Source organism: Pseudomonas sp. W2Oct36 (genome assembly GCF_041060465.1).
GTDB classification, from domain to species: Bacteria; Pseudomonadota; Gammaproteobacteria; order Pseudomonadales; family Pseudomonadaceae; genus Aquipseudomonas; species Aquipseudomonas graminis_B.
In genome coordinates, this window is sequence record NZ_JAUERW010000013.1 from 57672 (window position 1) to 115342 (window position 57671).

The following is a 57671-nucleotide window of genomic DNA, read 5'->3' on the forward strand; positions in this document are numbered from 1 at the left end:
CACGTCCTGGGCTGCGCTGCGCACCGCGATTGTCGAGCCGGGCGAACTTCAGAGCGACGTACTGACGTGGATGGACGATCACGCACGGCAGATCTACGCCAATAGCGGCTTTGATCAGCCCCATGTCGTGCGCTTCGGCCAGGGGTCGGAGTTCGCGCCCCTGGAGACGCCGGCGCCTGCACAGCTGGCGGTCGACGAAGTCCTCGGTGATCAGCTGGTTGCGCTGTTCAAGGCCAACGCGTCCGCACTGATCCAGCTGGCGGACAGGCAGTCCACCTCCAACGCCGAAAGCCGCTGGGCGCTGCTCAAACGTGGCGGCTGGCTGGCGCTGGAATCGCTCATGCCTTTCATGTCGGGGCCGGTCGGCCACGCGCTGTGGCTGGTTCAACTGATGAGCGAAACCCAGGGAGCCCTGGCTGAAGACGGCAATGCCACTGCCAGCGAACACAGGGAATCCATGGGCAACGTGCTGCTGACGGTGGCGATGCTGCTGTTGCACAGCTCGCTGGGCGAGGCCGTCACGTCCGGTCGCCAGCGCGCTGCCCGGGTTGTGCGACCGACGCTGGCGGATCTGCTCACAGCGGCGTCGACGCCTTCAAGCGCTTCAAGCGCTTCAAGCGCTTCAAGCGCTTCAAACCCGTCGACCCCGATCATTCCGGCCCCCGCGCCTGATTCAGTTGCCATGCCGGCCAACCTTGAAAACCGGCTCGACTTCACCTGGTCTCGACCCGATCAGAGCCTGACTACGGTGCAGAAGCTGGCGCTGCGGTCGTTCGAAATTCTGCCGACGCCCGAGCTGCCGCAGCCGTCGGACGCTCCTGGCACCCACGGTCTGTATGAGCAGGACGGCGCCTGGTATGCCCACGTCGACAACGCCGTCTTCAGGGTTCAGATCGATGATGGTGACGTGCAGATTGTTCATCCCCACAACCCTGAACGCTCCGGGCCATGGCTGATGCGCGAGGGTGATGTGTGGCGTCTGGACCTCGGGCTGCGACTGCGTGGCGGAGGGCCCAAGCGCAGCGCCCGGCAGTTGGCCCTGGAAAATGCCGCCCGGCTCAAGCGCGTCAACGCCGAGAAGTCCGAGCTGCTGAAGCGTCAGAACGATCTGTACATTCGCATTGTGGCGAACGACAACCGCATTGATGCCACGCCCCTCGAACAGCACCACGAGGTCATTGCGCTGATCGAGACAGACGTCCGTGCCGTGATGGAGATCATTGATCGCAAAAACGAGCTCGATCAGTCGCTGCGTCCTGCCGACCGCACCCCGGACAAAACCTATGCCACGGACCTGCAAGGCATCGCCCGGCGGATCTGTTTGCTGGAGGGCGTGCTGCTCAGCGACATGCTCGTCGTGGCCCAAGAAGACCTGGCCCGGATGCGCGCGGTGTCCAGAACCGTTTCGCCGGAGAATGTGGGGCTTTATCTGGGGTTGTTCGAAAAGTCCCTGGTGCTGCAAGAGAGCGGCGTGCACTGGGCGATGGTCAGAGAGGGACTGTGGCAAAGGCTGCGCGAGGTGCCAAAGGTGGGCGAGGCCTACTGGCGCACGGAGGCGCTGGAGTTCTACAACAACCGCATGTTCTCCCTGATTGATTGGCGCGCCAGTCGCATGTGGTCGTCCCTGGAGCTGTGTTTCAGTGCCGAGAGCGTCCTCGATACCCAAAGAGCTGTCAGGTTCAAGCGTCTGCTCGACGACGACTCGCTGCACGCCGCACTCACCTCCCAGGCGGAGCTGGAAAGGCCTCACGATTACACGATCGCTGAACAGATCAGCGTGCTGGAGAGCTCGCTCAGGGAATATGACCGGGCCTCGATCGTCGCCCTGGCCACCTTTGAGAGTGAGCCCGAGGTGGTCAATCCCACGCACTTTCACCGGTTTTTCGAAGACCTGTCGGCGATTTCCGATCGGGCCGAGCACCGGCTGTCGGCCCTGATACGCGAGAGCGAGGAACCCGCCGATACGCCTGCTGAATATGTCCCGAGGGTCAGGCAGACTCGCAAGCGAGTCATCAAGACCCGAGGGCAGCGCACATTGATCGGCCGACTGCGTGAAGGCGAAGAGCCCTCACTGGGTGAAGTCGTTGAGGTCAAGGCGGCCACCGGTGATCGCGTGGTCGGCGCGTACCACCAGCACGCGGAGGGGGAATGGGTCGAGATTGAGGAGCAGCCACGCAAGCCGGTCAATCGCGACAGTATCGTTCCACTGGCAGAGCTCATGCGTCGAAGCCGCGCCCTGCTGGAACGGGTGGAGCCCGAGATTGCCAGCGCGGTGCGTCAGTCCCGCCGTGCCAACGAGCCCGAGGACATGGAAGACATCCTGGTGCAGAAGGCCGACAAGCTTGGCGAGCTGGTGGAAAAACTGCAGGTCCATCTGGACGACCCCGATGCGGGAGAGGACGGCGCTCGGTCGCTGCAGGCGGTGCTCGACGATTTGCAGGCGGGCCAGTCGCGGTTTCGCGAGCAGGGGCGCCAGCTGCGTATCGAGATGATCAAGCGCCAGCCGCCGACGGCCAGTCGCATCAGTTATCTGGATCGCCAGCACGAGGTGCACATCGCCCGGGTGGAGGGGAGGAAAAACATGTCGGGAGCCCGTCGCAACGATTTTGTCCAGGAGTATGCGATCCGCGACAAGGACGACCACCTCCTGTGGTGGGCGCATTTTCACTACGCCACTGAGCACGCGGCGGCGGATGCCTTCACTGCCGCGCACCTTAAACTCCCGGAACAGCGGCTGATGGGTTACAGCGCGATGCTCAAGGCCGCCAAGGACAACAAGGAAGTGGTGAGCATTTATCGCAGCACCATCGGCAAGGAACTGGCGCAGCGGTTGTTTCTGCATCTGGCCGAGTAATTCCTCAGGCCAGGGCAAAGGCAGATGCCTGGGCGTGCGATTTTTTTAGGATTCGTCACGCAAGGGATTTATCATCCGCAGCAATTCGGCGGTCGAGTGAGGTTTCCAGCACTCGACCCGCGACTGCGCAGAGAAGTCTGCCGGGGGACGCGACCAAGGGTTAATGGTCGTTTGTCCTCGTTGAGACTAGACTGCGCCGCGAGTTTCGATCCTTCATGCCGCCCGCGGCGGCATGATTCAGCCAGAGGCACCAGAGTGGTGTCTCGGCCAGTTCTGAGGAGTACGCATGGCTGTCTACAACTACGACGTGGTAGTGCTGGGTTCGGGCCCGGCGGGTGAAGGCGCGGCGATGAACGCTGCCAAGGCCGGGCGCAAGGTCGCAATGGTCGACAGCCGCCGGCAGGTCGGCGGCAACTGCACCCACCTGGGCACGATCCCGTCGAAGGCCCTGCGTCACTCGGTCAAACAGATCATCCAGTTCAACACCAACCCGATGTTCCGCGCCATCGGTGAGCCACGCTGGTTTTCCTTCCCGGACGTTCTCAAGAACGCCGAGAGGGTCATCAGCAAGCAAGTGGCGTCGCGCACCGGTTACTACGCCCGCAACCGTGTCGACGTGTTCTTCGGCACCGGCAGCTTTGCCGACGAGCGCAGCATCGACGTGGTCTGCAACACCGGAATCGTGGAAAAGCTGGTCGCCAATCAGATCATCATCGCCACAGGCTCGCGGCCTTATCGCCCGGCAGATATCGATTTTTCCCACAAGCGCATCTACGACAGCGACACCATCCTCAGCCTCGGTCACACACCACGCAAACTGATCATCTACGGCGCAGGCGTCATCGGCTGCGAATACGCGTCGATTTTCAGCGGTCTCGGCGTCGAGATCGAACTGATCGACAACCGTGACCAGTTGCTGAGCTTCCTCGACTCGGAAATCTCGCGGGGCCTGAGCTATCACTTCAGCAACAACAACGTAATGGTTCGCCACAACGAAGAATACGAGCGCGTTGAAGGGCTGGACAACGGCGTGATTCTGCACCTCAAGTCCGGCAAGAAGGTCAAGGCCGACGCTTTGCTGTGGTGTAACGGCCGTACCGGCAACACCGACAAGCTGGGTCTGGAGAACGTCGGCATCAAGGCCAACGGTCGTGGCCAGATCGATGTCGACGAAGCCTACCGCACCAGCCAGCCGAATATTTATGGCGCCGGCGACGTGATTGGCTGGCCGAGTCTGGCCAGCGCAGCTTATGACCAGGGTCGTTCGGCGTCGGGCAGCGCGGTCGACAACGGCGCGTGGCGCTTCGTCAACGATGTGCCGACCGGGATCTACACCATTCCCGAGATCAGCTCCATCGGTCAGAACGAACACGACCTCACCATCGCAAAAGTGCCGTACGAAGTGGGCAAGGCGTTTTTCAAGAGCATGGCCCGCGCGCAGATTTCCCACGAGCCGGTCGGCATGTTGAAAATCCTGTTCCACCGGGAAACCCTGCAGATCCTGGGCGTGCACTGCTTTGGCGACCAGGCATCGGAGATTGTGCACATCGGTCAGGCGATCATGAATCAGCCGGGCGAGGCGAACACCCTCAAGTACTTCGTCAACACCACGTTCAACTACCCGACCATGGCAGAGGCTTATCGGGTAGCGGCGTACGACGGCCTTAACCGGCTTTTTTGAGCGGCTCCGGCCGGTGGCCTGAGCCGGCCGGGGAGACCGATTTCAGTACTTCCCAAGGGTGGCGCTGGCCAAACCGGGAAAGTCTGTAATCAGGCTGTCAACGCCGAAGTCAGCGAGCCTGCGCATGAGCGCGGGCTCATTGACTGTCCAGACAGACACGTGCAGGCCCTGATTCTGTGCTTTCTTCAGGCGCTCTGGCGTGCACAGCGTCCAGTTCAGCGCGAGAATTTCGCAGCCATACCCCTGAGCCACTTTCAGTGGGTCGAGCCAGGCGTACTCCGCCACCAGCCCGCGTGAGATGTCCGGCGTCAGCTCCAGGGCCGCGCGCAGCACTTCCCGAGAACTCGACGTGATGGTTACTTTGTCCAGCAACCCGTGGCGCTGAGCCATTTCGCGGATGGCCAGCACGGTCGTCGCCGCGCGGGTGCGTGACGCGCTTTTGACTTCAAGCTGCCAGTGGTCGAAGGGACACTGTTCGAACAGTTCTTCCAGACGAGGAATGGGGCAGGGCTGCACCCAGCCCGGTCCGCCCTTGCGCGCGTCGTAGGTGACCAGATCGGCGGCATCGTGTTCGACGACCTTGCCGCGCCGGTCGGTGGTGCGCTTGAGCGTCGGGTCATGGATCACCATCAGCTCGCCGTCGCGGGACAGATGCAGGTCCAGTTCGCAGCGTTTGACGCCGTGTTTGAGGCATTCCTGAAAGCTGGTGAGGGTGTTTTCCGGTGCTTCGCCCTTGGCGCCGCGGTGGCCGTAAATAATGGTCACAATCACTCCTTGGTACGCATAGCGCTGGAATAAGTCGAGCTGGAATCAGTTGGGCTTGACGTCTGGGTCACTTTGCTCACGGGCCAGGCGTCGCTGCGCGGCTTGTCGTTGCAGGATGTGTCGGGCAAGCAATTGGCGCTGGGCATCGGTGAGGTCGATCCACTCGCTGCCGACGTCAAAATCGCCGATGGCCAACGCATCGCAATGTGTCACCCGGGCGCGCAGCATCATCCCCGAAGCCTGGGGCATCAGCACCATTTTCACCGACAGCAAGGTGCCGGGCGGGAAGGGTTGAGGGGTCACGAATTGCAGACCGCCCTCGGACATGATCACGCGCTGGGGGGCGCCCAGCTTGCCCAATGCGGTGTGCGCAACCACTTGACCGAGCAGGTCGATGCGTTTGCTCATGGCCCGAAGGAAGCTGTTGGTGGTGCGGTCGCGATCATCCAGCTGACGCAGCAGGTGCTGGGATTCGAACTCGGCGACGTGCAATTCGCTCAGCAGATCGAACAGCGTGGAAGTGTCGTGATGGCCAGGTTCATCTCCCGTCTCTGGGCCGGTGATGCGGTTAATTTCCAGTGCGACGCTGTCCTCGATACGGTAGTATTCGCGGCGTTCTTCTTCATCTAGTGTCGGCATGGCGAACCCATGGTAGCGGCGATTGTCAGAGTGATTGCTCAAAATCATGGCTCGGCTTTTCGAGCATGATTCGGCGGTGATTCGAGTGTAAAGCCGCTGGCCCAGGCCCGCCACAAGGACGTTCCCATTCCTTCGAACAAGCCCCTAAATGTTCAGACCTCTTTTTGTATTTATCGGTACGCGCTACACCCGTGCCAAACGTCGTAATCATTTTGTCTCTTTCATTTCCCTGACGTCGATGATCGGCCTCGCCCTGGGCGTGGTGGTGATGATCGTCGTGCTCTCGGTCATGAACGGCTTCGACCACGAGATGCGCACCCGCGTGCTAGGCATGGTGCCCCACGCGACCATCGAGTCCGGCGAGCCGATCAATGACTGGCAGGCCCTGGCCGCCCGCGTCAAACAGAATAAACAGGTCGAAGCCGTTGCGCCGTTTACCCAGATGCAAGGCCTGCTGACCAACAACGGCAACGTGCAGAAGATCCTGCTCAACGCCATCGACCCGGCGCAGGAGCGCAAGGTGTCGATCATCGACGGCTTCATGAAGCAGGGCAGCCTCGACGATCTGGTCGCGGGCGGCTTCGGCGTGGTGATCGGCGACAAGGCCGCGACCAAGCTCGGGGTCGGCATGGGCGACAAAGTCACCTTCGTGTCACCCGAAGTCACCGTGACCCCGGCGGGCATGTTCCCGCGCATGAAGCGCTTCACCGTGGTCGGCATCTTTCATGTCGGCGCCGGCGAGCTGGACGGCTACCTGGGCGTTACCAACCTGCAGGATCTGGCGCGGCTGCACCGCTGGAAGCCGGATCAGGTGCAGGGCTTGCGCCTGAAGTTCACCGATCTGTTCAAGGCGCCGCGCACGGCGTACGACATCGCCCAGAATCTCGGCGAGCATCAGTATTACTCCCGTGACTGGACCCGCACCCACGGCAACCTGTATCAGGCGATCGGCATGGAGAAATCCATCATCGGCCTGCTGCTGTTGCTGATCGTGGCGGTGGCGGCGTTCAACATCATTTCCACGCTGGTCATGGTGGTCAACGACAAGCGCGGCGACATCGCCATTTTGCGCACCCTGGGCGCGACCCCGGGCCAGATCATGGCGATCTTCATGGTCCAGGGCACGGTTATCGGCGTGGTCGGAACATTGATCGGCGCCGGTGTCGGCATTCTTGCGGCGCTCAACGTCAGTTCGGCGATCTCGGCGCTGGAAGGCCTGATCGGTCACAAGTTTCTCAATGCGGATGTCTACTTCATCGACTATCTGCCTTCGCAATTGATGGCCCAGGACGTGCTGCTGGTATGCGGCGCGGCGCTGGTCCTGAGTTTCCTCGCCACCCTGTATCCAGCCTGGCGTGCTGCGCGCACCCAGCCGGCGGAGGCGCTACGTTATGAGTGAGTCGGGCATGAGTGATAAAGCTGTACTGAGCTGCCGCAACCTGGGCAAGTCCTACGAGGAAGGTCCGGAATCCGTGGTCGTCCTGTCGGGACTGCAACTGGAGTTGCACCCGGGCGAACGCGTGGCGATCGTCGGCAGTTCGGGGTCGGGCAAAAGTACCTTGCTCAACTTGCTCGGCGGCCTCGACACGCCGACCGAAGGCAGTGTCTGGCTGGCGGGCGAAGAGCTGTCGGCGCTGAACGAGAAAGCCCGCGGCCTGCTGCGCAATCGCGCCCTTGGCTTCGTCTATCAGTTCCACCACTTGCTGGCCGAGTTCACTGCGCTGGAAAACGTCTGCATGCCGCTGCTGATCGGCAAGACGCCGATTCCGGAAGCGCGTCAGCGCGCAACCGCCCTGCTGGAGCGGGTAGGGCTCAAACATCGACTGGCGCACAAGCCATCGGAGTTGTCGGGTGGCGAACGCCAACGGGTGGCGATTGCCCGCGCGCTGGTCAACCAGCCGGGTCTGGTCATGCTCGACGAGCCCACCGGCAACCTCGATTCGCATACCGCCCAAGGGATTCAGGACCTGATGCTGGAACTCAGCACGTCGTCGCGCACCGCGTTTCTGGTGGTGACCCACGACATGGCGCTGGCCCGGCAGATGGACCGCGTGTGGCGTCTTGAAGAAGGCCGTCTGGTCGAAGCCTGACCCGCACAACCGGTGCCTTTCGGGCATCGGCTTTTTACTTTCAGCTGCTTAGTTACGGTGCTCCACGAATGTTCAGACCGTTATCCATCTTTATCGGTACGCGCTACACGCGGGCCAAGCGTCGCAACCACTTCATCTCGTTCATTTCCATGACCTCGATGATCGGGCTGGCGCTGGGCGTGCTGGCGATGATCGTGGTGCTGTCCGTGATGAACGGTTTCCAGCAGGAAATGAGCTCGCGGATCCTCGGCATGGTTCCCCACGCGGTGATCTCCGGGGTGAAGCCGCTGGACGATTGGCAGCCGGCTGCCAAGGCATCGCTCAAGGATCCGCAAGTCACCGCCGCCGTGCCGTTCACTGAAATGGACGGCATGCTGTCGTACAAGGGGTCGATGCAGCCGATTCAAATCAACGGCGTCGATCCGGCGCTGGAATCCAAGGTCTCCATCGTGACCCAGCACATCGTGCAGGGCCGGTTGCAGGACTTGAAGGCGGGCGAGTTTGGTGTGGTGATCGGCGAAATCACCGCCCGGCGCTTTCGCCTGAACGTCGGCGACAAACTGACGCTGATCGTTCCGGAAATCAGCAGCGCCCCAGGTGGCATCACCCCGCGTTTGCAGCGTTTGACGGTGGTGGGCGTGTTCAAGGTCGGCGCTGAACTGGACGGTTCCATGGCCCTGGTGAACGTCGCGGATGCTGCGGTGATCCAGCGCTGGCAGCCCAATCAGGTGCAGGGCGTGCGCCTGGCGCTGACGGATCTGTACGCCGCGCCCCAGGTGTCCACGGCCATTGCCGCCGGACTCGGAGCGGACTACAAAGCGGATGACTGGACCCACAGTCAGGGCAGCCTGTTCAGCGCCATGAAGATGGAAAAGACCATGATCGGCCTGTTGCTGCTGATGATCGTTGCCGTGGCGGCCTTCAACATCATCGCCACGCTGATCATGGTCGTGAACGACAAGGGCGCCGACATCGCGATTCTGCGCACCATTGGCGCCACCCCCGGGCAGATCATGGCCATCTTCATGGTGCAGGGCACCGTCATCGGCATCGTCGGCACCGTCATCGGCGGTGTGCTGGGCGTGATCGCGGCGATCAACGTCAGTCAGATCGTCGGCTGGGTCGAGCGGGTGACAGGCCAGCACATCTTCACCTCGGACGTGTACTTCATCAGCAACCTTCCGTCGAAGCTCGAAGGCAGCGATGTGGCGCTGATCTGCAGTGCCGGCTTCATCCTCAGCTTTCTGGCGACGATCTACCCGGCCTATCGCGCCGCGCAGATTCAGCCGGCCCACGCCCTGCGCTACGAGTAGGAGAGGGATCAGGGGCTGACCCGCGGCGGGGAGCAATGACGCCACGGGTCTGGCGTCCGCGTGCAATATTCCCGGGCATGGCCAGGGGGCACGGTCGGTAAGTTGGCGATCAGTCAGTAAACGCTGAAAACCCGGGCCGAACCCGATAAACTTCGCGGCCTTGGTTTTTACAGCCGCTTTATTCAGGTTCAGGTCCCGCCATGCATCCCGCAGCCGAACACTCGCCGCTGGGCAAGTCCAGCGAATACATCGCCACGTACACCCCGTCTCTGCTGTTCCCGATCCCGCGCGCTGCCAAGTGGGCAGAGCTGGGCCTGACCGCCGAGACGCTGCCTTATCAGGGTGTCGATTTCTGGAATTGTTATGAGCTGTCCTGGCTGCTTCCGTCGGGCAAGCCGGTGGTGGCCATCGGTGAGTTCAGCATTCCGGCGGACTCGGCCAATATCATCGAATCCAAGTCGTTCAAGCTGTACCTGAACTCGCTCAACCAGACTGCGTTCGCGTCTGAAGCCGAGCTGATCGCCACGTTGCAGAAAGACCTCTCGGCGGCCGCAGGCAAGCCGGTTGGCGTCCGCGTTCGCAGTCTGAAGGACATCGAGGCCGAGGGTATCGTCGCGGTGCCGGGTGTGTGTGTCGATGACCTGGACGTGAGCATTTCAAGCTACGACCGCCCTCAACCCGAGCTGCTGCGCTGCGATGAGTCGCAAGTGGTGGACGACGCGCTGCACAGTCATCTGCTCAAATCCAACTGCCCGGTGACGAGCCAGCCAGACTGGGGCAGCGTCGCGGTGGAGTACCGTGGCGCGGCGCTGGATCACGCAAGTTTTCTGGCGTACATCGTCAGCTTCCGCCAGCATTCGGATTTCCACGAGCAGTGTGTGGAACGCATCTTCATGGACCTGAAGCGCTTGCTGAAGCCAGAGAAGCTGACGGTGTATGCGCGTTACGTGCGCCGCGGCGGGCTGGACATCAATCCGTACCGCAGCACGGAAACACTGACGCTGGAGAACGGGCGTCTCGCGCGGCAGTAACCTCTCGACCACTTTCTGCACGTTAACGCACTGTGGGAGTGACCGGGGTGGAACGCCATCCCCTTCACTCCCACTGAAGGGGACGGGATGATTCAGATCCCCATGCTGCCCAGGGTTACCAACACATTGCGCAGCGTGCCAGCGATGGTCGGGTGATCGACTTCAAACCGCTCGACCGCCAGGTTGACGCCATCGGCAATGCTCGGGTCCTGGGAGACGGTTTCGAGTTCGATCTGCGCCTGGATCTGCTCCATGACCTCAGTCAGGTTCCCGCGCTCTTCCAGCGTCAGCTGCGGATTTTGCTCAAGCTGCTCGCGCAACGTGTTGAGTTGTAGTTGCAAGTCACTGACGGACATGGGGTCTTCCTTAATGTGATGGGTCTCACGATGGACCGCAATGCGCAGGCAAAGGTCCTTACCGCTCTAGACTAATCCACTCCCGGCCGCCGTGCATGACCGCTGTCAGCTCAAGGCTTTTCCGACTTCTGCCGGCGCAGCGTGATATCCGCCAGGCAGGACTCCAATTCCCCCAAGTGATCGATGACCGAATGCGCGCCGGCGGCATACAGCTCAAGGGTGGCGCGGCCGCGACGGCGCTCGCGATCCAGGTCGCTCAGCGCTTCCCATTGCTCGGGTGACAAACCGCACAGCGGCCCGCAGGACGCGAGCCCGACCGTCCACAGCCCTGCGTTGATTCCGGCCATGAGCAGACGCGGATCACCGCTGACCATCACGCAGCCGTCCAGTTGCATGACGCCAAGGATCATCAGCGCATGCCAGCACGCATCAGGTGCTGGCCAGCGGTGGGTTGGCGGGGGCGTGGGCAAAATCAGGTTGCTCAGTGGCGCAGCCAGTTGATCGGTAACCGGGGAGGGGTACTCATCGATCCAGGCGCAGGGAATGCCGTGCTGCTTGAGGTACTTCAGTGCGTTGATCGCCCCGGGCGCCGGTGCTGCAAAGGATTGGACGTCATGGGAGGCGAGGGACTTGCCATCGGCGGCAAGCAGCGTGCGTGTCTGGGCGCCGAAGTCGACGAGGCATCCGCTGAGTCCGAACAACACAGCGGTGAACGGCGGAACAGCGACGGCAACCGGGGCGAGCATGGCATTCCCTCTCAAAGCCGTAGACGCTAAGGGATTGCCATGACAAATCGATGACTGAACGATGACAGTGACTCGGGATGTTTATTGCCCTACAAAACCCTGACCATTTCAGCGACGTAAATAGTCACAGAAGGCTTTATACTCTCGCCTTTGGTTTGGGGCGTAGCGCCCGCTTCATTACTTTGACTGGGAGTCTCAGCTATGCCCGAGAACGGTGCTGGCTTTATTAATCGTCTGGTTCGAACGTGCGTCTGGGCCAGCCTGGCCGTGGCGCCGATGGCTGCAAACGCGGCAGACGAAGATCCGTGGGAAGGCGTCAACCGTGCGATTTTCCGTTTCAACGACACCGTCGACACCTATGCGCTGAAACCCATCGCCCAAGGCTATGAGTTCATCACGCCGCAGTTCCTCGAAGACGGCATTCACAACATGTTCAAGAACGTCGGCGAAGTGACCAACTTTGCCAACGACGTGCTCCAGGCCAAGCCTGAGGCCGCTGGCGTCGACACCGCGCGCCTGATCTTCAACACCACGTTCGGTCTGCTCGGCTTCTTCGACGTCGGCACCAAGATGGGCCTGCAGCGCAACGACGAAGACTTCGGTCAGACCCTCGGTCACTGGGGTGTTGCCAGCGGTCCGTTCGTGATGCTGCCGCTGTTCGGTCCCAGCACCGTGCGTGACGCATTCGCCAAATACCCTGACACCTACACCCAGCCTTGGCGGTACATTGATCACGTGCCGACGCGCAACACCGCGCTGGGCGTGAGTCTGGTCGATACCCGCGCCAGCCTGCTGTCGGCTGAAAAGCTGATCAATGGCGACAAGTACATCTTCATCCGCAACGCTTACCTGCAGAACCGTGAGTTCAAGGTCAAAGACGGCAAGGTCGTCGACGACTTCTGATTCAGCCGGTCCGCAAAACGATGCAAAAAAAGGCGACCTGAGGGTCGCCTTTTTATTTTCGCTATTTTTCGAAAATGTGACGGAGTTCCGGGCTGCCGTCACTTGATCTTCAAGATCGTCAGGCCCAGTCTCTGATCGCCGCCGTCGATGTCGGCAATCCACACCACCTCGGTGTCGGCCTCCAGGCCCTTGAGCGCAGCATGCTCGGAATCGATGCTCACGCTGATCTTGTCACCCACCTGAAACGAGCGCGGCGCCTGTATCTGCATGCCGGAGCTGGATAAATCCACGCACACCGCCGGGATAATCTGGCCGGCGTAGATCAGACTGATGTCCGCATCGACCCGCATGCGAATGTAATCCCGTTTTTCTTCGTAATCGCGATCGAGCTGACCCATGGCACATCCTTTGTTTTGATTGCTGATTTAACGGTTCTTATAACTCCGGGTGATTTGCGATGTAAAGACGCCGCTCGGCAGCCGGGCCACGCTTGAAACGCCAGGCGGATGGGAGTACCGTCTGCGCCTTGAAGGGCAGCTCTGTCATGTGAAGCGTTTGACCAAAAGTCCGCTACCTGAGCCAGAGAGGCTAGAAGCGAATCCAGTACGCGGGCTGACTGCAACCAGCCGCCTACGCCAACCTAATCTGGCGCCGTTTGCCCACATGCAAAAAACCAGTGCCACGCTGCTGATCATCGATGACGACGAAGTAGTGCGCGCGAGTCTCGCGGCCTATTTGGAAGACAGCGGTTTCAGCGTTCTGCAAGCCGGTAATGGCCTGCAGGGTCTCCAGACCTTCGAGCAGGAAAAGCCCGATCTGCTGATCTGCGATCTGCGCATGCCGCAGGTGGGCGGTCTCGAGCTGATTCGTCAGGTCACCAGCCTTGCGCCGGAAACCCCGGTCATCGTGGTTTCCGGCGCAGGCGTGATGAGTGATGCCGTCGAAGCCCTGCGCCTTGGCGCGGCCGACTACCTGATCAAACCCCTCGAAGACCTCGCAGTGCTTGAGCACTCGGTCCGACGCGCGCTGGATCGCGCACGCCTGCTCCACGAAAACCAGGAATACCGCCAGAAGCTGGAGACCGCCAACCGCGAGCTCGAGGCCAGCCTGCATTTGCTGCAGGAAGACCAGGACGCGGGGCGTCAGGTGCAGATGAACATGCTGCCTACCAGCCCTTGGGCCATTGATGCGTTCGAATTCGAACATGAGATCATCCCGTCGCTGTACCTGTCGGGGGATTTCGTTGACTATTTCCGGGTCGATGAGCGCCGTGTTGCGTTCTACCTGGCGGACGTGTCCGGCCATGGCGCGTCGTCTGCGTTCATCACCGTGCTGTTGAAATTCATGACCACGCGTCTGCTGTTCGAATCAAAGCGCGGCGGCAGTCTGCCGGAGTTCAAGCCGTCAGACGTGCTGGGCCATATCAATCGCGGACTGATCAGCTGCAAGCTGGGCAAGCACGTGACGATGGTGGGCGGCGTGATCGACGAAGACACCGGGCAGTTGACCTACAGCGTCGGCGGCCATTTGCCGCTGCCGGTGTTCTACACCCCGGGCGACACCCATTACCTGGAAGGCCGGGGTCTGCCCGTCGGGCTGTTCAACGAAGCGACTTACACCGATCACGTCATCGATCTGCCGGAGTCCTTTAGTCTGACGCTGCTGTCCGACGGCATTCTGGACCTTCTGCCAGGTGATACACTCAAAGAGAAAGAAGCCAGCTTGCCCGAACTGGTCAAGGCGGCGGGGGGCAGCCTGGATGGTCTGCGCCAAACGTTTGGATTGGCCACGCTAGGGGAGATGCCGGATGATATCGCCTTGTTAGTGTTGAGCAGGAACCTTTAATGAGTACCGGTAGAATCCAGTTCGCCGAGCAAGACGGCACATTCGTCCTCAAGTTTGTGGGTGAAGTGCGTCTGACACTGTGCTCGGCGTTGGATGCGACAATTGAACGGATCTTCACCTCGATGAACTTCTCGACGGTGGTCATCGATCTGACCGAAACCCGCAGCATCGACAGCACGACCCTCGGTCTGCTGGCCAAGCTGTCGATCCTCTCGCGCCAGAAAGCCGGGTTGTTGCCGACGGTCGTCACCACCCACGAAGACATCACGCGCCTGTTGCAGTCGATGGGCTTCGATCAGGTGTTCAACATTGTCGGTCGGCCGATTCCGCGTCCTGAAGCGCTGAGCGATCTGCCGAGCCAGGATCAGTGCGAAGACGTGGTCAAGGCGAAGGTGCTGGAGGCCCACAAGATCCTCATGGGCTTGAACGATTCGAACCGCGAAGCCTTCCGCGATCTGGTCAACGCACTCGAACACCAGTAACACGCCTCGGTCCTGAACCGAGGCATTAAAAAAGGGCGGCACCTGTGAGGGTGCCGCCCTTTTTACATGCCTGACGCTTTACGCTTTGGCCGACAGCATTTTTTCCAGTGCCACTTGGTCACGGGCGAACTGACGGATGCCTTCGGCCAGTTTCTCGGTGGCCATGGCGTCTTCGTTGGAAGCCCAGCGGAACTGGCTTTCGTTGAGGGTCACGCGCGCCTCGCCACCGTTGCCCGGCTTGAGTTTCTGCGCCAGCGTGCCGTTGTCTTCTGCCAGTTTCTGCAGCAGGTCAGGGCTGATGGTCAGACGGTCGCAGCCGGCCAGTTCTTCGATCTGGCTGAGGTTGCGGAAGCTGGCGCCCATGACCACGGTCTTGTAATCATTGGCCTTGTAGTAGTTGTAGATGCGGGTCACCGACTGCACGCCCGGGTCTTCTGCACCGACGTAGTCTTTGCCTTCGGCTTTCTTGTACCAGTCGTAGATGCGACCTACGAATGGCGAGATCAGGAACACGCCGGCATCGGCACAGGCCTGGGCCTGGGCGAAGGAGAACAGCAGGGTCAGGTTGCACTGGATGCCTTTCTTTTCCAGCACTTCAGCGGCCTTGATGCCTTCCCAGGTTGACGCCAGCTTGATCAGGATGCGGTCGCGACCGATGCCGAAATCTTCGTACAGACCGACGATGCGGTCGGCGCGTTCGATGCAGGCCTGGGTGTCGAACGACAGGCGTGCGTCCACTTCGGTGGAGACGCGGCCCGGGACCACTTTCAGAATCTCGCGGCCAATGGCGACGGCGAAACGGTCGCTGGCGACGTTGATGTCGTTGTTGCTGCCGGTGAACGCCTCTTTCAACCGATCGCTGTTGCTGTCGCTGGAAGCGGCCTTGAGCAAGAGGGAAGGGTTGGTGGTGGCGTCGACGGGTTTGAGTTTTTCGATGGCAGCGAAGTCGCCGGTGTCGGCAACGACGGTGGTGAATTGCTTGAGTTGTTCCAGCTTGGAAGTCATGAGCGTGCTCTGTCCTGTGGTTGTGCTGACATTACCCGAGCGCCGCCGGTCACTCAAGGGCGTAAACCGCGACAGACACGCCGGTTTAGACGCCTGCGTTTGCGCAAACGTCGCGCCTGCGCGTCAGCCATGATCCGGGCGGTGCGAGCTTTTTAAAAGGGCAGCGCGGGGTCATGGTCTGTCGGTTCCCGAGGAGGGCGGATACTCGATCCAGACTGGTTGGAGCCCGGACCGCCCGGGATGTTCCCGGCGCCCGGCATCTTATCCGCTGACGGTCGGGGGCCGAGCGAGGGAGAGGGCGCTGATGCGGCTTGTGCTTCTGAACCCGCACCGTCTGAATCAGCGGGCGGGCGTGTCGCCGCAGTCGCTGTCCACCGATTTGATCAGCGTGGTGCGGTCGAAGACCTCCAGATGCACCTGACACGTGGCGTCAGCCGGCAGCGTCAGGCTCACGCTGTTTGCCGCGACGCCGTTCTGCAGGTCGCCCTGCTGGTTGATGGCCGAGGTGCCTTGGGCGCTGTTCTGCCTGACGGTCATTCGGTATTGCAGCGTCAGCGGGGCAGGATTCTCGAGGTGCGGGCGGATCACCACCGTCGAGCCGCTGCGCTGGGCGTCAACCGTCACCACCAGCTGCGTGAAATCCATCATCAAGGTCACCGTTGGGTCGCGCTTGCGTTCATGTTGTCGCCGAACTGCTTGATGGAGACGGCGCCGCCCGATCCGGCCTGGGTAACGCTGGCCTGGTTGGCCTGACCGTACTGCCCGACGAAGGCCTGATTGTAGGCGCCGGTCTGCACCACGCTTGCGGCGTTGTCGGTGCCGTTCTGCATCACGCCGGTCTGGTTGTTGTTGCCCGACTGGCTGACCTGCGCGGTGTTCGCTGTGCCGTACTGCTGGGCGGTGAGCGCGTTGTTGACGCCGCTCTGGTTGACCACCGCCTGGTTGCGACTGCCGGTCTGGCTCACGGCCTGATTCTGTCGGGCCCCGCTTTGATCGACGCGCGCAGTGTTATAGGCGCCGATCTGCAAGATGGTGGCGACGCTGTTGCCGACGGTGATGTCCGCGTAGCGTGCTTCGCGCACCAGATCCTGCGCCTGGGCGAGCGTGCCGGTGAGCAGCAGTGCCGCTGCGACCCAGCCGAATCCTTTAGCGTTGCGTTCCATTTTTCTCTCCTGTGGCAACGATGTCCTTGTCCGCGTCAGCCAGCGGCAAGGTGGTCATCTGTTCGTCGTAGCTCTGCAGGTAACTCTGCAGCAGCGGTTTGTTCAGGTCAGTGGGATTTTTCAGGTTCCAGCTACCGTCCCGCGCACCTTGGGCAATCATGTGGATCAACGCCGTCTCGATGGCTTCGCGAACGCATTGCTGCACGGGCTCGTTGCGTGACACGCCGGTCTCCACCTCCAGCAGGTGCTTGAGGGAGACAAAACGGAAGATGCCGAAATCGACCTGGATCGAGAATATGGTCTTGGTGGTGGTGATGCTCTGGATGATGTCACCGGTGCGGATGTCCACCGCCCTCAGGTTGACGGTCACCTGATCCTGACGGTAAAGCTCCGAGGGCCCGACACCCAGATAGCGAACGCCGATGCCGCCGGTGCGCACATTGCTTTCGTAGGCGACGATGGCGCCTTCGATGATCATGTTCGCCGGTCGCAGCGCAGGCAGTTGCACCTGGGCCTGGTCCTGGGGCTGCTCCAGGGCGCGGATGATTTTGCGCTCGGTCAGCAGGTCCTGAAGGTTTTCGCGTTCCACCGGCTTGAACCAGCGTGAGTCCCGCAGGGCGCTGATCAGCAGCGACGCGGCGCCCTGGGTCACCGAGGTGGAAAACGAGCTGTCGGGGGACGGTTTGTATTGCCCGGTCTGGTCGCGCAGGCCGTACACCGCAACGCTGATGGGGCCAGCGGGCGGCGGCAGGTGAGTCAGGTCACGCAGGCTCTGGGTCGCAGGCGACAGCGTGGCCGGGGAAATGGTCGCGGCAGGGCGGGACGTGGTGCAGCCGGCAATCAGCATGACGGCGGTGACGATCAACATGAGGGGGCGGACGCGCATTCTTTTTCTTCCCGCAAGAAAACCCCGCCAGAACCTGGCGGGGTACACCATCTTAGTGTTGGTAGATCGTTGCCACGTTGCCGCTGCCGCCGGTCTGGCTGACGTTGGCGACCATGTTGTTGCCGGACTGAGTCAGGCGAACGGCGTTGGTGGAGAGGTAAGTGCCGGTGCCGGTCTGGCTCACAGCCGCGCGGTTGTTGTTGCCGGTCTGCAGCAGCGTATCTTCGTTGTTAAGGCCGGTCTGGGTGCTGGACGCGTAGTTGTTGTTGCCGTTCTGCTGGACGTCGGCGTTCAGCAGAGAGCCGTTCTGCGAAACGGAAAGCGTGTTGAAATCGCCGCGCTGTTGAGCCTTGGCTGTGGTGACGAGGGTGTCGTTCTGCTGGATCGAGCCGACGTTGTAGTTGCCGTTCTGTTGCAGAGTGGCGGACACCTGCTGGGCGTTATGCTGTTGCGAAACAATCCCGGTATTGCTGTTGCCCGCCTGGGTGACGCTGCTGGTGACGGTGTTGTTATTTCTCTCTTGCGAAACAGTCGCCAGGTTGTAGCTGCCGGCTTGGGAGACAGTCGTGCCGACGCGCGTGCTATTGCCGATCTGCGAAGTGCTGGCGGTGTTGTTGTTACCGCCGCCCTGGGTGATGGAGGCGCTGGTGCTGTGGTTGCTCTGTTGATCAATGCTGGCTTTGCTGTAGCCGCCGGACTGATCCAGGCTGGCGATCTGCGGCTGAGGGCCGCCGCCGTTCTGAGTGATGGAGCCGGTATTGTTGTTCCCGGCCTGTTTGGCGCTGCTGAGGTTGTAGTAGCCGGTCTGATTGATCGTCAGGTTGCTGTAAGTGGCCGTCTGGTTGATAGCGCCTGCGGTGTTACGGCCGCCGTTCTGATTAACGGTGACAGTGGACTGGGTGGCGCCGCGTTGCTCGACGTTCAGTCCGTTGTCAGAACCTGCCTGGGTGGTGTTGACGGTGCTGGAGTCGGCCATGGCCGCACCGGAGACAGCAAACAGGATGGCCAGAGACAGTAAGGATTTGCGTGCTTGCATGGTGATCTTCCTTATTCAGTAGGGTAGTGGGGTGGTGCGGGGTAGCGGGTGCGACGGGTGTTACGGTTGATTCACTTGAAACTGGGTGGTCTGGCCGGTGTTCTTGTCGGTGGTGACGATCTGCAGCAGGCCGCCTTGCAGGTTGGTGATTGCGATGCGGAAGTCAGTGGTTTCGACGGTGCCCGGCACCAGTTGGCCGTTGGTACCGACGATGCTGGACGTGACCGCCGACGACACCCGGCTGAGGATGGCGCTCTGCAACATGCTGTTGAACTGGGTCAGCGCGGTCTGCCCGGCGTAGGCGCCGGACGATGAAGACTTTTCGACGTAATGGTTTTGCGCCTGCGCCTGATTGAGCAGCACCGGGCCGTTCAACGGATTGCCGCCAAATGACGGGTTGTTCGGGACATACGCCAGTTCGCTGGCCTGGACGCCTGACCCCATGCCGGCCATCAAGGCGAGGCTGGCAATAACCACCAAACTGCGGTTAATAGTGAGTGCTTTCATAGCTCGTCTCGTCCCATGTCCGGGTCGCCAAAGAATTGTGCCAATTGATAATCAAGGATGCCCTGATACACCTGACCGGCCGCGTCGGCGGCAATGGCCGGAATAAGCGTTCGATTGGGTGGCAGGAACATTTGAAATAACCGGCGATTGCCGTAATCCACGAATACCTGGCTGCCTAAACGCGCCGTGGGCCGCTCGGTAATAGTGACGGTGAATGTTTCCGCTTCATCTTTCTCACGCCAGGTGTTTGCGAAACTGTCATAAAACGTTCGGCCTGCCAGCGTCATGGTCTGCCCGATCACAATACCGCCGACGTCACGATGGTTAAGCGTCCGGTGTTGTTCAACCGTTGCGGAAGTGTTCACGCTGGGCTGAGCAAACGCCGTGGTGGCGGCGCACAGAGGCAGCAGCCAGAGGCCGATGAACTTAAGGGTTGTCATGTTTGTACGTTCGTGTGTGCAGGTTGTTACTTGTTATATCTCAATAAAAATACTTTGCCAGTGGTGAGTTAAAATAAAGTTCATTTATTTTGTTGGCGTCAACTTCCTTTCTTATTTAAATAACCCTGGTTAAAGAGTAATGGATTAACCAGATTGCGAATTAATGGCGTCAAAGAATCCACCGGGTGATGGCGTTAATAACGCCAGCGTCTATGGGCGTGTAAAAAGCGTGTTTTAAAAGGCGGTTGTTAGCGTGCTAATGTTTAGGAGGGTCGCTAAGTGTAGGACTGTGCGGTATCGATTAAGTTGTTATAAGTTCTGAACACTTGGGTCATTAATGTCAGGATGGAACCGGTTCTGCAGAGGGTGTCTTTTCAGCCGGATCGGCTTCAGCCTGGCGGGCGAGCTGTTAGAATGCGCGTCCTCCTTCGCCCGACCTGCTAATTGCGCCCATGTTGCCTATCACAGAACCCCGTACCGACCGCCTTCCGTCCGAGCCCTCACGGCGTTTTTCCGTGGCCCCGATGATGGACTGGACGGATCGTCACTGCCGTTTCTTCCTGCGTCTGCTGTCGAAAAATGCGCTGCTGTACACCGAAATGGTGACCACCGGCGCGTTGCTGCACGGCGATACCGAGCGCTTTTTGCGCCATGACGAAACGGAGCATCCGCTGGCCTTGCAATTAGGTGGCAGCAACCCGGCCGACCTTGCTGCCAGCGCGCGTCTGGCGCAGGCCGCGGGGTACGATGAGGTCAACCTCAACGTCGGTTGCCCGAGCGATCGCGTGCAGAACAACATGATCGGCGCGGTGTTGATGGGGCATCCGCAGTTGGTGGCCGATTGCGTCAAGGCCATGCGCGACGCCGTGACGATTCCGGTGACCGTCAAGCACCGCATCGGCATCAACGGCCGCGACAGTTACGAGCAGCTGTGCGAGTTCGTTGGCACCGTTCGCGACGCCGGCTGCACGAGCTTCACTGTGCATGCACGTATCGCCATTCTCGAGGGCCTGTCGCCCAAGGAAAACCGTGACATTCCGCCGCTGCGTTATGACATCGCCGCGCAGTTGAAGCAGGACTTCCCCGAACTGGAGATCATCCTCAACGGCGGCATCAAGACTCTGGAGCAGTGCCAGGCGCACCTGAACACCTTCGACGGCGTGATGCTTGGCCGCGAGGCGTATCACAATCCCTACCTGCTGGCCGGCGTGGACCGCGAACTGTTCGGCAGCGACGCCCCGCAGATCACCCGCGCCGAAGCCCTGGCGCTGATGCGCCCCTATGTGGAAGCGCACCTACGCGACGGCGGCTCCATGCACCACATCACCCGCCACGTGCTGGGCCTGGGCACCGGCTTCCCCGGCGCGCGCAAATTTCGGCAGATGCTCTCGGTGGACATTCACAAGACGGACGATCCGCTGGGGTTGCTGGATCGGGCGGGGGAGTTGCTGGAGGGGCGGTGAGTTCGGAGCGCCTACAGGCTCCCGGAGTCCGGATTGTCAGCGGTCACCAATTTGCGCGAGGCCGCTGTCTTGTATGAAAAATCCCGAGGATCTGCAGTCGGTCGCCGACAAGTCGGTACGGTATCAAATAGGACCAATTGGGTACCGCCCATTCCCGCGTATTCTTAACCCGACCCTCACGGCCCATACCGGGAAACAAAGCCAAGTTATCGACGCTCGCGAAAATGGCATCGGCGAAATCATCAGCGGCGTCCGGGTTCTCCAGCGCAATGTAATCGGCTTCATCCTTGAGATTCTTGAGGGCTTGTTCCAGCCACTCAACTCGCATCCCGACCCCAGCGCCGGGCGCGCATCGCCGCGACTTGCTGGTCGCTCGCGAATTTTCCTTCGTCTGCCTCAATCACCGCTTGCTCGATCTGAGTGGTCAGGGTCTTTTCGTGTTCGATGTAGTCACGAAGGACATCCATCGCCAGATAGCTTGCGCTCTGGCCATGGGCCTTTGCGAGGTCGGCGAGGGAGTTGGATAGGTCTTCCGGGAGGTTCAGCGATAGTCCGGTCATGGCAACCTCGACATTGAGTGGTGGGCCGTATGTTACACCGTCGTCCTGAATCGAGAACCGGCAGGTTGTCGCGAGGCGTGTACGACAGATCCAGGATTTACCGGTCCGGCGCTCCAACTTGCTGGCGAAGGCACTCGTCCAGGCATGAACGTGTGAGCTTACACAGCCGGTTCGCCAGCAAGCCGGCCCCTACAGACTCGAGTGTAGTGAAAGTCGGTGTGGTTAAGCACTCACCGTCGTCCCGCCCGCGTGCTCACATCCACCCACACCGCCAGCACCAGAATGCTGCCCTTGACGATCATCTGCCAGTAGCTGTCGACGTCGAGCATGGACATGCCGTTGTCGAGGCTGGTGATGACGAGGGCGCCGAGCAGGGCGCCGTAGACGGTGCCCGAGCCGCCGCGCATGGAGGTGCCGCCGATGAAGCAGGCGGCGATGGCGTCGAGTTCACCCATGTTACCCGCCGACGGCGAACCCGCAGCCAGGCGCGCGGTGTTGACCAGGCCGGCGAGGGCGCACATGACGCCCATGATGCCGAAGATCCACAATTTCACCGCCTGCACATTGATGCCGGAAAGCCGCGTGGCTTCCATGTTGCTGCCCACCGAGTAGATGCGCCGGCCGAACACGGTCTGGGTGGTGATGTAGCTGAACACGCCGAGCAGGACCAACAGCAGCAGGACCGGCACCGGAATCCCGTCGTAGCTGTTCAGCGTATAGACGAAGCCCGCCAGGACGGCGCCAATCGCCACGACCCGCACCACATCCCGAACCAGTGAATGGGCCGCCAGCCCGTGCAAAGCGCGGTTGCTGCGCTGACGCCAGGTCAGGAACAGCGTCAGCGCGAAGAGCAGCACGCCAAGCACGATCCCCACCAGCGGCGGCAGATACCCCTGGCCGATGTAGACCAGCTCCGGCGACACCGGCGCAATGGTGGTGCCGCCGGTGATCCCCAGCAGAATGCCGCGAAACGCGAGCATGCCGCCCAGGCCGACGATGAATGACGGGATGCGCAGGTACGCGGTCATGCAGCCGTTGGCCAGACCGATCAACAGCCCGCAGCCGGCGACGATGCACAGGTTCAGCGGCAGCGGCAGGTGGTAGACCACGTCGAGAAGCGCCGCCACGCCGCCGAGCAGGCCGAGCAACGACCCCACCGACAGATCGATCTCACCGCTGATGATCACAAGCACCATGCCGCAGGCCAGAATCCCGGTGATCGACATCTGCCGCAGCAGATTGGACAGATTGCGCGGCGTCAGAAAGCCTCCGTCGGTCTCCCAGCTGAAGAACAGCCAGATGACCGCGATGGCGATCACCAGTGCGAGCATTTTGTAGCGGGTGAACAGTTGCTTGAGCTGATTCATTGACGCGCGTCTCCCACAGCACCTGGCCGGTCGTTATTGTTTTTGTTGTGCGCAGTGTCGCCGGACTGACTGAGTGCGGCCGCGAGCACCTGTTCCTGGGTCAGCCCTTCGTTGATGAAGTCCCCGCGCAGCTGGCCGTCGCCGATCACCAGCACCCGGTCGGAGACGCCGAGCACTTCGGCCAGCTCCGACGACACCATGATGATCGACACGCCGCTGGCCGCCAGCGCGCCCATCAGTTTGTAGATTTCGTATTTGGCGCCGACGTCCACGCCGCGGGTGGGCTCGTCCAGAATCAGCACCCGCGGCTTCGTCAGCAGCATCTTCGCCAGCACGGCTTTTTGCTGATTGCCGCCAGAGAGGCTGGTGATCGGCAGGAACGGGCTCGCGGTCTTCAGGTGCATGCGCGCGATTTCCTTGTCGATGCTGCCCAGCTCGGCTTCGGCGTCGATGCGCGTCAGGTGGGCGAAGCTGTCGAGCACGGCGAGGGTGATGTTCTGGCCCACGCCCAGGTCGGGAATGATGCCCTGGCGTTTGCGGTCCTCGGGGACCATGCACAGCCCCGCGCGGATGGATTTGAGCGGTGTGCGCGTGTCGATGGCTTTACCGTCCAGCCACACGTCGCCGATGTAGCGTCCCGGGTAAGCGCCGAACAGTGCCGAGACCAGTTCGGTGCGGCCGGCCCCGACCAGCCCGGCGATGCCCAGGATTTCTCCGCGCCTGAGCACGAAGGAGATGTCGTCCACGCGTTTGCGCTTCGGGTTGTCGACGTCGTAGCAGGTGACGTGGCGCGCCTCGAAAATCACCTCACCGACGCTGTGGGGTTCGGTGGGGTAGAGGTTGCTCATCTCGCGGCCGACCATCTGCGTGATGATGCTGGGAATGTCCATGTCGGCCATGGCCGTGGTCGCGATGTGTTTGCCGTCGCGGATCACCGAGATGGTGTCGCAGACGGCAGCGACTTCATCGAGCTTGTGGGAAATGTAGACGCAGGCGACGCCCTTGGCTTTGAGGTCACGAATGATGTCGAGCAGGACGTCGATTTCCGAGCGGGTCAGGGCCGAAGAGGGTTCGTCGAGGATCAGCAGTCGCGCCTGCTTGTTCAGCGCCTTGGCGATCTCCACGAGTTGCTGATAGCCGCCGCCGTATTGCGAGACCGGCAGGGCGACGTTCATGTCCGGCACTTTCAGTTCGCGCATCAGGGCTTCGGCGCGGTGAATCATCGCCGGGTAATTCATCCGCCCAACCGGCAGGGTCAGTTCATGGCCCATGAAGATGTTTTCCGCCACCGACAGGTCGGGGACGAGGGTGAGTTCCTGGTGAATGATGACGATCCCGGCGGCCTCGGTTTCGCTGATGGATTGCGCCTTCAGCGGCTGGCCGTCCCAGAGGATTTCACCCTCCCAGGTGCCGTGGGGATAGACCGCCGAGAGGACTTTCATCAGGGTCGATTTGCCGGCGCCGTTCTCGCCGCACAGGCCGACGCATTCGCCGGCCCGCACCTTGATGTCGATGCCATTGAGCGCCTTGACGCCGCCGAAGGATTTGACGATGCCGTTCATTTGCAGCAGATAGTCGGACATGGCGCGGTATTCCAGGACAGGCCGGAGTTCTTGTGCAGGAGCGCGGCGTGTCCCGCGACCGGCTTCGAATCAGTCGTAAATTCAGCAGACGCGTTGTGTCAGGCAAACCACAGTGTCAGGTTTTACGACGGGTTCCCCGCCGCTCGCGGGACAAGCCACGCTCCTACAGGTGTCGGTGCAGGGGTCACACTGCAGCTATGGCAATCTGCAAAAAGTGATCACTTCCCGGCGATCTGATCCTTGGTGTAAAACCCGTCCTTCTCCAGCAGATCGATGTTGTCCTTGGTCAGCGGCGTCGGGGTCAGGAGGATGGTGTCGACCTTCTTCGTGCCGTTGTCGTACTGCGAGCTGTACGTAGGCTTTTCATTGCGCGCCAGTTGCACGGACAGTTTTGCCGCTTCCGAGGCAATGAGTTTCAGCGGTTTGTAGACGGTCATGGTCTGGGTGCCGTCGATCACGCGCTTGACCGCTGCCAGGTCGGCGTCTTGCCCGGAGATGGGCACCTTGCCGGCCAGCTTCTGCGCGGCGAGGGCCTGAATCGCGCCGCCGGCGGTGGCGTCGTTTGAGGCGACGATGCCGTCGATCTTGTTGTTGTTTTTGGTCAGGGCGTTTTCGACGATGCTCAGGGCTTCGGTCGGGTTCCATTCCTTGACCCACTGCTGGCCGACAATTTTGATGTCGCCCTTGTCGATGGCTGGCTGCAGCACTTTCATCTGGCCTTCGCGCAGGACCTTGGCGTTGTTGTCGGTGGGTGCCCCGCCGAGCAGGAAGTAGTTGCCTTTCGGGGCTGCCTTGAGCACGCCCGCCGCCTGCATTTCGCCGACTTTTTCGTTATCGAAGGAGATATAGGCGTCGATGTCGGCGTTGAGGATCAGCCGGTCGTAGGACACCACTTTGATGCCGGCCTTCTTGGCTTCAGCGACGGCGTTGGTCAGCACGGTGGCGTTGAACGGCACGATGACAATGACGTCGACGCCGCGGGAGATCAGGTTTTCGATCTGGGAGATCTGTTTGCCTTCGTTGGCATCGGCGGACTGTACGTAGACCTTGGCGTCCATTTTCTCCGCTGCCGCGACGAAGTAATCGCGGTCCCGGGCCCAGCGTTCGAGGCGCAGGTCATCGATGGAAAAGCCGATTTTCGGATGGGCCGAATCGGCCATGACGGGCAGGCTGAGCAGGGCCAGAGCACTGGCGAGCAGGGTGGTCTTGAAACTCTTCATGGGATTGCGTCCTGTTATTTTTGTTTAAAGACACTTTTCGAGCATGTATGGGTTTGCCGGTGGAACTGTAGATACTGGCCGCGCGCCGCGAGCAGGGAATTGTCGTGAGAATGTAACCAACGCAATTCCCTTAGTAGGACCGGGTTTAGCCGGGAAGCTGTTGGCGTCACACCGCAAGATGAATGTTGCACGCATTGGCCTCTTCCCGGCTAAAGCCGGTCCTACGAAAACCACCGCGTCCAGCCCGCGGATTTGGCGTTGACCTCGACTGTAGGATCGGCTTTAGCCGGGAATGCGTCAGTCGTCACGCTGCAAATGTGAGGGTGCTACCACTGGCCTCTTCCCGGCTGAAGCCGGTCCTACGAAAACCACCGCGTCCATCCGACGGCATTGGCGATGACCTCGACTGTAGGACCGGCTTTAGCCGGGAATGCGTCAGTCGTCACGCTGCAAATGTGAGGGTGCTACCCCTGGCCTCTTCCCGGCTAAAGCCGGTCCTACGAAAACCACCGCGTCCAGCCCGCGGATTTGGCGTTGACCTCGACTGTAGGACCGGCTTTAGCCGGGAAGCTGTTGGCGTCACACCGCAAGATGAATGTTGCACGCATTGGCCTCTTCCCGGCTGAAGCCGGTCCTACGAAAACCATCGCGTCCATCCAGCGGATTTGGTGATGACCTCGCCGGTCCTGCATGTGAATCGCGGGCGCCTGCTGTCAGGGATAGATAAACCGGTTCACCACGCCTTCGAGCATTTCCTGGCGGCCGCTCACGGCCTGCGGGTTAAGTTCGTTGTCCAGCGCGTGTTGCGCCAGAGAATCCAGGCTGAAGTCCCCCGACAGCACGGCGCGCCCGAACGGTTGGTCCCAGCCGGCGTAGCGCTGGTCCTTGAACGCTTGCAGCTTATCGTCCTGAATCATCGCAGCAGCCCGTTCCAGCGACAGCGCGAGGACGTCCATGGCCGCGACGTGGCCGTAGAACAGGTCGATTTCGTCCAGGCTCTGCCGGCGCACTTTCGAATCGAAATTGTAGCCGCCGTTCTTGAAACCGCCGGCCTTGAGGATTTCGTAGGTGGCCAGGGTCAGCTCTTCGACGCTGTTGGGGAACTGATCGGTGTCCCAGCCGTTCTGCGGATCACCGCGGTTGGCGTCGATGCTGCCGAAGATGCCGAGGGACGCCGCCGTGGCGATTTCATGGTGAAAACTGTGGCCGGCGAGGGTGGCGTGGTTGGCCTCGATATTGACCTTGATCTCTTTCTCCAGGCCGAACTGGTGCAGAAAGCCGAACACCGTGGCCGTGTCGTAATCGTACTGGTGCTTGGTCGGCTCCTGGGGCTTGGGCTCGATCAGCAGGTCGCCGGTAAAACCGATCTTGTGTTTGTGCTCGACCACCATGGCCATGAAGCGGCCCAGTTGCTCGCGCTCGCGCGCAAGGTCGGTGTTGAGCAGCGTCTCGTAACCCTCGCGGCCACCCCACAGCACGTAGTTCGAGCCCTTGAGCCGATGGGTGGCGTTCATCGCGCTGAACACCTGAGCGGCGGCAAAGGCGAACACTTCCGGGTCCGGATTACTCGCAGCGCCGGCCGCAAAGCGCGGGTTGCTGAAGCAATTGGCGGTGCCCCACAGCAGCTGAATGCCGCTCTGTTCCTGATGGCGTTCGAGTTCGTCGACCATCTGCGCGAAGTTGCGGCTGTACTCTTTCAGACTGGCGCCTTCGGGGGCGACGTCGGTGTCGTGGAAACTGTAGTAGTCGATGCCCAGCTTGGAGAAGAATTCGAATGCTGCATCGGCCTTCAAGCGCGCCAGCTCCATGGCGTCCCCCGGTTTGACCCATGGCCGCTTGAAGGTGCCGACGCCGAACATATCAGCGCCGGGCCAGACGAAGGTGTGCCAGTAGCAGGCGGCCATGCGCAGGTGTTCGCGCATGGGCTTGCCGAGGATGATCTTGTTGGCGTCGTAATGGCGGAAGGCGAGGGGCGACTCGCTGCCGGGGCCTTCGTAGCGAATGGTGTCGACATCGGGGAAGCAGGGCATCGGGGTTTCCTTATTATTCTTGCCAGCGTTGACGGGCGATGTGTGATTGCCTGTGTGCCGATACTAGCAACGGCCCCGTCCGCGCCGATTGCGAAAATCACCAACTCGGTGTTCGATTTTGAGTATTGAGATTCCCCCGGCGCAGGCCTAGTCTGTGCCGACTCGCTTCACAGGCCCGGGGAACAATAATGAAAACCGTCCCGCCCGCTCACCGCATCGCGCTGTTGTTCAACGGCGGCAAAATCTACGACCGCGGCATTATCACCGGCATCGGCAATTACCTGAGCAGCACCCGCGCGACCTGGGATCTGTTTCTGGAAGAGGACTTTCTCTGCCGCCTGAAGGGCATCGAGCGCTGGCAGGGCGACGGCATCATTGCCGACTTCGACGATCCACTGATCGGCGAGGCGCTGGCCGGCAGCACCTTGCCGGTGGTGGCCGTGGGCGGTTCCTACGAGGACGAGCGGGCCTACCCGAAGCACATTCCCTACGTGGCCACCGACAACTTCGCCCTGATCAAGCTGGCCTACGAGCACCTGATCGAGGCGGGTCTGACGCGCTTCGCCTGTTTCAGCCTGCCGGAAGCCCAGAGCAATCGCTGGGCCCAGGAGCGTGAGAAAGCCTTTCGCCGGCTGTTGCAGCGTGACGGTCTGTACGGCGAGGTCTATCGCGGTCTGAGCACCAGCGCACCGTTGTGGGACAGCGCCGTCGAACAGCAGATCACCTGGCTGCAAAGCCTGCCCAAACCCATCGGCATCATCGCCGTCAGCGACGCCCGCGCCCGGCAGTTGCTGCAGGCGTGTCTGACGGCGGGCATTGCGGTACCCGAGCAGGTGGCGCTGATCGGCATCGACAACGACCCGCTGACCCGCACCCTCACGCGGGTTCCCCTCAGTTCGGTGACGCAAGGCACCCAGCTGATGGGGCGCACGGCGGCACAGTTGCTGCACCAGATGCTCCACGGCATGCCCTCGACCGCTCGCCAGATTCTGGTGCCGCCCGAGGCCATCAACGTTCAGGCCTCCAGCCTGCATCAGCCGCTGGGCAATCCGTACGTCATGCAGGCGCTGCACTTCATTCGCCAGTACGCGTGCCAGGGCATCAAGACTGCCCAAGTCGCGAGCTACGTCGGCATTTCCCGTTCTTCGCTGGAATCGCACTTCCGCAAGGAACGCGGCTGCAGCGTGCATGACGAGATTCTGAGCTTCAAACTGACCGCCGCCGCTTCAGGGCTGAAACACGGTGACTCGGCCATCGCCGACATCGCGCAAAACTGCGGCTTCAAGTCCGCGCAATACCTGCACACCGTGTTCCGCCGGGAGTTCGGCTGCACCCCGCGCGAATACCAGCAGGGCGAGGCAGCACCGCTTCATTGAATTGCTTTAGCGCGTCTCGTTTGGGGCGCGTCTGTCATAACAACGACAACATCACAGGAGTCATCGATGCATCCGATTCGTTTAGGGCTGGTGGGTTACGGCAAGATCGCCCAGGACCAGCACGTGCCGGCGATCCACGGCAGTGACCGCTTTGAGCTGGTGGCCGTGGCGACGCTGGGTCAGCACTGTCCGGGCGTGCCCAATTTCAGCTCGCTGGCTGAGTTGCTGGCCCAAGGACCGGCGGTGGACGCCATCGCCTTTTGCACGCCGCCCCAAGGGCGTTTTGCGCTGGTTGAACAGGCGCTGAAAGCCGGCAAACACGTGCTGGTGGAGAAGCCGCCGTGCTCGACCCTCGGTGAAGCCCTTGCCCTGATCGACGAGGTCAATGCAGCGGGCGTCAGCGGGCTGTTCGCCTGGCATTCACGTTTCGCCCCGGGCGTGGGCAACGCGGTGCAATGGCTTGAAGGCAAGACCCTCAAACAGGTGCGGATCGACTGGAAAGAGCAGGTGCGTAAATGGCACCCGGGTCAGGCGTGGATCTGGCAGGCGGGCGGGTTGGGGGTGTTCGATCCGGGGATCAACGCGTTGTCGATCGTCACCGAATTGCTGCCCCGTGCACTGTTCGTCGAATCGGCGAACCTCAGCGTGCCGAGCAACTGCCAGTCGCCGATTGCGGCGTCGTTGCAGATGCGCTCCGGTGAGAACGTGCAGGTGATTGCCGAACTGGATTTCGATCACAGCGTCAACGAGCAGTGGAGTATCGAGCTGCAGTGCGACGAGGGCGTGATGCGTCTGGACGCGGGCGGCGCGCAGGTCAGCATCGATGGCGTGACGCAGGCCGTATCGGAGGAGGGTGAGTACCCGGCGATGTACGGGCACTTCGCGCGCCTGATCGACGGGGGCAAGAGCGACCTGGATCTGCAGCCGCTGCGCATCGTCGCCGACAGTTTTTTTGTCGGCAGTAAGGAGACGGTAGCGGCGTTTCACGAGTAAAAAGTGACGATCGATGGCCCGATCTGGTGTGCCGGACCGGGCTTCGGCGCCTAATGCGTATCTGCAGCCAGTGTCAGATATGCACCACGCCGACCAGGGCGATGGAAAACGAAACGATGAGGGCCAACAGAATGGTCATGTTGATGGACATTGCGGGCAAATCCTTGTCTGGTTAATCAGTGTCGCCATCATCCGGATTTGCACAGGCAAACTGAACGGCGTTCGTGACTATGTTGGCAATCGATGGAAACAATAGTTCGGGGTTTTGCCAGGAACGCAGATGAAGTGGCACATGTAGGCAATGTGGGAGTGAGCTTGCTCACGAAGGCGGCATTTCAGGCGCCAGAGATGTAACGGATGCCTCGGCCTCTTCGCGAGCAACCTCGCCCCCACAAAATCCGTGTCACTTTCACAATTCCGTGTCGTTGCTTAAATCCCTGCAGCTGCGCCAACTCAATGAGCCAAATCCAACCACTCCCTACCCATAAGGACCACCATGCCTTCCACCCCCATCCGCCTCACCGATGAACAACTCCTCTCTGACAACTGGTACGTGCTCAAGAAATACAGCTTCGAGCTGCAACGCCGCGACGGCAGTTGGCAGTCGCAGACCCGCGAGGTGTACGACCGGGGCAATGGCGCGACGATTCTGTTGTACAACCTCGAACGCCGGACCGTGGTGCTGACCCGCCAGTTCCGCATGCCGGCCTTCGTCAACGGTCACAGCGGTTATTTGATTGAAGCGGCAGCAGGGTTGCTGGACAACGCCAGCCCCGAAGAGCGCATTCGCCTGGAAGCCGAGGAAGAGACCGGCTACGTCGTGCGCTCGGTGAAGAAAATCTTCGATGCCTTCATGAGCCCCGGTTCAGTGACCGAGCGCATTCACTTTTTCATCGGCGAATACCAGCCCGACGATCGAGTCAGCGACGGCGGCGGACTGGAAGAGGAGGGCGAAGACATCGAGGTGCTGGAGCTGAACTTCGAGCGGGCCATCGCCATGGTGGAAAGCGGTGAAATCAATGACGGCAAGACCATCATGCTCCTGCAATACCTGGAGCTGCGCCTTATGAAATGAGGATTGCAGGGCCGAAACGACTCAGGGTGCGGCGAGAAAGTTTCACCAATCGGTAAACTTTCTTACGTTGCAATGAGAATCGTTTGCGTTATCCTTCGCGTTCCTTTGTTACCAGGGATGTCGAACAAGATGGATTTTCGCCCTGCAATGAGCCAGCCCACCCGGCTCGGCTCACCGTGTGTTGGCGCCACCCGTGGCGCGAGAGACCCGCGCCTCGAGGCGCTGATGGGCACCTACAACACCCACCGCGAGGCGCTGATGCGCCTGGCGGCAAAATTCCTTGGCTGTCGCGCCCGCGCCGAGGACGTGGTCCAGGACGCTTTCGTGAAGATGCTCGAAAGCGACCTGGCGTCTGCGGAACCGGCGCGCTACATGTTTCGCGTCGTGCGCAATCTGTCCATCGACCGTCTTCGCCGCCAGCGTCTTGAACGCAACCACGGCGCCGAAGCCGAGCATGAAGAGCAGATACGTTTCGAGGTGTCCCCCGAACGTGTGCTGGCCGGTCGCGAGTCACTGGATCAGCTGGTCGGGGCGCTCAACGAACTGCCCAAGCGCATGCGCATCGTCTTCGACCTCAGCCAGATCCAGGGCTACACCCAGCGCGACGTGGCCAAGGTCATCGGCACCTCGCCGACGATGGTCAACTTCCTCCTGCGCGACACCTTGTCTCACTGCCGCGCGCGGCTCGGCGAGCTCTAGCCACCGCCGCGCCATGTCCCCCGTTTTCACTGCCCGGAGTCATCCATGAAATTAGTTCGTCTGGTCTTCCAGCAATACCGCTGGCCGCTTGCGATGGTGCTGCTGCTGAGCGTCAGCAGCGGGCTGTTGAGCGTCGGCGTGATTGCCTTCGTCAACCAACGCATGATCAGCAGCCACGAAGGCCTCGGCACCGCGCTGTGGCAGTTTGGCCTGATGCTCGCCGTGCTGCTGGCGCTGGCGTCCGGGGCGTCGTTGTCGCTGACCGCCCTGGGTCACCGGTTCGTCTACGGCCTGCGCCGGGTGATGGTCAAGCGCCTGCTGGACACCAACATCGAGCGCATCGAATCCATCGGCGGGGCGAAGATTTTTGCCAGCCTGTCCAGCGACATTCGCGCGGTGACCATGGCCTTCGTGCAGCTGCCGGACCTGATCTACGGCTCGGTGCTCAGCATCGCGTCGTTCAGTTACCTGGCCTGGCTGTCGCCGTCGCTGTTCATCACCACCTTGTGCTGGATGGCTTTCACGTTGGGGGTGGGCTGGCTGCTGGTGGGTAAGCTCAACGCCCACATCCGCGCGCTGCGTGAGTCCGAAGACAAGCTCTATCAGAGCTATCAAGGGGTGATCGACGGGCGCAAGGAGCTGACCCTCAACCGCGACCGCGCGCGCCGGCTGTACGAGGAAACCTTCGACGTCGCCGCCCAGCGCTACCGCGAGCATTTCACCCTGGCCGATCGTTATCACGGCCTGGCCAGCAACTGGGCCAACATCATGGTCCTCGGCACCATTGGCCTGGCGTTTTACCTGGCCAACGGCCTGGGCTGGGCGCCGACGGAAGTGGCGGCGACCTACGCGCTGACCGTGCTGTTCATGCGCACGCCGCTGGTGCTGGCGGTGGCAGCGATTCCGGCGCAGATCTCCGGGCGCGTGGCGCTGGATAAAGTCGAGTCCCTGGCCCTGGCCGAGCACCACGAAAGCTTTGACGTCGCCCCGAGCCACATCGCCGGCCACTGGCAAACCCTCGAACTGCGTGACGTTGAATACCACTATGCGCCCCAGGGTGACGAGCCCGGTTTCGATGTCGGCCCGGTCAACCTGACCCTGCGCCGGGGCGAAACGGTGTTCCTCATGGGTGGCAACGGCAGCGGCAAATCCAGCCTGGCGCGCTTGCTCAGCGGTTTGTATCGACCGTCGGCGGGGGCGATCCTGATCGACGGCCAGGTCATCGGCTCGGACGACTGGCTGGCCTATCGTCAGCTGTTCGCCAGCGTGTTCACCGACTTCCATCTTTTCGCTCAATTGCTCGGCGCCGATGGGCAGAACGCTGAAGTCGCTGACGTCGAGCACTGGCTGGAGAAACTGCACATGAAGCACAAGGTGCAGCTCGCCGACGGGCACTTGCTCGACACGCGTTTTTCCCAAGGTCAGCGCAAGCGTCTGGCGCTGATGCTGGCGCTGCTGGAGAAGCGCGACATCCTGCTGCTGGACGAATGGGCCGCCGATCAGGACCCGTTGTTCCGCCGCTTCTTCTACCGCGAGCTGCTGCCGATGTTCAAAAAAGCCGGCGTGACGGTGTTCGCCATCAGCCACGACGACCAGTATTTCGACCTGGCCGACCGCCTGGTGAAGATGGAGTCCGGGCAGCTCAGCGAACTGCAGGGTGATCGCCGGGAAAACGCCAGCCGCGACGCGGTGGAAGAGATTGGCGCTGCCTACCAGATGAAGACAGTAGAGGCGTTGTAAGAATTTTCGGCGACTGCGACTAAACAGCCGTCAGCCTCAGTCGTCATGTTAATGAGAATCAGTCTTAAACATTTTTGATGCGCGTGAACTGCCATCCGGCGCCAGCGATTTTGTCGCGCGGCTTGCCGGAGTCGATCGCGCGTCGCGCCTTACGAGAGGGAAGCATGGAACTCGTCTACGACTTCATCGGCATCGGTTTCGGCCCGTCGAACCTGGCTTTGGCCATTGCCACCCAGGAGCATGCCCAGCGCAGCGGTCTGGCGCCCCACGTGTGTTTCCTCGAGAAAAAGCCGGCGTTCAACTGGCACGAAGGCATGCTGATCGACGGTTCCACCATGCAGATTTCCTTTCTCAAGGACCTGGTGACCCTGCGCAATCCGGCCAGCCGTTTCACCTTCGTCAACTACCTCAACGAGCGCGGCCGCCTGCAGGACTTCATCAACCTGAAGACCTTCTTCCCGACCCGCGAGGAATACACCGATTACCTGACTTGGGCCGCCTCGCATTTCAACGAACAGGCCCATTACGGTGCCGAAGTGATGTCGGTGGAACCGCATTTCGAAGACGGCCGCTTCGTCGCCATGGACGTGTTGTCCCGCGATGAGCACGGCGAAATCTCCCGCCGTCGCGCGCGCAATCTGGTGTTCGGCATCGGCGGCATTCCCCAGGCGCCAGTGGCCTTCGACGGTCTGGAAGATGCCCGCGTGCTGCACTCTGCCGGCTACCGCGGCGGCATCGAAAAACTCCTCGCCAATCGCCCCGGCCCGGTGCGCGTGGCGGTGGTCGGCGGCGGTCAGAGCGCAGCGGAAATCTTCGAAGACCTGGCCTCGCGTTTCGACAACGTCGAGGCCACTTTGGTGATTCGCGGCAGCGCGCTGAAGCCGTCCGATGACAGCCCCTTCGTCAATCAGATCTTCAACCCGTCGTTCACCGACACTATTTTCAACCACAGTCAGGAGCGTCGCGTCGCGCTGTTCGACGAGTTCCGCAACACCAACTATTCGGTGGTCGACACCGATCTGATCGAGACGATTTTCCAGCGCATGTACCAGCAAAAGGTGCGCGGCGAAGAGCGTCACCGCATGCTCACCAACCGTGAAGTGGTCCACGCCGAAGTGGCCGCCGACGGCATTGAGCTGTTCCTGCGCGATGCGCCCCATGACCAGATGCACAGCGAGTCCTTCGACGTTGTCGTGCTCGCCACCGGCTACCGCCGCGACTATCACCTGGAGCTGCTCTCGGGCATTCAGCAATACATCGAGGGCGCCAACGTCGACCGGCACTACCGTTTGCCCCTGACCCCCGGCAGCGAAGCGGGCATCTTCCTGCAGGGTTGCTGCGAAGACAGCCACGGCTTGAGCGACACGCTGTTGTCGGTGCTGGCGATCCGCTCCCAGGAAGTCGTCGAATCGATCTTCGGCGATCAGCAGCCACCGTGTTCGGCGCGCTCTGCCCATGGGTCGTTGCAGGCCCAGGCCGAGCCCCGCGTGGCACTCAAGCTGGCGCGCTGAGCCCGGGCCTTCAAACAAAGCCCGTCACAACGGTGGTCGTCAGCGGCCACCCACTCTTTTCTCACAACGTTGTGGGCCGCCGTTGCGCGGCCTGCGGGTTGAGCCTTGCCGATACAAACAGGTGAAAGAATGAAATCCATACGAGATCAGGCCGCGCATTTTCCCGAACTGGTGGGCTTTTATGCGCAGACCCAGCCGGACCGGATTGCCCTTCGACACATCGTCCACGAGGACCAGGCGCCGCTGCTGACCACCTACGCCCAGCTGGATGCCAGGGCGCGTTCGATTGCCGCCTGCCTTCAGCAGCACCTCGGCGTGCAGGGCGGCGAGCGATGCGTGCTGATCCTGCCGACCGGCGCCGATTACGCGGCGGCATTTCTCGGCTGTTTGTACGCTCGGGTCATCGCGGTGCCGGCCTTCGCTCCGGAGTACAACCGCCAGACCCACCTCGACCGTCTCACCGGCATCCTTCACGACGCCGCGCCGCAGATGGTCCTCGGGCGCCGGGAAGACCTGGACAAATTCCAACACCTGTTGCAACCCTTTATGCCCGCTGGCGGGCGCTTCGCTGCAGTGGAAGAAATCGCCGACGGCCACGCAGGGTTTCAGGCGCCGCTGATCGACACCGCCTCGCTGGCCTTCCTGCAATACACCTCGGGCTCCACCAGCGCACCGAAAGGCGTGATGGTCTCCCACGACAATCTCATGGCCAACGAAATCGCCATGGCCCGGCACTTCATTTCGGACCCCGCATCGGAAAGCTGGGTCAGCTGGCTGCCGCTTTACCACGACATGGGGCTGATGTGCGGCCTGCTGTTGCCGCTGTACTACGGCGGCACGCTGACAATGATGTCGCCTAACTACTTCCTCGGCCGGCCGGCGCGCTGGCTGGAAGCGATGAGTCAGTACGGTGGGACCTTCTCCGGTGGCCCGGATTTCGCCTATCGCCTGTGCGTCGAGCGCATCAAGCCCGCCGCCGTGAAAGGCCTGGTGCTGGATCGCTGGAGCCTGGCGTTTTCCGGCTCCGAGCCGATCCGCATCGCCACGCTGGATGCCTTCAGCGAACATTTTGAGCCAGCCGGTTTCAACCGCCGCGCCCTGACGCCGAGCTACGGGCTGGCCGAAGCGACCTTGTATGTGAGCGCCGCCGAGCGCGACAGGCCGTTCGGCATCAAGCATTTCGACGGCAGCCAACTGGCCGCCGGGGAGGCCGCAGAGGCGGTGTTCGCCAACCAGAACGCGAAAAGTCGTCTGCCGGGGTGCGGCTGGTGCCGGCCCGATCACGACCTGCGCATTGTCGATCCGGCGACGCTGCAGCGCCTCGCGCCGGGTCACGTCGGCGAAATCTGGATTACCGGGCCGAGTGTCGCCCAGGGCTACTGGCAGAACGCCGAAGCCACCGCGCAGACCTTCGTCGAGGAAGACGGCCAGCGCTGGTTGCGCAGCGGCGATCTGGGTATCGCCAGCGACAACGAGCTGTTCATCACCGGTCGCTTGAAGGATTTGATCATCCTCAACGGCCAGAACCTCTACCCCCAGGACATCGAGCAGGCGCTGGAGAAGAGCGTCGAGCTGCTGCGTCGCGGGCGCATCGCGGCGTTTCCAGTGACGGACGAGCAGGGCGTCGAAGGCGTCGGCCTGGCCCTGGAGATCAGCCGCAACGTGCGCCGCCTGATGAAGCCGCCGATGATCTGCGATGCGGTGCGCGACGCCGTGTCCGAGCTGTTTCTGGTGGCGCCCAAAGTCATCGTGCTGCTGGAGCCGGGCGCACTGCCGCGCACCACCAGTGGCAAGCTGCAGCGTTCCGCCTGCCGCAGTGGCTGGCAGAACGGCAGCCTCGACAGCTTCGCGATCTGGCAGGACGGGCGCTTGCTCGATGCTGACAGCACGGACGTCTCGGTTGAGGCTTCGCCTTTGCTGTCGGAAGTGCGGGCCGCGTGGCAGGAAGTCCTCGGCAAAAGCGACCTGATCGCTGCCGATCACTTCTTTGCCCGTGGCGGTGATTCGGTGGGCGTGGTGCAAGTGCTGTCCCGTCTGAACAGCGAGTTGGGCCTGAAACTTGAGCCCGCCCACCTGTTCGAACATCCGACCCTTGGCGCCTTCAACGCCCACGTCGCCGCGCACCTCTCCACCCATGACCGCAGTGCCGAAGCCTCTGCGGGCGTGCCGCGCATTTCCCGTGACAGCGATCCCGAGCAATCCTTCGCCCAGCAGCGCCTGTGGTTCCTCGCGCAACTGGAGCCGGACAGCAGCGCCTATCACCTGTGCGGTCAGCTGAGTCTCAACGGCGCGCTGGATGATGCCGCGCTGCAACGCAGCCTTGACGACCTGGCCGCCCGCCACGAAAGCCTGCGCACCACCTTCGCCATCGACGCCAACGAAAAGCTGGTGCAGCGCATCCACGCGCCGGTCCCGGTGCTGGTCGAACGCCATTACCTGAGCGAGGACACCGACCCGGCAGCCGCCTTGAGCGAACTGGCCAGAGCGGCCGTCGAGCAGCCAATGGATTTGCAGAAAGGTCCGCTGTGGCGGGTGCTCAATGTGCGGTTGGCACCGGACCGGCAGCAATTGGTGCTGGTGTTGCACCACATCATTGCCGACGGCTGGTCGGTGCAGGTCATGCTCAAGGAATTCGCTGCGCTGTACAGCGCCCATGCAAAGGGGGCACAACCGACGTTGCCGCCTCTGCCGGTTCAATACGCCGACTTCGCCGCCTGGCAGCGCGCGCGTCTGGCCGGTGGGGAAGGCCAGCGTCAACTGGCCTACTGGCGTGAGCAATTGGGTGATGCCCAGACCGTTTTGAATCTGCCGGCCGATCGCCCGCGTCCGGCGCAACAAAGCCATCGCGGCGCCCGTTACGCCATCGCCCTTGACCGCGACTTGAGCCAGGGCCTGCGCGACCTCGCCAGCCGTCACGGCGCGACCCTGTTCATGGTCATGCTCGGCGCCTACAAAACCCTGTTGCAGCGTTACAGCAGCCATACCGATCTGCGCGTCGGCGTGCCGGTGGCGGGGCGGACCTGCACCGAATCCGAAGGCCTGATCGGCCTGTTCGTCAATACCCTGGTGCTGCGCAGCGAGGTGTCGCCGCAGCAGTCGTTCAGCACGCTGATCGACGCCGTGCGCCACACCGCGCTGGGTGCGCAACACCATCAGGACCTGCCATTCGAGCAACTGGTCGAAGCCCTCGGCGTGTCGCGCAACCTCAGCCACAACCCGCTGTGTCAGGTGAAATTCACCCAGCAGTTCCCGCTGCCGCAGAACGTTGAAATGGCCGGCGTGCGCATGGACGTCAATCAGCTCGACGACTACTCGGCGCACTTCGATTTAGGCCTGGACATCACCGACGACGCCGACGGCATTCAGGCGGTGTTCACCTATGCGTGCGACCTGTTCGACGAACCGCGTATCGCCGGTCTCGCCGGTGACCTGCTGCGGATCTGCGCGCAAGTGGTGGCGCAACCGCAGGTGCGTCTGGCTGATTTGCAGATCGGCGCCGAACCTTCATGCCTCGCTGCCGAGTCCGTGACGTTCCCGGCCACCGATGTCCTGAGCCTGTGGGACGCCAGCGTGCGCGCACAACCGAATCGTCTGGCCCTGCAAGACGAACAGCGCAGCGCCGGTTTTGCCGAGGTCGACGCCCAGGCCAATCAACTGGCGCAGCATTTGCGCCAGGCCGGGGTGGGCGCGGAAAGCCGCGTGGGTATTCTGCTGGAACGCTCGGTGGAGTTCGTCGTCGGCCTGCTGGCGGTGATGAAGAGTGGCGCCGCATTTTTGCCGATGGACCCGAAATGGCCCGCCGAACGTCAGGCGTTTGTGCTGGCCGACAGTGGCGCAAGCGCGTTGATCAGTGACGTGGCTGCGCCAGGCGACTTCCATGGCAACGTCATCAGCGTGGGTGCCGACGCTGCGTGGCGTTCGCTACCGGCGACAACACTGGATGTGCCCGTAAACGCCGATCAGGCCGCGTACCTGATCTACACCTCCGGCACCAGCGGCACGCCGAAAGGGGTGGTCATCAGTCACGGCGCTCTGGCCGATTACGTCCAGGGCTTGCTCGCCCGTCTTGATCTGGCGCCCGAAGCAAGCATGGCGATGGTCTCCACCGTCGGCGCCGACTTGGGCCACACCGTGCTGTTCGGCGCAATGTGCTCAGCGCGTTCGCTGCACCTGATCAGCCCCGACCGCACCAATGACGCCGACCGCTTCGCCGCCTACATGGCCGAGCACAGGGTGAGTGTGCTGAAGATCGTGCCGACCCATTTGAACGGCCTGTTGCAGGCGACGAATGCCGCCGATGTGCTGCCGGAACACGCGCTGATTCTTGGTGGCGACACGCTGCCGTGGGAGCTGGCGGCCCAGGTCAACCGCTTGAAGCCCGGCTGCCGGGTCATCAATCACTATGGACCGACCGAAACCACCGTGGGCGTGCTGAGCAATGAGGCTTTTGAAGAGTCGATGGGCGACAGCGTGCCCGTCGGCCGTCCGCTGCCCAACGCCATCGCGCTGATTCTCAACGACCATCTGCAACCGGTGGTGCAGGGCGACGTCGGCGAGCTGTACATCGGCGGGCCGGGCCTGGCGCGCGGGTATCACCAGCGCCCGGCGATGACCGCTGCGGCGTTTATTCCGGACCCGAGGGGCAGTGGCGCGCGGCTCTACCGCAGTGGCGACCGCGCGCGCTTGCTGGCCAACGGGCAGATTCAGTTCCTCGGCCGTGCCGACGACCAGGTCAAGGTGCGCGGCTACCGCGTGGCCCTGGGTGAAATCGCCCAGCGGCTGCGCCAGCTGGACGGCCTGCGTGACGCCCATGTCCGCGTCGATGATCGCGGCCAATTAATCGCTTATGCGCTGGTGGCGAGTGGTGCAACGGTGGATGGCGAGACGCTGCGCACACAGCTGGCCCACAGCCTGCCGGACTACATGGTGCCGAGCCATATCCTGACCCTCGACGCCTTCCCGCTGACCGCCAACGGCAAGCTCGACGCCAGCGCGCTGCCGTCGCCGACCACAACATCGGAAGATTTCGAAGCGCCTCACGAAGGGGTCGAAGCTGCACTCGCCGCGCTCTGGCAAGCGGCGTTGAACGTCGAAGCGGTGGGCCGTCACGACAACTTCTTCACCCTCGGCGGCGACTCGATTCTCAGCCTGCAGATCATTGCCCGGGCGCGGCGTCAGGGCATTCGCCTGACGCCCAAGCAGCTGTTCGAAAAACAGACCATCGCCGAACTCGCCCAAGTCGCCACGGTGGCCGAAGCCAAGCCTGCCGCTGCGCCCGTCACGGCCGCCGTTGCGCCCCGCGAGTTTGCCCTGACGCCGATTCAGGCGCGCTTCTTCAGCCTGCCCATCGCCCAGCGTCAGCACTGGAACCAGTCGCTGTTGCTCGACGTGCCCCAGGCGCTGGACACCGCGCTATTGCAGCAGGCCCTCGCCGCTGTGCTGGCCCACCACGACAGCCTGCGCCTGAGCTTCCATCAGAACGATGCAGGCCAGTGGCAGCAGCGTTACCGCGACAGCGAAAGTGCCGAGCGCGTGCTGTGGACCTGCGAACTGAGCCGCGAAGACGACCTCGATTCGCTCAACGACGAAGCCCAGCGCAGCCTGAACATCGACACCGGTCCGCTGCTGCGGCTGGTGCATGCGCGTCTGCCGTCGGGCGAAGCGCGGTTGCTGCTGGCGATCCATCACCTGGCCGTGGACGGCGTGTCGTGGCGGGTGCTGCTGGAAGATCTGCAACTCGCTTACCGCCAACTGGCGGCTGGAAAGAGCGTGGCATTGGCCGATAAAACCGCCAGCTTCCAGACCTGGTCGCAGTCGGTGAACACCCTGGCGCATAGCCCTGAGCTGCAAAACCAATTGCCGTACTGGCAAGGGCTGAACGCCGCCGATGCCACTCTGCCCGGCGATGCTTCGGTAGAGAGCCTTGTCGGTGACAGCGAAACCCTGCAGCTGAAAATCGACGTGGCCAACACCCGTCGCCTGCTCAGCGAAGCCCCGGCGGCGTATCGCACCCGCATCGACGACCTGCTGCTGGCGGCATTGTCCCAGGCGCTGTGGCAGTGGAGCGGCCGTCGTCGCCAGGTCATCAGCCTCGAAGGCCATGGCCGCGAAGACGCCACCGGCACCCTGGACCTGAGCCGCAGCGTCGGCTGGTTCACCAGCCTGTACCCACTGGCGCTGGACGCTGCGGATGACGCGGTCGCCACCCTCAAGGCGGTCAAGGAAGCCGTGCGCGCGGTACCGGAAAAAGGCCTCGGCTACGGACTACTGAAGTACATCGCTGGGGCGGATTTGCCGGAGCTGATCGGGCAGGGCGTGACCTTCAACTACCTCGGCCGCTTCGATGACAGCGAGGGCGCGCTGTTCGCATTGTCGAGCCGCACACCGGCTAATGCGCGCGACCCCCAAGGGCCGCTGGCCAATGCGTTGGCGGTGGACGGCCAAGTCCGCGACGGCGAGTTGCAGCTGGACTGGACCTTCAGCCGCGAACGCTTCAGCCGCGACAGCATCGAGCAACTGGTCGCGCTGTATGAAGCGCAGTTGTTGCAGCTGATCGCCCATTGCAGCGATGAAACCAATGCCGGCCTGACGCCGTCGGACTTCCCCCTGGCGGCGTTGAATCAAACGCAACTCGACGGGCTGGGCATCCCCGCGCGGGAGATCGAAGACATCCTGCCGCTGGCGCCCATGCAGCAGGGCATTTTGCTGCACAGCCTGCTGGAGCAGGGCAACGGCATCTACCTGATGCAGGATCAGTACGACGTCGGCAGTCACGTGGATTTTGAGGCGTTCAAATTCGCCTGGCAGCAAGTGGTGCAGCGACACCCGGCGTTGCGCACGGCGTTTCATGGGCTGGAAAGCGGCGTGCAGCGTCAGATCGTGATGCGCCGCGTGCCGTCGCCGGTGCAACTGATCGACCTCAGCCATCTGTCCCGGGACGCCGCCGAGGCCGAGCTTGAAGACCTGCTGAAAAGCGAGCGCGAGCAGGGCTTCGATTTCGCCCGGGCGCCGTTGCTGCGCCTGCGCCTGATCAAGTTCGGCGAGGCGGATTTCCGCATCGTCCAGAGCCACCACCACGCCTTGATCGACGCCTGGTGCCGGGGCCTGATGCTCACTGAATTCTTCGCCCATTACCGCGCGTTCCTGGATGGGCGTCAGGTCAGCCTGCCGCCGGCGCGGCCGTACCGCGACTTCCTCGCCTGGCTCGCCGAGCAGGACGAAGCGGTGAGCCGCGATTACTGGCGCAACGCATTGGCGGGCTTCACCGACGTCACGCCACTGCCGTACCGCCACAGTCCTCAGGGTGATTCGCAAATGCGCGACGTGACCTTGGCCCTGGGTGTCGAGCAGACGACGAAACTGGCCGAACAAGCCCGTCAGCATCGTCTGACGGCGAACACCTTCGTGCAGGCCGCCTGGGCCTTGTTGCTGATGCGCCATGCCGACCGCGACGAAGTGCTGTTCGGCGTCACCGTGGCCGGTCGTCCGACCGAGCTGGAAGGCATCGAAAGCGCGCTGGGGCTGTTCATCAACACCTTGCCGCTGCGCATCCGCCGGCCGGGCATGGGCGCGTCGGCGCTGGAGCTGCTGAATGCCTTGCAGGGGCAGAACGCCGACATGCGCCAGCACGAACACCTGTCCCTGGCCGACATTCAGCTGCTCGCCGATACCCCGCGCGGCCAGCCGCTGTTCGACAGCCTGTTTGTTTTCGAGAACGTTCCGTTGGGTGCCGAGGTGCAGCAGGCCGTGAACGAATACCGCATCAACCCGCTGGCCAACCGCACCCACACCAACTACCCGTTGACCGTGGTGCTGCTGCCGGGTGAATCCCTGCAACTGCAGTTGACCTACGACAGCCGGCACTTCAACGACGCCGAGATGGGCACGCTGGTCAGCCATTTCCGCCGCTTGCTGACCCAGTTGATCGACAACCCGCAGCAGACCCTGAGCCAGTTGCAGATCCTTGAGCACAACGAGCGCGAGCAGTTGCTGGCCCAAGGGCTCGGCCCGGTGCAACCGCATTGGTACGACATCAGCTACCTGGAGCGTTTCGAGGCGCGGGTGCTGGCCCATCCGGCCCAGGAAGTGGCCCGTTGTCAGGGTCAACGCCTGAGCTACCGCGAACTCAATCGTCAGGCCAACCGCATCGGTCACGGCCTCATCGCAGCGGGCGTACAGGGCGACGACGTGGTGGCGCTCTTCGCACCCCGCGGTCTGCCGTTGTTGAGCATGATCGTCGGCGCGTTCAAGGCCGGTGCGGCCTATCTGGCGCTGGATGATCGTCACCCGGCCGGGCGCAGCGCGCGCATGCTGGTCAGCAGCGCCGCGCCGGTATTGCTGACGCCGCGGGAGTGTCTGCCCCAGGTCGAGGCGATCGTCGCGCTGGCTGAACGCAAGCCCCGTGTGCGGGTGCTTGAGGACGTGCTGGCTCGCGCCGATGAGTCCGCCGACGAGAACCCGGGCCGCTACGCAACGGCCGAGCAACTGGCCTACGTCATCTACACCTCCGGTTCCACCGGCGAGCCGAAAGGGGTGATGGTTAACCAGCGCGGCATGCTCAACAACCAGATGTCCAAGCTGCCGTATCTGCGGCTGGGCGAGGGCGATGTCATTGCCCAGACCGCCGCCACCGGGTTCGACATTTCCGTGTGGCAGTTCCTCACCGCGCCGCTGTTCGGCGGGCGCGTGGAAATCCTGCCGGACGCCGTGGTCCAGGACCCGCAACGCCTGCTGGAGGCAGTCGCGGCCAATCAGGTCAGCGTGCTGGAATGCGTGCCGGCGGTGATCGACGCCATGCTCGCGGTCGCACCCCAGCGACTCGATGCCCTGCGCTGGCTGCTGCCGACCGGCGAAGCGCTGACCACCGACCTCGCCGCGCGCTGGTTTGCCCGCTACCCCGAGGTGCCGCTGGTGAACGCCTACGGTCCGGCGGAGTGCGCCGACGATGTCGCGCTGCACACTCTGACCGCCGCGCCCGCCCTCAACGCCAACATGCCGATTGGCCGGCCCACCGACAACAACGGCCTGTACGTGCTGGATTCCAACCTGCAACTGGCCGCGCCCGGTGTGGTGGGCGAGCTGTACATCGGCGGCGTTGGCGTCGGCCGTGGCTATGCCGCGCGGCCAGGGCTGACCGCCGAGCGCTTCCTGCCCGATCCCTTTGGCGAAACCGGTGCGCGGCTGTATCGCAGCGGCGACCTGGCCCGCTGGAACGCCGACGGCGCGCTGGAATACGTCGGCCGGGCGGACTTCCAGGTGAAGATCCGCGGCCAGCGCATCGAGCTGGGCGAAATCGAAAACCTGCTCTTGGCGCAACCCTGGGTGCACGACGCCGTGGTCAGCGCGCTACCGACGGCCCACGGCCCGCAACTGGTGGCCTATGTGGTCGCCGAGGCGCAGCAGGCGTTGTCCAGCGACGTGCTGAAAAGCGCGCTGGCGCAGACCCTGCCGGCGTTCATGGTGCCGGCCCACGTCGTTGTGCTGCCACAGATGCCGCGCAATGCCAACGGCAAGCTCGACCGCAAGGCACTGCCGGCGCCGAGCCTGGAAGAGCGCGTGTTCGAAGCGCCACAGGGCGAGCGTGAGGAAGTCCTCGCCGAACTCTGGCAGAGCCTGCTGAAGGTTGAGCAGGTCGGTCGTCATGACAACTTCTTTGAACTCGGCGGCCATTCGTTGCTGGCGACGCGGCTGCTGTCGCGCATTCGCGAGCGCCTCGGGGTGAGCATCCCGCTGGCCCAGGCCTTCGAAGCCACCACCGTCGCCGCCCAGGCGGCGCTGATCGACACCTTGCAGGGGCAGACCCTGACACTCGACCGGCTCGATGCCTTGGACGAGTTAATGAATGAGCTGGAGGAAAGCAACTGATGTCGCAACCGAGCATGACTTCACAGAGCAAGCTGCTGGCGCTGGCCGCGCGTTTCCTCAGCCTTGGCAGCGCTCAGCGTCGGGTGTTTTTGAACAAGCTGCGCGAGCAGGGCCTGGATGCGTCGTCGTTGCCGGTGCCACCGGGTGTGGCGGGCGAGCGCAGCCCGGCGTCGTTTTCCCAGCAGCGTCTGTGGTTTCTGGAGCAACTGGAACCGGGCAACAGCACGTATCACCTGCCGGGTGCCTTGCGCCTGAAGGGCGAGCTGAATGTCGGGGCTGTGGGAACGGCGTTCGAGCGCGTGGCCGAGCGGCATGCCAGCCTGCGCACGGTGTTCGCCACCGCTGAAGACGGCACGCCGGAGCAGGTGATTCAACCTGGTCAATCGTTGCCATTCGAGCGTTTGCGCGCGGCTGACGAAGCCGAAGTGCAGGCGCTGGCCGACGCCTTCGCCCGACGCCCGTTTGACCTGGCCCAGGGCCCGCTGTGGCGCGTGGCGTTGATCGAACGCGCCGCAGACGATCACGTGCTGCTGGTCTGTCTGCACCACATCATCGCCGACGGTTGGTCGATTCAAGTGCTGCTGCTGGATTTCGTCGAGGCCTATCGCGCCGCCCTTCAAAACGATACTGACTCACTGCCACCGCTGCCGCTCAGCTACGCCGATGTCGCCCTGTGGCAGCGCGCCTGTCTGGACGCGGGCGAGGGTGATCGGCAACTCGCCTACTGGCAGCAACAACTGGGCGACGAGCCGCCGGTGCTGGAACTGCCGGCGGACCGTCCACGCCCGGCGCGCCAGAGTTTCCGTGGCGCGCGCCTGCCGTTCAGCTTCGACGCGGCACTGTCCGGGCGTATGCGTGAACTGGCCCGGCAGCGCGGCGTGACTTTGTTCACTGTCCTGCTGGCTGCCTATCAAGTGCTGTTGCAGCGGATGAGCGGCCAGACCGATCTGCGCATCGGCGTGCCCATTGCCGGCCGTCAGCGCGCCGAAACCGAGGGCCTGATCGGCTTCTTCGTCAACACCCAGATTCTGCGCGGCGACGTGCAGGCCGACGCCAGTTTCAACCAGATCATCGACAGCGTTCGCCTGGCCTCCCAGGGCGCACAAGCCCATCAGGACCTGCCGTTCGAGCAACTGGTGGACGCCCTGGCGCCGGAACGCAGCCTTAGCCACAACCCGCTGTTTCAGGTGCTCTACAACCATCAGCAACGCCAGGACGAAGCGCTGCAATTGATGCCCGGCCTCAACGCCACGCTGATGCCCCTGGACAACGGCAGCGCGCAGTTCGACCTGGCGCTGCACACCTGGGAAAACGCGGCGGGGGAACTGTCGGGGAACTGGAATTACGCCACGGATCTGTTTGATCACGGCAGCATCGAGCGGCTGCATGGGCGTTTTGAGCAGCTGTTTGCCGAGTTGCTGGAGCGGCCGGATGCGGCGATTGGCGACTTCGAGTTGCTGGATGTTGAGGACCGCGCGCAGTTGGCGGTGGTCAATGACACGGCGCGGGATTGGTCTGATACCGAGCCGTTTGTGCATCGGCATTTTGAGCGGCTGGCGCAGGCACATCCCGAGCGGGAGGCTGTGCGCTTTGGCGATGCGGTGTTGAGTTATTGCGAACTGGATCAGCGTGCGAATCAGCTGGCCCATTACCTGCGCGAACAGGGCGTGGGGCGGGAATCTCTGGTGGGCGTGGCGGCGTTGCGTTCGGTGGAAATGGTGGTTGCGCTGTATGCGGTGCTCAAAGCCAGCGCTGCCTATGTGCCACTGGACCCTGAGTACCCGGCAGATCGTCTGCGCTACATGCTGGAAGACGCCGGGATCGGGTTGCTGCTGAGCCACGATGGGGTGATCGCTGATTTGCCGGTCGTGGAAGGCCTGCGGGTGCTGAATCTGGATCATCTGGGATTGGCGGATTATCCCGTCACAGCGCCAGTTGTAGAGCTGCACCCCGAGCAGCTGGCCTACATGATTTACACCTCCGGCTCGACGGGGAAACCCAAGGGCGCCGGCAATACCCATGCCGCACTGTTCAACCGTCTGGCCTGGATGCAAGAGGCTTACGCACTCGACGCATCAGACGCGGTATTGCAAAAAACGCCGTTCAGTTTCGACGTGTCGGTCTGGGAGTTCTTCTGGCCGTTGATGGTGGGTGCGCGTCTGGTGGTCGCTCAGCCGGGGGATCATCGCGATCCGCTGCTGTTGAAGACGCTGATCGAACAACAGCAGATCACCACGCTGCACTTCGTCCCGTCGATGCTCGGTGCCTTCATGGCTCAGGACGATCTCGCCGGCTGTGCGTCCCTGAAACGCATCGTCTGCAGCGGCGAAGCCTTGCCTGCCGATCTGGCGCGGGAAACCCTTCAACGCCTGCCCAACGCCGGCCTGTTCAACCTGTATGGCCCGACGGAAGCGGCCATCGACGTGACTCACTGGACGTGCGTTGATGAGCCGGGCGTTTCCGTGCCCATCGGTCGCCCGATAAATAACCTTCAAATCCACATCCTCGACAGCCGCCTCAACCCGCAGCCCATCGGCGTGCCGGGCGAGCTGTACATCGGCGGCGACGGCCTGGCGCGCGGTTATCACCTGCGTCCGGGGCTGACCGCCGAGCGTTTTGTTGCCAGTCCGTTCGGCAGTGGCGAGCGTTTGTACCGCACCGGCGACCTGGCCCGCTGGCGTGCCGACGGCGTGGTGGAATACCTCGGCCGTCTCGATCACCAGATCAAACTGCGCGGCTTGCGCGTGGAAATCGGCGAGATCGAAGCGGCGCTGCTGGATCACCCAGCCGTCAACGACGCGGTGGTTATCGCCCGTGAACTCGCCACCGGCATGCAGTTGGTGGGCTATCTGGTCGCCGAAGATTTCGACGAAGAACAGCTGCGCATCCAACTGAAACAACGCCTGCCGGATTACATGGTTCCGGCCCACTTCGTCACGCTGGACAGCCTGCCGCTGTCGGCCAACGGCAAGCTCGACCGCAAGGCGCTGCCCGACCCACAGATCCAGCAGCGCGCTTTCGAAGCACCGCTGGCCGGGGTCGAAACCCAGCTGGCGGCGTTGTGGCAAGACCTGCTCGGCGTCGCGCAAATCGGTCGCCAGGACAACTTCTTTGCCCTCGGTGGCGACTCGATCCTCAGCCTGCAAATCATCTCCCGCGCCCGCAAGGCCGGCATCGTGCTGTCGCCCCGGCAGATGTTCGAACGCCAGACCATCGCCGAACTGGCCCAGGTCGCCCAGGTGGTCAGTCAGGATGCGCCTGCGGTCGAGCGCATCGAGCTGAACCGCGACATCCCGCTGACGCCGATCCAGCACTGGTTTTTCCAGCAGCCGATGAAGCAACGCAGTCACTGGAACCAGTCGCTGCTGTTGAACCCGAGCGAAGCGCTGGACCTCCCGGCGCTGACCCAAGCCCTTCACGCCGTGCTCAACCACCACGACGCCCTGCGCATGCGCTTTGTCCAGCAGGACAACGGCCAGTGGCAGCAACGCTATCGTGCAGAGCTTTCTACGGACGAGCAGGCTCATGACGGCCTGATCTGGCAGCGTACAACCAGCCTGAACGAGCTGACCACAACCTGCGCCGAAGCCCAGGCCAGCCTCGATCTGAGGGACGGCCCCTTGCTGCGCGCCGTGCATTTCACCCTGGCCGAAGGCGGCGAGCGTCTGTTGCTGGTGGTGCATCATTTGGTGGTGGATGGCGTGTCGTGGCGCCTCCTCCTGGAGGACCTGCAAAACGCCTACACCCAGGCCCAAGCCGGCCTCGCCATCGATCTCGGCGACAAGGCCGCGTCGTTCCAGCGCTGGGCCAACCGCCTGCTCGATTTCGCTTACAGCGACGCCGTGCTGGCCGAAGCCGAATACTGGCGCAACCTGCCGTCAGCACCCGCGTTGCCCTGCGCCAATCCGAAGGGAGAGGCGCGACAAAACAACGTGCGCCAGCTGCATTTGCAACTGGACGCTGCTCGCACCGAAAAGCTGATCAGCGAGGCGCCGGCGGCGTATCGCACGCAGATCAACGACCTGCTGCTGACCGCGCTGGTCCGCGCGATGAAGCGCTGGAGCGGCGAGTCCCAGGCGATGATCGCCCTGGAAGGCCACGGCCGCGAAGACCTGTTCGACGGCGTTGACCCGGCGCGCACCGTCGGCTGGTTCACCAGCCTGTACTCGGTCAGCCTGCACGCCGACGACGACCTCGATGCGGCACTCAAACACACCAAGGAAACCCTGCGCGCCGTGCCCAACGGCGGCCTGGGTTACGGTCTGCTGCGCCATCTGCGCGGCGAAACCTTGCCGGCGCTGGACGGTTGCGTGCTGTTCAATTACATGGGACGGCTGCAAAACAGCAGCGGGCTTTTCAATCTGGCCGAGGAGGGCAGCGGTGCCCAGCGCGCCGCCGATGCGCCGCTCAATGGCGAGCTGTCCATCGATGCGCAAATCCGTGACGGCCAGTTCAGCCTGACCTGCAGTTTCAGCAGCGAGCGCCATGAATCGGCGTCGATCCAACGCTTGCTAGACGCCTACGGCGAAGCGCTGAACGAGGTGATCGAACACTGCCGCCGCCACGCTGCGGTCACCCCGTCGGACTTCCCGGCGCTGGCGTTGACTCAGGCACAACTCGACGCACTGCCGGTCGCCGCATGGGACATCGAACAGCTGTACCCACTGACCCCGATGCAGCAAGGTCTGCTGTTTCACACCGAGCTGAGCGGCAGCGAGGTCGTCGATCCCGACAGCGCCCGCGATCTGTACATCAACCAGGTGGCTCTGGACATCGAAAACTTGCCGGTGGCCCGTTTTAAATCGGCGTGGGCGGCGGCGGTGCAGCGTCATCCGATCCTGCGTGCGGCCTTCCTGCGCGTCTCCGGCAGCGAACAGCCGGTGCAACTGATTCGTCGCGATGCGGCGTTGGTGGTGCGCGAACTGGATCTACGTGAACTGGAACCGGGCGGCAGCGATCAGGCACTGGCCGACGTATTGGCGAACGAGCGCGAAACCCCGTTCGACCTGCACGCCGCGCCGCTGATGCGCGTGCTGCTGGTTCGCCAAAGCGAGACGCTGTGGAAACTGGTCTGGACCTTCCACCACATTTTGCTGGACGGCTGGAGCAGCGCCGCGGTGCTTGGCGAAGTGATTCAGGCGGCGATGTCCGACGCCACCCCGCAGCCCGCCGGGCATTACGGCGACTACGTCGAATGGCTGCTGAGCCGGGATGCCGAGCGCAGCAAGGCCTTCTGGCAGAGCCATCTGGCCGGTTTCGATCAGCCCACGATGATGGCAGCAGCGCTGACCGCACCGACCTCCAGCACGGGCGAGCCGTTGCCGAACCAGGTGCGGGTCACGTCCATGGATCTGAACAGCGAACTGCTGAACAGCGCCGCCCGCCGCCAGCGCGTGACCGTCAACACGCTGATTCAGGCGGTGTGGGTGTTGCTGTTGCAGCGCTACACCGGCCAGCAACGGGTGGCGTTCGGCGCCACCGTGTCCGGTCGTTCCGCGCAAGTGCCGGGCATCGAACGCATGCTCGGGCTGTTCATCAACACCCTGCCGCTGGTGCAGGCGCCGCAAGCGCAGCAGAAGGTCGGCGACTGGCTCAATGACCTGCAAGCCCACAACCTGGAACTGCGCGAGCACGAGCATACGCCGCTGTTCGAGGCCCAGCGCTATGCAGGTCATGCCGGTCGTGACCTGTTCGACAGCCTGCTGGTGTTCGAGAACTACCCGGTGGACGCGGTGCTGCGGGACAAGCAGGCCAATGGCGTCAACCTGGGTTCCGTCGAACTCAGCGACAAGACCCACTACCCGCTGAGCCTGGCGGTGGTGGCGGGCGAGCAGGCGCACGTTCACGTCAACTACCACAGCAACGTGTTCAGCGCCGAACAGATCACGCGTCTGTGCGGGCATTTCCAGGCGCTATTGGACGGGGTCTGCCGCTTCCCCGATGCGCGCATCGGCGAGCTGTCGATGCTCACCGAAGGCGACATCCAGCAGATGCACGCGTGGAACACGCCGCCGTTTTCATCGTATGTGAATCGGCCGATTCACGAGCTGATCGCCGACCACGCACGCCGTCGTCCTGACGCCATCGCGCTGGTCCATGGCGAACAGCGCCTGACCTTCGCCGAGTTCGACCGTCGTGCCAACCAACTGGCTCATGCGCTGCGGGCGCGAGGCATCGGCACTGAAGTTCGAGTGGCAATCGCCATGGAGCGGGGGATTGATCTGTGGCTGGCGTTTTATGCCGTGCTCAAGGCGGGCGGCGCGTACATCCCGCTGGACCCGGATTACCCGACCGAGCGCCTGCGTTACATGCTGGAAGACGGCGGCGTGAAGCTGCTGATCAGCCACGACGCTGCGCTGGGTCGTGTGCCGGTCGGTGATGTGCCGCTGTTAAATATCGATGAGCTGGATTGCTCGTCCGAGCCAGTAACCGCGCCGGATGTGGTGATTCACCCGCAGCAACTGGCGTACCTGATCTACACCTCGGGCTCGACCGGCAAACCGAAAGGCGCGGCCATTGTCCATGCCGACATCTCGATGCACATCCAGACCATCGGCGAGCGTTATCGCTTCACGCCGGAGGATCGCAAGTTTCACTTCCTCTCGATCAGCTTCGACGGCGCCCACGAAGGCTGGATGATGCCGCTGTGTTACGGCGCTCGCGTTGTACTGCGCGATCAAGAGCTGTGGAGCGTCGAGCAGACCTACGACACGCTGATTCGCGAAGGCATCACCGTGGCTTCGTTCCCGCCGAGCTATCTGCGCCAGCTGTCCGACTGGGCCGGCGTGCAGGGCAAGGGTCCTGGCGTGAAGACCTACTGCTTCGCCGGTGAAGCCTTCAGCCGCGAAATGCTCCACGACGTGATCCGCAATCTGCAGCCGCTGTGGATCATCAACGGCTACGGCCCGACCGAAACGGTGGTCACCCCGACCCTGTGGCTGGCCTCCGCCGAGACCGCCGATTTCACCACCGCCTACGCGCCGATTGGTGATCTGGTCGGTGATCGCCAAGGCTATGTGATGGACGCGGACCTCAATCCGCTGCCCCAAGGGATTGCGGGCGAACTCTATCTGGGTGGCGCCGTGGCCCGGGGTTATCTGGACCGTCCCGGCGCCACCGCCGAGCGCTTCTTGCCGCATCCTTTCAAGGCCGGTGAGCGCCTCTATCGCAGTGGCGACCGCGTGCGCCTGAACAGCAAGGGGCTGCTGGAATACCTCGGCCGTATCGACCATCAGATCAAAATCCGTGGCTTCCGCATTGAGGCCGGCGAGATCGAAGCGGCGCTGAAAGCCTGCGACGGCGTGCGCGAAGCCTTGGTCGTTGTCCGTGACAGCGCGAACGGAAAGCTCCTGCTGGGTTATGTCGGCGGCAACGGTCTGGCCGAGGACAGCCTCAAGCAGCAACTGAAAAACACCCTGCCGGAATACATGGTGCCGGCGCACATCGTGGTCATGGAGCGCCTGCCGCAGTTGCCCAACGGCAAACTGGACCGCAACGCGCTGCCTGACCCGCAGGTGATTTCCAGCGATTATCAGGCGCCGCAAACGGTGCTTGAACAGCAATTGGCGGCGCTGTGGCAGCCACTGCTGGGAATCGACGCCGTGGGTCGCAACGATCACTTTTTCGAACTCGGCGGCCACTCGCTGCTGGCGATGCAGCTGATCTCCCGTCTGCGCCATGAGCATCAACTGAGCGTGCCGCTGCGCGCGCTGTTCGACGCGCCGCGCCTCAGTGATTTCGCCCAGCGCATTGCCGGGTTGGCATCCACCGATGCCAAGCAGCTTGAGCTGACCCCGCGCCGGCAAGCCCTTGCCGTGCAGTCGTTTTCCCAGCAGCGCTTGTGGTTCCTCGATCAACTGCAACCCGGCGGCCACGCCTACAACCTGCCGGGCGCCGTGCGCCTGCACGGCGAGCTGAACGAGGCTGCGTTGCAGGCGGCCTTCGACGGCCTGACCGCGCGTCATGAAGTGCTGCGCACACGGTTCCTGGCGGTCAATGGCGTGCCGATGCAGCAGATTGAGCCTGCCCAGTCGGTGCAGATTGAGCGGATAGACATCACCGCCGAGCCGAATCTCGACACTGCTTTCAACGCCCTGGCCCAGGCCTTCGTCAAGCGCCCGTTCGACCTGTCCCGCAGCCCCGTCTGGCGACTGGCGCTGGTGCGTGTCGCGGCCGACGAACAGCGTCTGCTGCTGTGCCTGCACCACATGATCTCGGACGGCTGGTCAGTGCGCGTGCTGCTGCAGGAATTCTGCGAGCTGTACCGCGCGGCCGTGGAAAACCGCGCGCCGCAACTCGCGCCATTGCCGGCGCAATACGCCGACTTTGCCGCCTGGCAGCGCGAATGGCTGGCGGCGGGCGAGGGCGAGCGGCAACTGAACTACTGGCGCGAGCAACTGGGTGACGAGCATCCGGTGCTGGAACTGCCGACCGACCGGCCGCGTCCGCCCCAGCAAAGCTATCGCGGCGACCGGGTGCTTTTCACCTTTGACGACGCGTTCAGTCAGCGCGTGCGCGGGTTCGCGAAACAGCAGGGCGTTACGCCGTTCATGGCGATCCTGTCGGCGTACCAAGTCTTGCTGCACCGCCTGAGCGGGCAGAACGACCTGCGCATCGGCGTGCCGATTGCCGGTCGTTCGCGGCTGGAAGTCGAAGGGCTGATCGGCTTTTTCGTCAGCACCCAGGTGCTGCGCGCCGAGGTGTCTGCCGAGCTGAGCTATCGCCAGGTGCTGGAGCAGGCCAAGACACGAACCCTCGGCGCCCAGGCCCATCAGGACTTGCCGTTCGAGCAATTGGTCGAGGCGCTGCAACCTGCGCGGAGCCTGAGCCACAACCCGCTGTTCCAGGTGGCCTACGATCACCAGCAGCAGAACTTCGAATCACTCGCCGGGCTGCCGGGTCTGCGCGCCGACGTGCTGCCGCTGGACGACGGCAGCAGCCAGTTCGACCTGGCGCTGAACACCCACGAAGACGCCGAGGGCGGGCTGGGTGGGTCGTGGAATTACGCCACGGATCTGTTTGATCACGGCAGTATCGAGCGGCTGCATGCTCGCTTTGAGCAGCTGTTCGCCGAGTTGATCGAGCAGCCGGACGCGGCGATTGGCGATTTCGAGCTGCTGGATGCCGAGGATCGCGCGCAGTTGGCGGTGGTCAATGACACGGCGCGGGAGTGGGCTAACACCGAACCGTTTGTTCATCGCCAGTTTGAGCGTCTGGCGCAGTTGCATCCTGAGCGGGAAGCGGTGCGCTTTGGCGATGAGGTACTGAGTTATCGCGAGCTGGATCAGCGGGCCAATCAGCTGGCCCATTACCTTCGCGAGCAGGGCGTCGACCGGGAATCGCTGGTGGGCGTGGCGGCGTTGCGTTCGGTTGAGATGGTGGTTGCGCTGTATGCGGTGCTCAAAGCCGGTGCTGCCTATGTGCCACTGGACCCGGAATATCCGGCGGACCGTTTGCGCTACATGCTCGAAGACGCCGGGATCGGGTTGCTGCTGAGCCACGATGCCGTGATCAATGACCTCCCGGTTGTTGAAGGCCTGCGAGTGGTGAACCTCGATCACCTGGCACTGGCGGATTATCCCATCACAGCGCCAGTTGTAGAGCTGCACCCCGAACAACTGGCCTACATGATTTACACCTCCGGTTCGACCGGCAAACCCAAGGGCGCGGGCAACACTCACGCCGCGCTGTTCAACCGTCTGGCCTGGATGCAAGAGGCTTATGCCCTCGACGCATCCGACGCCGTGCTGCAAAAAACGCCGTTCAGTTTTGACGTGTCGGTGTGGGAGTTTTTCTGGCCGCTGATGGTGGGCGCGCGCTTGGTGGTCGCCCAGCCGGGTGATCACCGCGATCCTGTTGCCCTCAACAAGCTGATCGAACACCAGCAGGTCACCACGCTGCATTTCGTCCCGTCGATGCTCGGCGCCTTCATGGCTCAGGACGATCTCACTGGCTGCGCTTCCCTGAAACGCATCGTCTGCAGCGGCGAAGCGTTACCCGCCGACCTGGCGCGAGAGACCTTGCAGCGCCTGCCAAACGCCGGCCTGTTCAACCTGTACGGCCCGACGGAAGCGGCCATCGATGTCACCCATTGGACCTGCGTTGATGAGCCGGGCGTTTCCGTTCCAATCGGCCGTCCAATCAACAACCTTCAAATCCACATTCTCGACAGCCGCCTGAATCCGCAGCCCATCGGCGTGCCCGGCGAGCTGTACATCGGCGGCGACGGTTTGGCTCGCGGTTACCATCAGCGTCCCGGCCTGACCGCCGAGCGCTTTGTTGCCAGCCCGTTCGGCACCGGCGAGCGACTGTATCGCACCGGTGACCTGGCGCGCTGGCGTGCCGACGGCGTGGTGGAATACCTCGGCCGTCTCGATCACCAGATCAAACTGCGCGGCTTGCGGGTTGAGATCGGGGAGATCGAAGCGGCGCTGCTGGATCACCCGGCGGTCAGCGAAGCGGTGGTTATCGCCCGTGAACTCAGCACTGGGATGCAGCTGGTGGGCTATCTGGTGGCCGAGGACTTCGACGAAGAACACCTGCGCACTCAACTGAAACAACGCCTGCCGGATTACATGGTCCCGGCCCACTTCGTCACGCTGGACAGCCTGCCGCTGTCCGCCAACGGCAAGCTCGACCGCAAGACGTTGCCCGACCCACACATCCAGCAACGGGCCTTCGAAGCGCCACTGGCGGGGGTCGAAACCCAGCTGGCGGCGTTGTGGCAAGACCTGCTCGGCGTCGCGCAAATCGGTCGCCAGGACAACTTCTTTGCCCTCGGCGGTCATTCGCTGCTGGGCATTCAACTGGTGGCCCAGATCCGCCGCGACCTGAAGCTTGAGCTGCCCCTGCGTGCGCTGTTCGAGTCGCCGGTGCTGGCTGACCTCGCTCACTACCTGAACACACAGGCCGTTGCGACGGCGATGCCGGTTCTGCAGCCCCGTGCCGACCGCGAGTTCGCGCCGCAGTCCTTTGCCCAGCAGCGCCTGTGGTTCCTCGCGCAACTGGAGCCCGAAAGCGTCGCGTACAACCTGCCGTGCGTGCTCAACCTCAGCGGCGCGCTGAAACTTGATGCCCTGCAGCAGACCTTCGACGCCCTGGCGGCCCGTCACGAAACCCTGCGCACCTGCTTCCGCCCATCCCCGATGCAAAACGGGGAGGCGGTGCCGCAGCAACGGATTTTGCCGATCAGCAGCGTGCACATCGGCCGTCACGATCTGCGCGACAACGCGGCGCCGGAAGCCGCATTCGACGCGCTGGCCGAGGCGTTCATGAATCAGCCGTTCGACCTCGATGCCGAGCGTGCGCCGTGGCGGGTGGCCCTGGCGCGGGTGGCGGACGATCAGTGGCGCCTGCTGCTGTGCATGCACCACATCATCTCCGACGGCTGGTCGGTGCAGGTCATGCTGGAGGACTTCGCCGCGTTGTATCGCCGGTTCGCCCAGGGCAGCGACGTGCAACTGTCTGGGCCGCAACTTACGGAGCTAAGCGTGCACTACGCCGACTACGCCCGCTGGCAGCGCGAGCACCTGAGCGGCGCTGAGCGCGAGCGCCAGTTGAACTGGTGGCGCGAGGCGCTGGGTGACGAGCAGCCGGTGCTGGAACTGCCGGCGGACCGTTCGCGTCCGGCCGAACGCGACGGCAAAGGCGGGCGCCATGCCTTCGTGCTGCCGCAAGACCTGGCCGACACGCTGCGCCAGACCGCCAAGACCCACGACGCCACGCTGTTCATGCTGTTTCTGGCCTCGTTCGACACGCTGCTGTATCGCCTCAGCGGCCAGCGCGACCTGCGCATCGGCGTGCCGGTGGCCGGACGCGCGGAGGTACAGACCCAGGGCTTGATCGGCTTCTTCGTCAACACCCTGGTGCTGCGTGCCCAGCTCAGCGGCGACCAGCCCTTCACCGCGCTGCTCGCCCAGGTCAAGGACAACCTGCTCGGCGCCCATGCCCATCAGGACCTGCCGTTCGAGCAACTGGTGGAAGCGCTGCAACCGGCGCGCAGCCTGAGCGTCAACCCGCTGTTCCAGGTCAGCTACAACCATCAGCAGCAGCCGGATATGTCGCTGCTGCAATTCGACGGCCTGAGCTGCGAAGCGCGCCATTGGGACATCAAGGGCGCGCAATTCGACCTGGTGCTGGGCACCTTCGAGCACCGCGACGGCAGGATCAGTGGCTACCTCGATTACGCCACCGACCTGTTCGATGCGTCGACCGTGGCGCGTTTGTTCGAGCAACTGGTCACGCTGCTGCGGGCGATTTGCGACCAGCCCGACGCCGCCATCGGTGACCTGCCGCTGCTGGGCGAGACCGACCTGGCCGCGCTGGATCAGTGGAACACGCCGCCGTTTTCGCCTTACGTTGATCGCCCAATTCACCAACTGATTGCCGACCACGCGCGTATTCGCCCTGACGCCATCGCGCTGGTCCATGGCGAACAGCGCCTGACCTT

At 62.8% G+C, this 57671-nt stretch carries 36 protein-coding genes (2 of these 36 cut by a window edge); 18 read left to right on the forward strand and 18 right to left on the reverse strand.

The annotated features are described in order from the left end of the window. Positions 1–2854 carry the 3' portion of a DUF6543 domain-containing protein gene (locus tag QWI18_RS17320; RefSeq protein ID WP_369319372.1) on the forward strand. 1760 nt of this gene lie to the left of the window's left edge, so only the last 2854 of its 4614 coding nucleotides appear in the window; its start codon lies off the left edge, out of view; the stop codon is at positions 2852–2854. A 286-nt stretch (positions 2855–3140) separates the two neighbouring features. Next, entirely contained in the window at positions 3141–4535 is a 1395-nt protein-coding gene (gene sthA / locus QWI18_RS17325) for a Si-specific NAD(P)(+) transhydrogenase (protein ID WP_065989599.1), read from the forward strand. A 42-nt stretch (positions 4536–4577) separates the two neighbouring features. Here sthA and QWI18_RS17330 read toward each other — a convergent pair whose 3' ends face one another. Next, positions 4578–5300, reverse strand: a complete 723-nt coding sequence (locus QWI18_RS17330; protein ID WP_065989601.1) for a glycerophosphodiester phosphodiesterase family protein — start codon at positions 5298–5300, stop codon at positions 4578–4580. Between the two features lie 45 nt (positions 5301–5345). Then, positions 5346–5939, reverse strand: coding sequence for a PilZ domain-containing protein (locus tag QWI18_RS17335; protein WP_369319373.1), 594 nt, complete (start codon positions 5937–5939; stop codon positions 5346–5348). 148 nt (positions 5940–6087) lie between these two features. On the opposite strand from QWI18_RS17335, the gene QWI18_RS17340 reads away from it, so the two are divergent. From QWI18_RS17340 to queF, 4 genes are all read left to right on the forward strand, one after another. Continuing rightward, on the forward strand, positions 6088–7338 hold the full coding sequence (locus QWI18_RS17340; RefSeq protein WP_065989603.1) for a lipoprotein-releasing ABC transporter permease subunit: 1251 nt from the start codon (positions 6088–6090) through the stop codon (positions 7336–7338). 7 nt (positions 7339–7345) lie between these two features. Next, positions 7346–8029: a lipoprotein-releasing ABC transporter ATP-binding protein LolD gene (gene lolD / locus QWI18_RS17345; protein ID WP_166650625.1), complete on the forward strand. Its 684-nt coding sequence runs from the start codon at positions 7346–7348 to the stop codon at positions 8027–8029. A gap of 68 nt (positions 8030–8097) precedes the next feature. Next, the gene (locus QWI18_RS17350; RefSeq protein ID WP_065989608.1) at positions 8098–9342 is read left to right on the forward strand and encodes a lipoprotein-releasing ABC transporter permease subunit; all 1245 of its coding nucleotides are present in this window, start codon (positions 8098–8100) and stop codon (positions 9340–9342) included. Between the two features lie 200 nt (positions 9343–9542). Then, the gene (gene queF / locus QWI18_RS17355) at positions 9543–10373 is read left to right on the forward strand and encodes an NADPH-dependent 7-cyano-7-deazaguanine reductase QueF (protein ID WP_192134244.1); all 831 of its coding nucleotides are present in this window, start codon (positions 9543–9545) and stop codon (positions 10371–10373) included. Between the two features lie 92 nt (positions 10374–10465). Here the strand turns inward: queF and QWI18_RS17360 are convergent, their stop codons facing one another. Beyond that, positions 10466–10729: a DUF4404 family protein gene (locus tag QWI18_RS17360; protein WP_065989610.1), complete on the reverse strand. Its 264-nt coding sequence runs from the start codon at positions 10727–10729 to the stop codon at positions 10466–10468. Between the two features lie 110 nt (positions 10730–10839). Further along, positions 10840–11475 carry an HAD family phosphatase gene (locus QWI18_RS17365; protein WP_192134243.1) on the reverse strand — a complete coding sequence of 212 codons (636 nt, stop codon included), beginning with the start codon at positions 11473–11475 and terminating at the stop codon, positions 10840–10842. Between the two features lie 201 nt (positions 11476–11676). On the opposite strand from QWI18_RS17365, the gene QWI18_RS17370 reads away from it, so the two are divergent. Continuing rightward, on the forward strand, positions 11677–12378 hold the full coding sequence (locus tag QWI18_RS17370; protein WP_192134241.1) for a VacJ family lipoprotein: 702 nt from the start codon (positions 11677–11679) through the stop codon (positions 12376–12378). A 98-nt stretch (positions 12379–12476) separates the two neighbouring features. Here QWI18_RS17370 and QWI18_RS17375 read toward each other — a convergent pair whose 3' ends face one another. Further along, positions 12477–12776 carry a PilZ domain-containing protein gene (locus QWI18_RS17375; RefSeq protein WP_065989616.1) on the reverse strand — a complete coding sequence of 100 codons (300 nt, stop codon included), beginning with the start codon at positions 12774–12776 and terminating at the stop codon, positions 12477–12479. Positions 12777–13041: 265 nt separating this feature from the next. On the opposite strand from QWI18_RS17375, the gene rssB reads away from it, so the two are divergent. Both rssB and rssC read left to right on the forward strand, forming a co-directional pair. Further along, on the forward strand, positions 13042–14223 hold the full coding sequence (gene rssB, locus QWI18_RS17380) for a two-component system response regulator RssB (protein WP_192134238.1): 1182 nt from the start codon (positions 13042–13044) through the stop codon (positions 14221–14223). Next, positions 14223–14705, forward strand: coding sequence for an anti-sigma factor antagonist RssC (rssC, locus tag QWI18_RS17385; protein WP_037009276.1), 483 nt, complete (start codon positions 14223–14225; stop codon positions 14703–14705). Before rssB ends, rssC begins: the two co-directional genes overlap by 1 nt. A gap of 78 nt (positions 14706–14783) precedes the next feature. Here the strand turns inward: rssC and tal are convergent, their stop codons facing one another. From tal to QWI18_RS17420, 7 genes are all read right to left on the reverse strand, one after another. Beyond that, entirely contained in the window at positions 14784–15710 is a 927-nt protein-coding gene (gene tal / locus QWI18_RS17390; RefSeq protein ID WP_192134236.1) for a transaldolase, read from the reverse strand. Positions 15711–16049: 339 nt separating this feature from the next. After that, positions 16050–16358, reverse strand: coding sequence for a curli-like amyloid fiber formation chaperone CsgH (gene csgH / locus QWI18_RS17395; protein ID WP_065989708.1), 309 nt, complete (start codon positions 16356–16358; stop codon positions 16050–16052). Positions 16359–16363: 5 nt separating this feature from the next. Beyond that, positions 16364–16873, reverse strand: a complete 510-nt coding sequence (locus QWI18_RS17400; RefSeq protein ID WP_065989623.1) for a curlin-associated protein — start codon at positions 16871–16873, stop codon at positions 16364–16366. Next, the gene (locus QWI18_RS17405) at positions 16857–17759 is read right to left on the reverse strand and encodes a CsgG/HfaB family protein (RefSeq protein WP_065989627.1); all 903 of its coding nucleotides are present in this window, start codon (positions 17757–17759) and stop codon (positions 16857–16859) included. The genes QWI18_RS17400 and QWI18_RS17405 overlap by 17 nt, the downstream gene beginning before the upstream one ends. A gap of 52 nt (positions 17760–17811) precedes the next feature. Further along, complete coding sequence (locus QWI18_RS17410; RefSeq protein ID WP_065989631.1) at positions 17812–18795, reverse strand: hypothetical protein; 984 nt, start codon at positions 18793–18795, stop codon at positions 17812–17814. Between the two features lie 60 nt (positions 18796–18855). Beyond that, complete coding sequence (locus QWI18_RS17415; protein ID WP_065989633.1) at positions 18856–19302, reverse strand: curli assembly protein CsgF; 447 nt, start codon at positions 19300–19302, stop codon at positions 18856–18858. Beyond that, positions 19299–19742 carry a CsgE family curli-type amyloid fiber assembly protein gene (locus QWI18_RS17420; protein WP_065989635.1) on the reverse strand — a complete coding sequence of 148 codons (444 nt, stop codon included), beginning with the start codon at positions 19740–19742 and terminating at the stop codon, positions 19299–19301. Before QWI18_RS17420 ends, QWI18_RS17415 begins: the two co-directional genes overlap by 4 nt. Before the next feature lie 452 nt (positions 19743–20194). Between QWI18_RS17420 and dusA the strand changes: the two genes are divergently transcribed. Further along, complete coding sequence (gene dusA, locus QWI18_RS17425; protein ID WP_065989637.1) at positions 20195–21205, forward strand: tRNA dihydrouridine(20/20a) synthase DusA; 1011 nt, start codon at positions 20195–20197, stop codon at positions 21203–21205. 43 nt (positions 21206–21248) lie between these two features. Here dusA and QWI18_RS17430 read toward each other — a convergent pair whose 3' ends face one another. The 6 genes from QWI18_RS17430 to xylA form a co-directional block, all read right to left on the reverse strand. Further along, a complete protein-coding gene (locus QWI18_RS17430; RefSeq protein ID WP_192134230.1) occupies positions 21249–21533 on the reverse strand; it encodes a type II toxin-antitoxin system RelE/ParE family toxin in 285 nt (94 codons plus the stop codon). Further along, the gene (locus QWI18_RS17435; RefSeq protein WP_369319374.1) at positions 21523–21765 is read right to left on the reverse strand and encodes a CopG family ribbon-helix-helix protein; all 243 of its coding nucleotides are present in this window, start codon (positions 21763–21765) and stop codon (positions 21523–21525) included. Before QWI18_RS17435 ends, QWI18_RS17430 begins: the two co-directional genes overlap by 11 nt. Positions 21766–21995: 230 nt before the next feature. Next, complete coding sequence (locus QWI18_RS17440; protein WP_192134226.1) at positions 21996–23132, reverse strand: sugar ABC transporter permease; 1137 nt, start codon at positions 23130–23132, stop codon at positions 21996–21998. Beyond that, positions 23129–24715, reverse strand: coding sequence for a D-xylose ABC transporter ATP-binding protein (gene xylG / locus QWI18_RS17445; protein ID WP_369319375.1), 1587 nt, complete (start codon positions 24713–24715; stop codon positions 23129–23131). Before xylG ends, QWI18_RS17440 begins: the two co-directional genes overlap by 4 nt. A gap of 218 nt (positions 24716–24933) precedes the next feature. Further along, positions 24934–25935 carry a D-xylose ABC transporter substrate-binding protein gene (xylF, locus tag QWI18_RS17450; protein ID WP_065989643.1) on the reverse strand — a complete coding sequence of 334 codons (1002 nt, stop codon included), beginning with the start codon at positions 25933–25935 and terminating at the stop codon, positions 24934–24936. A gap of 713 nt (positions 25936–26648) precedes the next feature. Further along, positions 26649–27965, reverse strand: a complete 1317-nt coding sequence (xylA, locus tag QWI18_RS17455; RefSeq protein WP_369319376.1) for a xylose isomerase — start codon at positions 27963–27965, stop codon at positions 26649–26651. 188 nt (positions 27966–28153) lie between these two features. On the opposite strand from xylA, the gene QWI18_RS17460 reads away from it, so the two are divergent. The 8 genes from QWI18_RS17460 to QWI18_RS17495 form a co-directional block, all read left to right on the forward strand. Beyond that, positions 28154–29341 (forward strand): XylR family transcriptional regulator, encoded by a 1188-nt coding sequence (locus QWI18_RS17460; RefSeq protein ID WP_369319377.1) that lies wholly within the window; start codon positions 28154–28156, stop codon positions 29339–29341. A 66-nt stretch (positions 29342–29407) separates the two neighbouring features. Further along, on the forward strand, positions 29408–30334 hold the full coding sequence (locus QWI18_RS17465; RefSeq protein ID WP_296315961.1) for a Gfo/Idh/MocA family protein: 927 nt from the start codon (positions 29408–29410) through the stop codon (positions 30332–30334). A gap of 496 nt (positions 30335–30830) precedes the next feature. Next, positions 30831–31409 carry a GDP-mannose pyrophosphatase NudK gene (nudK, locus tag QWI18_RS17470; RefSeq protein ID WP_369319378.1) on the forward strand — a complete coding sequence of 193 codons (579 nt, stop codon included), beginning with the start codon at positions 30831–30833 and terminating at the stop codon, positions 31407–31409. A 147-nt stretch (positions 31410–31556) separates the two neighbouring features. Further along, entirely contained in the window at positions 31557–32108 is a 552-nt protein-coding gene (locus QWI18_RS17475) for a sigma-70 family RNA polymerase sigma factor (protein WP_167355800.1), read from the forward strand. A 45-nt stretch (positions 32109–32153) separates the two neighbouring features. After that, positions 32154–33848: a multidrug ABC transporter permease/ATP-binding protein gene (locus QWI18_RS17480; RefSeq protein ID WP_192134216.1), complete on the forward strand. Its 1695-nt coding sequence runs from the start codon at positions 32154–32156 to the stop codon at positions 33846–33848. Between the two features lie 164 nt (positions 33849–34012). Continuing rightward, entirely contained in the window at positions 34013–35359 is a 1347-nt protein-coding gene (locus QWI18_RS17485; protein ID WP_369319379.1) for a lysine N(6)-hydroxylase/L-ornithine N(5)-oxygenase family protein, read from the forward strand. A 129-nt stretch (positions 35360–35488) separates the two neighbouring features. Next, the gene (locus tag QWI18_RS17490) at positions 35489–45223 is read left to right on the forward strand and encodes an amino acid adenylation domain-containing protein (protein WP_369319380.1); all 9735 of its coding nucleotides are present in this window, start codon (positions 35489–35491) and stop codon (positions 45221–45223) included. Then, positions 45223–57671, forward strand: partial view of a non-ribosomal peptide synthase/polyketide synthase gene (locus tag QWI18_RS17495; protein WP_369319381.1) — the 5' portion only. It continues 3766 nt past the right edge of the window; the window shows 12449 of its 16215 coding nt (coding positions 1–12449); it begins with the start codon at positions 45223–45225; the stop codon falls past the right edge of the window. The genes QWI18_RS17490 and QWI18_RS17495 overlap by 1 nt, the downstream gene beginning before the upstream one ends.

What these genes read in the sequence shown, in the direction of transcription:
- sthA (WP_065989599.1), top strand. Translation starts at nt 3,141, where the DNA reads ATGGCTGTCTACAACTACGACGTGGTAGTGCTGGGTTCGGGCCCGGCG.
- QWI18_RS17335 (WP_369319373.1), bottom strand. Translation starts at nt 5,939, where the DNA reads ATGCCGACACTAGATGAAGAAGAACGCCGCGAATACTACCGTATCGAG.
- QWI18_RS17340 (WP_065989603.1), top strand. Translation starts at nt 6,088, where the DNA reads ATGTTCAGACCTCTTTTTGTATTTATCGGTACGCGCTACACCCGTGCC.
- lolD (WP_166650625.1), top strand. Translation starts at nt 7,346, where the DNA reads ATGAGTGATAAAGCTGTACTGAGCTGCCGCAACCTGGGCAAGTCCTAC.
- QWI18_RS17350 (WP_065989608.1), top strand. Translation starts at nt 8,098, where the DNA reads ATGTTCAGACCGTTATCCATCTTTATCGGTACGCGCTACACGCGGGCC.
- queF (WP_192134244.1), top strand. Translation starts at nt 9,543, where the DNA reads ATGCATCCCGCAGCCGAACACTCGCCGCTGGGCAAGTCCAGCGAATAC.
- QWI18_RS17360 (WP_065989610.1), bottom strand. Translation starts at nt 10,729, where the DNA reads ATGTCCGTCAGTGACTTGCAACTACAACTCAACACGTTGCGCGAGCAG.
- QWI18_RS17365 (WP_192134243.1), bottom strand. Translation starts at nt 11,475, where the DNA reads ATGCTCGCCCCGGTTGCCGTCGCTGTTCCGCCGTTCACCGCTGTGTTG.
- QWI18_RS17370 (WP_192134241.1), top strand. Translation starts at nt 11,677, where the DNA reads ATGCCCGAGAACGGTGCTGGCTTTATTAATCGTCTGGTTCGAACGTGC.
- QWI18_RS17375 (WP_065989616.1), bottom strand. Translation starts at nt 12,776, where the DNA reads ATGGGTCAGCTCGATCGCGATTACGAAGAAAAACGGGATTACATTCGC.
- rssB (WP_192134238.1), top strand. Translation starts at nt 13,042, where the DNA reads ATGCAAAAAACCAGTGCCACGCTGCTGATCATCGATGACGACGAAGTA.
- rssC (WP_037009276.1), top strand. Translation starts at nt 14,223, where the DNA reads ATGAGTACCGGTAGAATCCAGTTCGCCGAGCAAGACGGCACATTCGTC.
- tal (WP_192134236.1), bottom strand. Translation starts at nt 15,710, where the DNA reads ATGACTTCCAAGCTGGAACAACTCAAGCAATTCACCACCGTCGTTGCC.
- csgH (WP_065989708.1), bottom strand. Translation starts at nt 16,358, where the DNA reads ATGATGGATTTCACGCAGCTGGTGGTGACGGTTGACGCCCAGCGCAGC.
- QWI18_RS17400 (WP_065989623.1), bottom strand. Translation starts at nt 16,873, where the DNA reads ATGGAACGCAACGCTAAAGGATTCGGCTGGGTCGCAGCGGCACTGCTG.
- QWI18_RS17405 (WP_065989627.1), bottom strand. Translation starts at nt 17,759, where the DNA reads ATGCGCGTCCGCCCCCTCATGTTGATCGTCACCGCCGTCATGCTGATT.
- QWI18_RS17410 (WP_065989631.1), bottom strand. Translation starts at nt 18,795, where the DNA reads ATGCAAGCACGCAAATCCTTACTGTCTCTGGCCATCCTGTTTGCTGTC.
- QWI18_RS17415 (WP_065989633.1), bottom strand. Translation starts at nt 19,302, where the DNA reads ATGAAAGCACTCACTATTAACCGCAGTTTGGTGGTTATTGCCAGCCTC.
- QWI18_RS17420 (WP_065989635.1), bottom strand. Translation starts at nt 19,742, where the DNA reads ATGACAACCCTTAAGTTCATCGGCCTCTGGCTGCTGCCTCTGTGCGCC.
- dusA (WP_065989637.1), top strand. Translation starts at nt 20,195, where the DNA reads ATGTTGCCTATCACAGAACCCCGTACCGACCGCCTTCCGTCCGAGCCC.
- QWI18_RS17430 (WP_192134230.1), bottom strand. Translation starts at nt 21,533, where the DNA reads ATGCGAGTTGAGTGGCTGGAACAAGCCCTCAAGAATCTCAAGGATGAA.
- QWI18_RS17435 (WP_369319374.1), bottom strand. Translation starts at nt 21,765, where the DNA reads ATGACCGGACTATCGCTGAACCTCCCGGAAGACCTATCCAACTCCCTC.
- QWI18_RS17440 (WP_192134226.1), bottom strand. Translation starts at nt 23,132, where the DNA reads ATGAATCAGCTCAAGCAACTGTTCACCCGCTACAAAATGCTCGCACTG.
- xylG (WP_369319375.1), bottom strand. Translation starts at nt 24,715, where the DNA reads ATGTCCGACTATCTGCTGCAAATGAACGGCATCGTCAAATCCTTCGGC.
- xylF (WP_065989643.1), bottom strand. Translation starts at nt 25,935, where the DNA reads ATGAAGAGTTTCAAGACCACCCTGCTCGCCAGTGCTCTGGCCCTGCTC.
- xylA (WP_369319376.1), bottom strand. Translation starts at nt 27,965, where the DNA reads ATGCCCTGCTTCCCCGATGTCGACACCATTCGCTACGAAGGCCCCGGC.
- QWI18_RS17460 (WP_369319377.1), top strand. Translation starts at nt 28,154, where the DNA reads ATGAAAACCGTCCCGCCCGCTCACCGCATCGCGCTGTTGTTCAACGGC.
- QWI18_RS17465 (WP_296315961.1), top strand. Translation starts at nt 29,408, where the DNA reads ATGCATCCGATTCGTTTAGGGCTGGTGGGTTACGGCAAGATCGCCCAG.
- nudK (WP_369319378.1), top strand. Translation starts at nt 30,831, where the DNA reads ATGCCTTCCACCCCCATCCGCCTCACCGATGAACAACTCCTCTCTGAC.
- QWI18_RS17475 (WP_167355800.1), top strand. Translation starts at nt 31,557, where the DNA reads ATGAGCCAGCCCACCCGGCTCGGCTCACCGTGTGTTGGCGCCACCCGT.
- QWI18_RS17480 (WP_192134216.1), top strand. Translation starts at nt 32,154, where the DNA reads ATGAAATTAGTTCGTCTGGTCTTCCAGCAATACCGCTGGCCGCTTGCG.
- QWI18_RS17485 (WP_369319379.1), top strand. Translation starts at nt 34,013, where the DNA reads ATGGAACTCGTCTACGACTTCATCGGCATCGGTTTCGGCCCGTCGAAC.
- QWI18_RS17490 (WP_369319380.1), top strand. Translation starts at nt 35,489, where the DNA reads ATGAAATCCATACGAGATCAGGCCGCGCATTTTCCCGAACTGGTGGGC.